The following is a 56,120-nucleotide window of genomic DNA, read 5'->3' as shown; positions in this document are numbered from 1 at the left end:
TTAAATTTGAAGCTTTATGAAAATCTTTTTTTACCCCACCCCCGTACCAAATATAAGAATCCACATTTTGACCTAAAAGAGTAATTTCTTTATACGATTTTTTCCATAGTTCTTCGCATTCTTCTATAATGCTTTTAGGATCTCTACTTCTTTCTCTTCCTCTGGTAAAAGGAACTATGCAAAAACTACACATATTATCACAACCACGTGTAATACTTATGAAAGCAGTAACTCCATTTTCACGAACTGGTTTAATATCTGCATATGTCTCTTCTTTAGAATTAGAAAAAGTAACATTAATAGCATTTTTAGATTCAACTAATTTAACTAAGTGAGGAATGTCTCGATAAGAATCAGGCCCTACGATTAAATCAACGAGTTTTTCTTCTTCTAATAGTTTTAACTTTAAACGTTCGGCCATGCAACCCAGCATTCCGATTATCATTTTAGGTTTTTTTTTTTTTAAAAGATTAAATATTTTTAAACGATTTTTTACGTTTTTTTCAGCTTTTTCTCGTATTGAACAAGTATTTATAAATAATAAATCCGCTTCTTCAAATTTATTAGTTGGTTCAAATCCATCTTCTTTTAATAGTGAAATTACAATTTCGCTATCTGAAAAATTCATTTGACATCCGTAACTTTCTATATACAATTTCCTAATGTTCCTTTGGGTTCTATCCTGAATAGAAAGCATATTTATATTTTTTTATATTAGTCAACTGGGGCAGGATTCGAACCTGCGCCCTACAGTTTAGGAAACTGTAGCTCTGTCCTATCTGAGCTACCCAGTCCAGATCATATTTTTTCTATAGAAACGAAAGAAATATTCGCTTTCTTTCTGAAAAAAACCTTTCCTTCTGCTTTTGCATATAAAGTGTGATCTCTTCCAACCCCTACCCATCTACCAGATAAATGTTTTGTTCCACGTTGCCGCACTATTATATTTCCTACTTTAGCTAACTGACCCCCAAAAATTTTTACCCCTAATCGCTTACTTTTCGAGTCTCTACCATTTCTAGAACTCCCTACACCTTTTTTATGAGCCATAAAATATTATTTTACCAAAAGAATAGAAATCACTTTAATTATTGTATTTTTTTTTCTATATCCACGTTTAACTTTAAATCCTTTTCTTCTTTTTTTCTTGAAAACAAGGATTTTATCCCCTTTTATATGTTTCAGTACTTTTACTTGGACAAAAGATCCTTGTATAATAGGATTTCCAATAATTGGGGATCCTACTTCTTTGTTTATCAGATAAACGCGATCAAAAAATACTTCTGAATTAATTTCAGAATCTAGAAGAGGAACGAATGATAATTTTCCAGTAAAAACTTTACACTGAAATCCTCCAATATCTACTATTGCATACACGTTACATTATTTTAAAAATCTAAGAAGAGAAAAAATTTCTATGAAAGCTGACTGTGGAATCTCTATTTTACCAATATTACGCATTTTCTTTTTTCCTAGTTTTTGCTGCTCAAGTAGCTTTCTCTTTCTAGAGATATCCCCACCATAGCATTTAGCTGTTACATCTTTTCGAAAAGATTTGATCGTTTCTCTAGAAAGAATCTTGCTTCCAAGAGTTGCTTGAATAGGAATATCGAAATGATGGCGTGGAATGAGTTCCCGTAATTTTTCACATATTTTTTTTCCCATTTTAAATGAATTATTTCGAGGAGACAAGAAGGAAAGCGAATCAACGACTTGGTGATTTATCAGAATATCTATTTTTACCAAATTGGAAGGTCTATACTCTAAAAGAGTATAATCGAAAGAAGCATACCCTTTAGAAAGTTTTTTTAAACGATCATAAAAATCAAAAACGACTTCAGATAAAGGCATTTCAAAAACCAATTTAACACGATGCAAAGTAAGATGCAATTGATTCTTTATCACACCTCTTTTTTCCAAGCACAAGGATATTATGGATCCGACATAATCGTACATAGTAATAATTTCAGCACGGATATAAGGCTCCTCTACACGATCCAATTTACTTAAATCAGGAAAATCCGATGGATTTTTAACTATTATAGCCTTTTCCGTATTTTTTTTTAAAAAAACATGATAAGAAACATTCGGAATGGTAATAATTACGGTCATATTATATTCTTTTTCAAGCCGTTCTTTAACTATTTCCATATGAAGCATTCCAAGTAATCCGCATCGAAACCCAAACCCTAAAACAGTTGAAGTTTCAGAAACGAAACTTAAAGAAGCATCATTTAAACGTAATTTTTCCATAGAAGTTCTCAACTCTTCATAATCCTTATTATGCAAGGGATAAATGCCTGAGAATATCATTGGTTTAGATTCTACAAATTTTTTTAAAGGAAAAATAGCTGGGTTTTCTGAAGATGTAAAGGTATCCCCAACTTTTACATCTTTAGCTTCTTTAATTCCAGATATCACATATCCTACATCACCTGTTTGAATACACTCTCTGGAAATTTTTTTAAATTTAAGGATCCCTATCTCATTAGCAGAATATGTTTGGCCAGAGTCTAAAAACTTAAGTTTTTGGCCTTTTACCATATACCCATGTATAATGCGAAAATAAATTTCTATACCTTTGAATGGATTATAATTTGAATCAAATATAAACGCTTGGAGCGGTTCTAAAGGGCTCCCATTAGGTGGAGGAATTCGTGTCATTATAGCTTGAAGAATTTCTTCAATTCCCAGTCCTTTTTTAGCACTAGCTAATATAATTTCTTTAGGATGACTAGATGTCAATTCAATAACGTCATCGAGTACTTCATAAGTTCTAGATCCAGGAAGATCAATCTTATTCAAAACCGGAATAATAGTTAAATTATTCTCCAAAGCTAAGTATAGGTTCGAAATAGTTTGAGCTTGTATACTTTGAGAAGCATCTACAACAAGTAGAGCTCCTTCACAAGAATAAATAGAGCGCGAGACTTCAGAGGAAAAATCTGCGTGTCCAGGTGTATCAATCAAATTGAGAATGTAAGTTTTCCCTCTATAAGCATATGTCATTTGTATAGCGTGACTTTTTATAGTAATTCCTCTCTCTCTCTCTAGTTCCATATCGTCAAGCAGTTGATCTTTTTTTTCTTGATCAGAAACGGTTTTCGTTAACTCAAGTAATCGATCAGCCAGAGTACTTTTTCCGTGATCTATATGTGCAATTATACAAAAGTTACGTATGTATTCCCTCATAGTTTTTTAAAACGTAAAAAATTTTTAGACCTAATATTTTTTATTTTAAATGATATAAAATGAATGAAAAAAACTTCATTGAAAAAATTATAGAAGAAGATTTAAGAAAGGGGTTTCCTAAAAAAAAGCTTCACTTTCGTTTTCCTCCAGAACCAAACGGATATCTTCATATAGGACACGCAAAGGCTATTTGTCTAAATTTTGGTTTAGGAGAAAAATATAGAGTACCCGTAAATTTACGATTTGATGATACCAATCCAACAAAAGAGAAAAATTCTTATGTAGAAGAAATTAAAAAAGACATACAATGGCTAGGTTTTAAATGGGATAAGGAATGTTACGCTTCCGATTATTTCGAAGATTTATACAAATGGAGTCAATCTCTTATAAAATATGGCAAGGCATACGTGGAGGAACAAACAAAAGATCTTATTATTTCTAATAGAAAGACGCCTTTTGAAGTTGGAATTTCAAGTCCTTTTAGAACTCGTCCTATTGAAGAAAACCTAAATTTATTTCAAAGTATGAAATACGGAGAATTTGAAGAAGGAAGTTATGTGCTTAGAGCAAAGATAGACATGAGTTCTTCAAACATGAATTTGCGTGACCCAATCATGTATCGAATTCTTAAAAAAGAACATCCCCATACTAAAAATAAGTGGTGCATTTATCCAACTTATGATTGGGCACATGGGCAATCAGACTATATAGAAAAAATATCCCATTCTTTATGTTCTCTTGAATTTGAAAATCACAGGCCTCTATATTATTGGTATCTGGATCAGATACCTAAAAAAGAAGACCAAATACGGCCTAAGCAAATAGAATTTTCCAGACTTAACCTAAGTTATACTATTTTGAGCAAAAGAAAGCTTCATCGTATCGTGGAAGAAGGGGTAGTCAGAGGATGGGACGATCCTCGCATGCCTACATTAAGAGGTTTAAGAAGAAGAGGATATACAGCTAAATCTATAAGAGATTTTTGTAATAGGATAGGGATAGCAAAACGGGATAACTTAATTGACCTATCTTTACTCGAATTTTTTATTAGAGAACATTTGAACGTAATAACACAAAGAGCTTTGGTGGTTATTGATCCTATTGAATTAGTCATTGATAACTATCCAGATAGTTATGTGGAATGGGTTTTTTGGGAAAACCCTGAAAGAAAAATTCCTTTTTCAAAGTTTTTATATATAGAAAGAGATGATTTTATGGAAAATGCTTCTAAAAGATTTTTTCGTTTAACTCTAGATCAAGAAGTTAGGCTAAAAAATGCCTATATTATAAAAGCAGTTAAAGCCGTTAAAGATATTAATGGAAAAATTGTAAGAGTCCACTGTTTGTATGATCCTAATAGTAAATCAGGTAGTGGAATAAAAAAGAATAGAAATATTAAAGTAACTTTGCATTGGGTCTCTATAAAGCATTCTTTTGAAATAGAAGTACGTTTATATAATAATCTTTTTTTAGAAGAAAATCCAGAAGTAAATAAGGTAAGAGACTTTATGGATTTTTTAAATCCAAATTCTCTAAAAATTGTACATGGTTACGCTGAACCCTTTTTAAGATTAGCTAAAGATGGGGATCAATTTCAATTCCAACGCTTAGGTTATTTTTGTGTTGATACTGAGAGCACAAAGGGTAAACTGGTATTCAACAAAACCGTTTGTTTATAAAAAACCGTTTGTTTACCGTTTGTTTACCGTTTGTGTTTACCGTTTGTTTGAAGAATAAAGTGTTTTTTCATCTATTATGAATCTTGTCTACCCCAACTAAAAAGATTTATATTTTGTGTTCTATGTGGTTCGCTGCTTGGTCTTAGGATTGCATTGTACGATCATTGAATCGTAATTTATTAAATCTATCAGAATTTATTAAATCTAACTGATAAAAAAAATCTTAAAAAAAGTTTTTATTTAAAAATAATAAAAGCCTATTAATCAATTCCTATTAAAATATTTTTAGAAATTTTTTTTAAAACTTTATTTGTATAAAGAGAGAACACAGATTCTGTATCTGAATGAAGATCTTCTACGATAGGTATTTCACCTAAAAAGGGAAGCCCAAGTTCAATAGAAAGTTTTTTTGCACCTTTTTTACCAAATGGGAAATATTTTTTTGGGGTATCTTTTCTTTTGAAAAAAGCCATATTTTCTACGATTCCAAGTATAGGAACGTTTATCTCCTTTAGCCTAAACATATTTATAGTCCTTTTAACATCAGCCAAAGATAGCTTTTGTGGTGTACTTACCACAATAGCTCCGGAAATGGGCAACTCCTGAAAAAGAGAAATATGGATATCACCAGTTCCAGGTGGAAAATCTACAACTAAGAAATCTATATTTCCCCAATAAGAATCTCTTATTAATTGTCTCAATGCTTTAACTGCCAGAGGACCGCGCCATAAAACTGCTTTATTAAGATGAGCAAAAAAACCTAAAGATAACATCTTTACTCCATAATTTTCAAAAGGTTTGATTTTTTCTTTTCCTTCTCTAAAGATAGAAGGGACTCTAACATTTTCCGAATTAAACATTATAGGAATAGAAGGCCCATATACGTCAGCATCTAATATGCCAACTTTAAAACCCATTTTAGATAAAGTTATTGTTATATTTACGGCTAAAGTAGATTTTCCCACTCCTCCTTTTCCAGAAGCAAAAGCTATAATACTTTTTACTCCTTGTATTTTTCTACAAGTACTCTGATGATTAATTACTGTATTAATTTTTATTTTTGTGTTTATAGCTTTAGAAATATCATATTCAAGTTTTTTTTTCGCTTGCATTGCAGGCAATGATATATGAAAAACAATCTCCTTTTTAGAGAAAAAAATCTCAAGAATAGATTGATTATCTACAATATTAATCTCCTGCCCGGAAATATAAATTTCCTTTAAAAATTTTATCATTCTTTCTCTATCCATGTTCTTTAATAAACTAAAGAAAACCTAAAGCTTTCCTAACTTTGCATATCGTATATCTGGCAATTTTTCTAGCTTTTTTAGCTCCAAAGTGGAAAATATCATCTAGATAATTTCTTTTTTTTAGAAAAAAATGAAACTTTTTTCGTTCAATAGAAAATCTATTTAAAATAAGTTCATACAAGACTTTCTTTGCTTGACTATATCCATACCCACCATTTAAATAACGTTCTCTCATTTCCTCCACTTCTGCTTTAGAAGCTAGCAATCTATAAATAGAAAAAATGCTATCTACATAAGGATCCTTAGGATCTTCTAAAGATTTGCTATCAGTTCGTATACTCATAATCTGGTTTTTTAAATACTCTTTAGTGGAAAAGATATCAATTATATTGCCTCTGGATTTACTCATTTTATATCCATCTGTTCCAGGCACTGATTTAGCTTCTTCTTGTATATTAGCCTTAGGTAGGACAAAAATTTTTCCCATTTTTCTATTGAAACGCTCTGCGATATTACGAGTAATCTCTAAATGTTGTAATTGATCTTTTCCAACTGGAACTATTTTAGCATTATAAAGTAAAATGTCTGAAGCCATCAATATTGGATAAGAGAAAAGTCCTACGCTTATATCTTGGTTGTACTTATCTTTAAAAGAATGAGATAAAGTAAGACGTTTATAAGGAAAAAAACAACTCAAATACCAAGCTAACTCAGTTACCTCTGGTACATCAGATTGTTTATAACAGACAACTTTATCCAAAGGTAAACCAAAGGCTAAAAAAGCTGATAAAACACTATAAGTATTCTCTTTTATAATTTCTGAATCTTTAATATTCGTTAAACTGTGTAAATCTGCGATAAGTATAAAAGAAGGATTTGAAGAAATATTGGTCATTTTAATGGTGGGTAAAATAGCTCCAAGTAAATTCCCTAAATGTGGGGTTCCAGTACTTTGGATCCCAGTTAAAACTCTCATAATTTTTTTGTTCCTCCAATAATTTCTAAAATCTCTTTTGTAATAGCTTCTTGTCTTATTTTGTTCGAACTCAATGTTAGCTCAGATTTTAAATCTGAGGCATTTTCAGTAGCTATATGCATGGAAGTCATTCTAGCTGTATTTTCCGATACAGTTGATTCCAAAAAAGCTTTGATAAAATTTATTCTTAATATCATTGGGATAATAGAATCAAAAATTCTTTCTTTTGAAGGTTCAAAAAGAAAGTTAACATATGCTCTAGATGAGAAAGAAAAAGGTAGAAATCGCTTTCTAATGGTTTTTTGATATTTCAGACTTTTTGGTGTATTATACGCTAAATCTATTGAGAAAAAATCCATGTTAAAAAACTTTTGCATTAGTTTCTTTGACAGAATAGATATTTTAGAAATTTTATTTTCGTTTAATATTTTATATTTTTTTTTTTCAAAAAAATCTATTCCTTTTTTTCCTATTATCATTAGATGAATTTCTTTGGAAGATTTTGTCTTTAGAAGATTTTCTATCATACGGAAGATGGAGGTGTTAAAAGTTCCGCATAATCCCCTATGCGAAGTAAATACAACGAATAATGATTTTTTGGATAAATTTCGACCCCAAGAATAGCTCATTTTTTTTAATATCTCTTCCAGCTTATTTACATAATGACAAATACGATAAAGTATTTCCCCATATTTTTTAAGTTTTGAAGCAGAAACTACTTTCATAGCAGAGGTAATTTGCATGATAGAAGACACTGAATGGATCCTCCCTTTTATTTCCTTTAACCCTAAAGACATGATAGATTAGGAATGCTTATATTTAATACTTAATTGTAAGGCAATTTTCTCCAAAACATCTGTAAACTTATCATTTAAAATTCCTTTTTCTAAACCAGAAATTACCTCTGAATGCTGATTATTCAAATAACTTAAATATTCTTTTTCAAAATCTTTTACTTTATTTACAGGAATATCTTTAAGAAGATTTTTTGTACTTGCATATACAAGTGCTATTTGATCAGATATTTTATATGGTGAATTAATTGCTTGATTAAGTAATTCTACATTACAACGACCTTTATGAATTAGAGATATAGTTGTTGTATCTAAATCAGAACTAAATTTGGAAAATCCCTCTAATTCTCTAAACTGTGATTGATCCAATTTAAATGTTCCAGATAGTTTTTTCATAGATGCAATCTGAGCTTCTCCTCCTACCCTAGAAACAGAAATTCCTTCATTAATAGCAGGACGAACTCCAGCATTGAACAAATCTGACTCAAGAAAAATTTGGCCATCAGTTATGGATATAACATTTGTAGGAATATAAGAGGAAACATCTCCATATTGAGTTTCTACAATAGGCAATGCAGTTAACGATCCTCCCCCTTTCACAAACTTTTTAAGAGAATCTGGTAAATCATTCATTTGTCTAGCAAGGACATCATCTTCAATAATTTTAGCGGATCTCTCAAGTAGACGAGAGTGTAAATAAAAAACATCTCCAGGATAAGCTTCCCTGCCTGGGGGTCGATTAAGAAGTAAAGAAACTTCCCTATATGAAACAGCTTGTTTGGAAAGATCATCGTAAATAATCAACGCAGATTTTCCCATATCTCTAAAAAATTCTCCAATAGACGTTCCGGCAAAAGGAGCGAAAATTTGCATAGGTGCTGGGTCAGCTGCGCTAGCTACTACTAAAACTGTGTAAGATAGAGCACCATGCTCTCGAAGAGTTTTTAGAATACCAGCAACAGAAGATCCTTTTTGACTGATAGCTACATAGATGCAATATATGGGATTGCTACTTTCATAAAGTCTTTTTTGATTAAGGATCGTATCAATTGCTAGAGTCGTTTTCCCAGTTTGTCTATCCCCAACTATAAGTTGGCGTTGGCCTCGTCCAATTGGAACCATAATATCTATTGCTTTAATTCCTGTATGCAAAGGCTCATTAACTGGTTGACGAAAAATTACACCTGGCGCCTTTCGTTCTAAAGGTAATTCAAAAAGTTTACCTTGAATTGGGCCTTTTCCGTCTATAGGATTTCCGAGAGCATTAACGACTCGTCCTAGCATTCCTTCCCCTACATAAATACTAGCTAAGCGTCCGCTTCTTTTGACTATATCTCCTTCTCGAATATTATCTGAAGGACCTAGAAAAACTACACTGACATAATCTTCCTCAAGATTAAGGACAATCCCTTTTATTCCAGTATGGAATTGAACCAACTCTCCAGAACAAACTTTTTCAAGTCCGAAAACTCTAGCAACGCTATCTCCATTTTGGAAAACAAAGCCTGATTCGGAATATTCAATATTGGAGCTTAATTCAGAAATTCTATGTTTTATCAATTCCGATATTTCAGATGGTTTTATTTCCGACATATCAATTTTTCATTTCCTCACGCTTGGAGTTTTCTCCGAACCTGAGAAATCAGTCCTAGAACACTAGCATTCCAACACCTGTTTTCTACATAAAGTAAAAAACCCCCAATAATTTCTTTATGAACTTGGCATTTAAGCATGTACTTTTTTCTATACTTATCTCTAAGTATTTTTTTTATAATTTTTTCAAAAAAATAATTTTCTATAGATGCTGAAGTAATAATCTTTATCCTTAATATATTTAAACGGTAAAGCCTTTGATATTCCTTGGCTATCTTAGATAGATGGGATTCCCTTCTTTGCTCAATTACAAGCCTAATAAATATTTGAGAGACTTTGGAAAAATTTTTGAATAATTCTTGGTAAATTCGTAATTTACTTTTTTTGCTGAAGCTTTTGAAAAATGAGAATAAATCTTTATTTTTTTGAAAAATATCATATAGATTTTTCATTTCTGAAAGGACAGAATCAAAACAGTAATTTTCCTTAGCATATTTGAAAAGACCCTTTGCATAAATTTTAGCTATATTCGTAGCTTTGGTATCAATTAAATTCATCAATCAATTTATGAATAAATTCTTTTTGTTTATTTTCTTTACTTAATTCCTGCTTAAGCAATTTTTCGTAAATCCTAATAGATATTTCGGCTATATGTTTTTTCAAAGAATTTAGAGCAACAGATTTCTCGTTTTTTATAACATCTATAGCTTGTTCAAGCATCCTTTCACTTTCAATTTTGGACTTTTCCAGTGCCTCTAACTCTATCTTTTCTTTTATGGAGAGAGCCTCTTTTAAAAGAAAATCTCGTTCTATGCAAGCTTCTCTTAAAATTTTATCTTTTTTAATCATCAAGAATTTTAATTCTTGATTAGCTTGTCTCGCTTTCTCTAAGTCAGAGAATATTTTTTTTTCGCGTTTTTCAATAATTTCTATAAGATACTTCCAAGCAAATCTCCTTAGTAAAACTAATAAAATAATAAAAATAATTGTTTGCCAAATAATTAATCCTTCGGAAGGAGCTAACAAATCCATAAAAAGTATTGCTATTTAAGAACAGCAAGAAGAGCAGTAACCACACCGAAAAGTGCTGCTCCCTCTATTAGAGCTGCAGAAATGATCATAGATGCCTGAATCTTTCCAGAAGCTTCAGGCTGTCTAGCAATAGCTTCCATCGCTGAACTCCCAATTTTTCCTATTCCAAATCCAGCACCTATAACAACTAATCCAGCACCTATAACGGTCAAACCAACGTATATAAAATTTGATTCCATTACTCTTCTAGCTGATGATGTTCCACAATAGTCATTCCAATAAACAAAGAAGATAAAACTGTAAAAATAAAAGATTGTAAAAAAGCAACCAATATTTCAAGAACTGAAACAAGTAGGGAAAAAGCTAATGAAAAGACTGCGATAGATATACTCTTTAAAATGAAAATGAGAAAAATAAAACTTATTAACACAATGTGGCCTGCGGTAACATTGGCAAATAGCCTAATGCATAATGTTATTGGTCTTATAAGTATCTCTGCTATTTCTATTGGAAATAAAATGAATCTTACAAAAAGAGGAACCCCCTCATTCCAAAGTACATGTTTCCAATAAGTTTTGCTAGAGTTGAAGTTTACCGTAAAAAAAGTTATACTAGATAAAGCTAATGTAACACTAATGTTTCCTGTAAAATTGGACGATCCAGGTAAAAGACCTAAAAGATTATTTATAAAAATAAAAAAAAATAGAGTTAATAAAAAAGGAAGATAAGAGTTATACTTTTCTACTCCCAGAGTAGGAATAGCAATTTCATCACGTACGAAAGAAACCGAAAATTCAAGAATTTTTTCAGATTTTTTTAGAAAAAAGACAAAAATAAATAGAATTAGAGAAGAAATTATAGACGTTAATACGTTTTTAGTTACTGAAAAATCTAATGGGTTTTCATTAACAGGATGGCCATATAAATCGAAAACTAAGTAGCCGTAATAATTAGTCTTGTATATTCTATCTTGAAAGAATCTGTAGTAGCAATGGTTGCCTTCTATGAATTTATTTCCATGATTAAATACTGACGAAAGAAAAATACGAAACCCTCTATCCCATAAAATTATAGGAAGAGAAATTATCATTTCTTTTCCAAAAATATGCCATTCATGAGCATCTTTTATATGATCTAAGATGCCCTTAGATGGATTAAAATGATTTGATTTCGGCGGAGAAGCGATCAAAAAAAATAGAAGAAAGGAAACATAATAAAAAAATATCTTCAAAAGTTTTTTATTTTAAAACCTCTTTTACGGTAGAGACTACTTCTTCTAGAGTAGGGTACCAATATTCCATCAAAGCAGATGAATAAATAGCTGGAACATCTGGTAATGTTATCCTTTTTATCGGAGCATAAAGACTATCAAAAGCTTTTTGTTGCAAAACATAGGATATTTCCGCAGAAATAGAAGCTAAAGGCCAAGATTCTTCAAGCAGAACTAGTCTATTCGTTTTCCTAACAGAAGTTAATATTGTATTATAATCCAAGGGACGTACTGTACGAAGATCAATTAACTCCACTTCAACATTATCTTCAGATAATTTTTCAATAACTTTAAAAGCTACTTTTAAAATTTTTCCAAATGAAACTAGCGTTACATCATCTCCTTTTTTTTTTACACTAGCTAGCCCAATAGGTACAAGATATTCTTCATCTGGAAGGAACATAGTTTCGCTATACATATGTTCAGATTCCATAAAAATAACAGGATCATCATCTCTAATAGCAGCCTTTAAAAGACCTTTCGCATCATAAGGATTTGAGGGAACGATTACCTTTAATCCAGGACAGTTAGCATACCAATTTTCAAAAGATTGAGAATGCGTTGCACCTAATTGTCCAGCGGATGCAGTGGGACCTCTAAAAACTATAGGAATATTCCACTGACCCCCACTCATTTGATAAATCTTAGCTGCATTATTTATAATCTGATCAATCGCTATTAAAGAAAAATTAAATGTCATAAATTCAATGATTGGCCTGCACCCATTCATTGCTGAACCAATTCCAATACCAGAAAATCCTAGTTCTGAAATTGGTGTATCTATTACTCTTGCAGGTCCAAACTCTTCCAGCATTCCTTGAGAAGTTTTATATGCTCCGTTGTATTCAGCTACTTCTTCTCCCATTAAATAAACGGTTGGATCCCTTCTCATTTCTTCACTCATAGCTTCCGATATAGCCTCTCTAAAAGTTACTTCTTTCATATTTCAGGGTTGAAATTTTCACTTTTAACAGGATAGAGTCATATGACTCTATGTTTTATGATAATTATGAGAAAAAATTATGAGAAAACTGGTTAAAAATTATTTTATAAGCTTAAGTAGATACTATGAACTTTATATACGGTATCCATCCATTAATAGAGGCTATTCAATCAGGTGTAAGGATCTATAAGATCTTAATGAAAAAAAGTTTTAATCAACAAAAGCTTATGCTTTTGATAAAAAGAAATGAAATTCCTCTTCAAATGGTTCCTATAGATAAACTCAATAGACTCACTAGAAAAAATCATCAAGGTGTTCTTGCGTTAATTTCTCCAATTAATTTTCATAGAATTGAAAATTTGTTACCTATTTTTTATGAAAATGGTAAAACTCCTTTACTGTTAATTTTAGACAGAATAACAGACGTACGAAATTTTGGGGCAATACTTCGTACTGCCGTATGTGCAGGGACAGATGCAGTTATAATTCCCACTAAAGAAACTCCCTATATTGGAGCAGACTCTATAAAAACTTCTTCAGGTGCAATTTTCAGAATACCTATTTGTAAAGAAAATGATCTAAAAAAAACTATTTTTTTTTTAAAAAATTCTGGAATTAGAATTTTAGCAGTTACTGAAAAAGCAAAAAGGCTTTTTTGGGAAGAAAATCTTACAGTACCCTTAGCCTTAATTTTGGGAAGTGAAAAAAATGGAATCCATAATAAATATATAACTATTTGCGATTATCAAATAAAAATTCCTGTGCAAGGTATTAATTCACTTAACGTTTCCACAGCATGCGGGATTGCCCTATATGAAACCTTGAGACAACGTACTATTCGCTCCTAAATTGAGGCAAAAATCGAAGATCATTATCAAAATATAATCGTATATCGTTTATTTGATAAAGCAAAAGTGCAATACGTTCAATCCCTATACCAAAAGCAAATCCAGAATAAACTTCTGGGTCTATTCCAACATTTTTCAAAACCTTTGGATTCACCAAACCGCAACCCAGAACTTCTAACCAAGGACCATTACTAGATAATTGGATATCTATTTCTGCACTAGGCGCTGTAAATGGAAAATAGGAAGGTCTTACTCTAATTTTTGAATTTACAAAAATAGAATGTTTCAAATATTGAATGGTTTGTTTTAGATCTGCGAAAGAAACCCCTTTATCCACAAATAACCCTTCAATTTGATGGAACATGCAATGCGAATGAGAGGATATTACTTCATTTCTATAAACTCTTCCATTAGAAATAATTCTAATTGGAGGGGGATTATTTTTCATGTATCTAATTTGAACTGAAGAAGTATGTGTTCGCAATAAAATATCCGTATTTTTTTCAATAAAAAAAGTGTCTTGCATTTCTCGAGCAGGATGCTGTTCAGGAAAATTTAAAGCAGTAAAATTATGCCAATCATCTTCAATTTCTGGCCCCTTGCATAAAAGAAATCCAATTCTTTCAAAAATTTTCACAATTTTATTCTTCACTTTAGAAATAGGATGTCTAGCTCCTAGTTCCCAAGAATAGCCTGGAAGGGTAAAGTCCATTTCCTCTGATTTTTTTTCTTCCTCTGAAAGTTCTTTCTTGTTCTTCTGTATTATATCCAATACAATACTTTTTAGCAGGTTAATGTTACCTCCAAACCTTTTTTTTTCTGTTTTTGAAAGATTTTTTAATTCTCCAAATAGGGTTGGAATTAGCCCATTTTTACCTAGGTACTTAATCCGGAAATCTTCGATATCTTGAAGCTTTACAGCTTGGAAACCTGACGCTTCTTTTTGAATTTCTTTTATTTTTTTTATCATATATGCTTCAATGAGAAAAAGAGATAAACTTCTTCAAGAAGTTATCGAATCTGAATATAAATACGGTTTCTATACAAATATTGAATGCGATAAGTTTGCAAAAGGGCTAAATGAGAAGGTTATCCATTCTATTTCTAAAAAAAAAAAAGAACCAGAATGGATGCTACAATGGAGGTTAGATGCCTTTTGCATTTGGAAAAAAATTTCAGAGCCTAAATGGGGTAATATAAAATATAAAAGGCAAAATTTTCAAGATATTAGTTATTATTCTGCACCTAAAACTAAATTGAATAGCTTGGAAGAAGTTGATCCTGAATTGAGGGATACCTTAAACAAGCTTGGGATTACTATTGAAGAACAAAAAAGACTTTCAGGTGTAGTTGCAGTAGATATTGTAATGGATTCCGTTTCGTTAGGTACGACCCTTAAAAAAATTCTTTTTGAAAAAGGTATAATTTTTTGCTCAATTAGCGAAGCTATTAGAAAATATCCAGAATTGATAAAAAAATACATAGGAAAAGTAGTGCCTAAAGATGATAATTTTTATTCGGCACTTAATTCTTCTGTATTTTCTGATGGATCTTTTTGTTATATTCCTTGCGGAATACGATGTCCAGTTGAGCTTTCTACCTATTTTAGGATCAATGAAAGTGGAACAGGACAGTTCGAAAGGACTCTTATTATAGCAGATAAAAATTCTTATGTAAGCTATCTTGAAGGATGTACAGCTCCTATACGAAATGAAACCCAATTACACGCAGCAGTAGTAGAACTTATTGCCTTAGAAAATTCAGAAATAAAGTATTCTACTATTCAAAATTGGTATCCAGGAAATAAAAAAGGCAAGGGAGGAGTATATAATTTTGTCACTAAAAGAGGTTTATGTGAAAAAAATGCTAAAATTTCTTGGACTCAAGTAGAAACAGGATCATCTATTACGTGGAAATATCCATCTTGCATTTTAAAAGGGGATAACTCTTTTGGAGAATTTTATTCTTTATCTATAACTAGGAATTTTCAGCAGGCTGATACAGGTACTAAAATGATCCACATTGGTAAAAACACAAGAAGCACTATTATTTCCAAAGGAGTTTCATCTGGAAAAGCGCAAAACAATTATAGAGGTTTAGTTAAAATATCTACAAAAGCAAAGAATGCAAGAAATTTTTCTCAATGTGATTCATTGCTACTCGGTAATAAGTGTGGAGCTCATACTTTTCCTTATATAGAAGTAAAAAACCCAGAGTCTATGGTTGAGCATGAAGCTTCTACCTCAAAAATAGAGGTCGAACAAATTTTTTATTGTGCTCAAAGAGGAATCGATAAAGAAAAAGCTATATCACTTATTATTGGGGGATTTAGTCGTATCGTTCTTAAAAAATTGCCACTGGAATTCGCAGTAGAAGCACAGAAACTTTTAGAAATATCTTTAGACGGAACAATAGGTTAATGTCTTTTATTATGTTAAAAATTATTGATTTGCATGTTTCTTTAGAAAACAAAGAAATTCTTAAAGGTGTTAATCTAGAAATACAAGCGAATCAAGTCCATGCTCTTATGGGGCCAAACGGTTCTGGAAAAAGCACGCTTTCATCAGTAATTGCTGGAAAAAAAGAGTATAAGGTTACAAAGGGAGCTATTTTTTTTGAAAAAAAAAACATTTTAGATATTTCTCCGGAAAGTAGAGCGCATTTGGGAATATTTCTTTCTTTTCAAGATCCAGTAGATATACCTGGAATATCTGTAATAAATTTTATCATAACTGCTGTGAATTCCTTCAGAAAAGCTAAAAAAATGGAAGAAATTCCATCAGTAGAAATTCTTAAAAAAGTTCGGAAGTATTCTAAAATACTAGGAATTGATGAAAAAATACTTTACAGGGCTGTTAACGAAGGTTTTTCTGGAGGTGAGAAAAAGCGTAATGAAATTCTTCAAATGAGTATTCTAAATCCTAAATTCATTATACTTGATGAAACGGATTCAGGATTAGATATAGATTCTCTTCGTGTTGTTTCCAATCTCATTAATGCAATGAGAAGTATTAAAAATGCTTTTTTAATAATTACTCATTATCAAAGAATTTTGGAATATGTGACTCCAGATTATGTCCATATTTTGGATAATGGAAAGATTATAAAATCAGGTGGAAAAGAAATCGCTTTTAATCTTGAAAAAATGGGATATGAATGTATTCGAAAAGAGCATAAAGTTTAGTTAATGGAAAATACCTCAGAATATATTTATCGTTTGCAATGTATAGCTTTTGATTTCTTTAGTAAGAAGGGCTTCCCTTCTAACATAGAAGAAGATTGGAAATACACTGATTTAAAAAAAATTATTTCAAAGGAATATGGGTTCTTTCTTACTGATAAACAGGAAGATAGATCTGAAGATATAAAAAAAAATCTATTCAAGAATTTTGATAGTTATCGTATAATTTTTGTCAATGGTGTTTTCCATTCTTCCCTATCTAAGATAATGAATAAAAACGTATTTAGATTATATGATGCCTTTTCAAGTTCAAGGCATCAATCAATCATTGAAAAATTTTACGCAAAAATTGCGCCTAAAAAGGAATCTTTGGTGGCTTTAAATACATCTTTTGCTAAAGATGGAGTTTATGTATATCTTCCAAAGAAAACATTAGTCAAAAAACCTATTGAAATCCTTTATTTTTTTACTTCTAAAATTAACTTTCCAAGAAATCTAATAGTCTTAGAAGAAGGTTCTTTTGTCCAGATTATAGAAAGACATCAATGTCTGAACAAGAAAAATGAAGCTTTAAATAATGCTTTAAATAATTCAGTTACAGAAATTTATGCATCTCCTAATAGTAAAATAAAATATCTTAAAATTCAAGATTTTCCTGTTAAAAGTTCATTGATGGACAATACTTTCATAGTTCAAAAAAAGAACAGTTCTTTCTCTATCCATACTTTTTCACTTAAAGGAAGTTTAATTAGAAATAATCTACATATTTCTCAGAATGATGAGGGAGTTAATTCTCAATTAAAGGGATTAAGCATTTCTCTAAAAGAGGGGATAATTGATAATCATACTTTAGTAGATCATCGTTATCCAACTTGCAATAGTTCTGAACTTTACAAAAGCATTTTTTATGGAAAAGCTAAAGGAGTTTTTAATGGAAAAATAGTAGTGCGTAAAAAAGCTAAAAAAATTAATGCTTTTCAAAAAAGTATTAATATTCTCCTATCTAAAGAATCTTGCATAAATGCAAAACCCCAGTTGGAAATATTTGCTGATGATGTTAAGTGCTCGCATGGTTGTACGGTTGGTCAGTTAAGCGAATCAGCTTTATTTTATTTACGATCTAGAGGAATCCCAGAAAAAAAGGCAAAGGATTTGATGCTACTCTCTTTCATTAAAGAAATATTAGATGATGATATGGAGTTCATTGGTAAAATGGTTCGTAAAAATCTCAATATCTTGGAATAAGAACTAAAATGTATTCAAAAGAAGAATTCATAAATATACGTGATCAATTTCCCATTTTGGAAAGAAATATTTACGGAAGACCATGCATTTACCTAGATAATGCAGCTACTACTCAAAAACCCAAAAAAGTAATTAAAGCCATAGAAGACTATTACAAAGAAATAAATTCCAATGTGCATAGGGGTACTCATTACCTGAGCCAGAAAGCGACTGAAACTATGGAAAAAAGCAGAATAAAAATCCAAAAATTCATTTGTGCTGAATATTCTAACGAGATTATTTTTACTAGAGGAACAACTGAAGCGATTAATTTAGTTGCATCTGGGATTATGCCCTTCATAAAAGAGGGAGATGAGATAATCGTTTCTCAAATGGAACACCATTCTAATATTGTACCTTGGCAAATAATTTGCCAGGTGACAGGAGCTCTTTTGAAAGTTATCCCTCTAGATAATAAGAATCAATTATGTATTGAAAGTTTTGAAAAACTGCTTTCAGATAAAGTGAAAATACTAGCGATTAGTCATATTTCCAATGTTTTAGGAATAGTTACTCCTATTCAATATTTCATTAAAAAAGCGCATCAATATGGAATTATAACTTTAATAGATGGAGCACAAGCTGTATGTAACGATTACGTAAATGTTCAGGATTTAGAAACTGATTTTTACGTATTTTCCGCACATAAAATGTATGGACCAACTGGTGTTGGTGTTCTTTATGGAAAAGAATCTTTTTTAGAAAAACTTTATCCTTTACACGGAGGAGGAGAAATGATCAAAGAAGTTATTTTTAAGAAAACTACTTATGCAGATTTACCATTTAGACAAGAAGCTGGAACTCCAAATATAGAGGGAATTATTGCCTTGTCTGCTTCCATTGATTTCATTAAGCAGATAAGAATGAAAAAAATAAAAAAACATGAAAAGTTCCTTTTGGATAGAACTATTGATGGGTTAAAAAATATAAAAGGAATTCTCTTATATGCAGATAATGAACCTAGATCTGGAATTATCTCTTTTAACCTTAAAGACGTTCATTCATTTGACGTGGGAAGTATTCTAGACCAGCTTGGAATTGCAGTCCGAACAGGATATCATTGCGCACAACCTTTAATGCGGTTTTTAGGTGTAAACGGAACTGTAAGAGTAAGTTTTTGCGTATATAATAACGATGAAGAAGTGGACCATTTATGCGAAGGAATTTTAAAAGCAAAAAAAATGCTTCTCTAGTAAAGCTCTTATTCATTCTAAAAGAATTCTAGAACATCTCCACTTAATAAATCGTTGTAATTTTTTATAGATACTCCGCATTCCTGTCCATTTTTCACTTCTTTTACATCTTCTTTAAAGATTTTGAGAGAACTGAGTTCTCCTGTATAAATAACAACTCCTCCTCTTATATGACGAACTTTAGCTGGTCTTATTATTTTCCCATGTGTAACTCCACATCCAGCTATGGATCCTACACTTGGTATTTTGAATACTTCTCGTATTTTAGCCTTTCCGATAATTTTATCTTTAGGCTTATGTAAATCTTCTATTATCCTTTTTATATCATCGATTAGGTTATAAATCACCGAATAAAGTTTCATTTGAACCCCTTCATAATTTTTAGACCTAAAAAGAGGTCGTACATTGAATCCAATAATAATAGCATTAGAAGACTTTGCTAAAAGAACATCTGACTCTTTAATAGATCCAACTTCCTTATGTATAATATTTACTTTTATTTCTTCAGTAGATAAACGAAGAAGAGCATCTATCAAAGCTTCTAAAGATCCATCTACATCTACCTTAAGGATTATTTTCAATTCTTTGAAATCTTTTAGAAAAAAGCGTTTTTCCACTTCATTCAACATTACCTTTTTTTGGATTCGCATCTTTTGTTCTCTGTTAAACTGGCCCCTACGGATAGCAATACTCTTCACTTCTTTTTCAGACTTGAAAACCCTAAATCTATCTCCTGCATTTGGAGCCCCATTTAATCCTATAATGGTAACTGGTTTTGATGGTCCAGCTTCCTGAATAGGAATTCTACGTTCATCTAGAATAACTTTCACTTTACCATAAAAAGATCCAGCTAATAGATAATCTCCAGTTCTAAGGGTCCCTTCCTGAATAAGAACCGTAGAAACATATCCTCTTCCTTTATCTATGGAAGATTCCAGTACAGTACCTGATGATAATTTATTAGGATTAGCTTTAAGATTCAGTATCTCAGATGCTGAGATAATTTTTTCCATTAATTTATCTATACCATATCCAGTTTTAGCTGATATTTCTTGGGTTGGAAATTTACCACCCCATTTTTCTACAAGTATATTCATATTAGCAAGTTGTTCATATATTTTTTCAATTTTATATCCAGTTTTATCTATTTTATTTATGGCAAAAATCATAGGGACACCGGCAGCTAGTGCGTGACTTATAGCTTCTTTAGTTTGAGGCATTACCTGAGCATCTACTGCAATCACAATAATTGCAATATCCGTAATTAGAACTCCTCTTGCTCGCATAGCAGTGAAGGCTTCGTGTCCTGGAGTATCAAGAAAAGTTACCTCAATCCCTTTTTTTACACTGTAAGCTCCTATATGCTGGGTTATTCCCCCATACTCTCCTGCAATTCTATTAGTATTTAGAATATAGTCTAGTAATGAGGTTTTTCCATGATCTACATGTCCCATTACAGATACAACAGGAGGCCTAGATTTTAGATCCTTTTCATTATCTTCTTTTTCCGAATTGAGAAAATCTATGAACTCAATTTTGTATCCAAATTCATCTGCAACAAGCAGAATCGTTTCAGCATTAAGACGCTGATTCATTGTTGCATGAATACCCAATGACATACAGGTAACAATAACTTCTCTTGGAGATACTTGCATCATGCAAGAAAACTCGTTTACCGTAATAAACTCGGTAACTTTCAATAGATTATTCTCCTTTTTATAATTCTTTTCTTTTCTTTTTTTTAAATTTTTTTTTCCTAATCTTTCTAATTGGTTAAGCTTTTTTTTATTTTTAAATTTTGATTTTTCTTGTTTTTTAGAATTATTTTCCTTTCTGTACCCCACTTTTTTAGTTTTTTATTACTGAGACGTTCTTTTTTAATTTTCATCATCTATATAAAATTTGAAGCGGGGGCAGGATTCGAACCTGCGACCTTCGGATTATGAGCCCGATGAACTACCTCTGCTCAACCCCACATTTATTGTAAAGATAAGAATTTTTAGAAAAAAAATCAAATTTTGTAAAAAAAGTACTATATAACTAAAAATAATAAATAATGCATTATGCGAGTTAGATTAATTAACTTCTACAATACGAATAATATACCCACGACTGGACTCGAACCAGCACATATTTTCAGATATCACCTCCTCAAGATGACGTGTCTACCAATTTCACCACGTGGGCTAAAATTTAAAAAAAAATGAAAATAGCATTGATTGGTTATGGAAAAATGGGAAAAGCTGTTGAAGAGATTGCTTTAAAACGTGGGCATCAAATCGTTTTTGCTTCTTCTTCTACTCCTGATTCTCAGAAACTTAATACATCAGAGGTGGTTCTAGAATTCAGTAGGCCTGAAGTAGCTTTTGAAAATATTAAAATTTGTTTAAAACACCATATCCCTATTGTTTCAGGTACAACAGGCTGGTTAGAAAAGTTTAAAGAGGTGGAATACATTTGTAGGGAATATAACGGATCTTTCTTGTATTCTTCTAATTTTAGTTTAGGAATGAATATATTTTTTGAGATTAATCGAAAACTGGCTAGATTCGGAAGGCCTTCCGAGTTTAAAGTAGAAATCCTCGAAATTCATCATGTTCAAAAGTTAGATTATCCAAGTGGAACATCTATATCCTTAGCTAAGGATATAGGATCTGAAAGTAGAAAAAAGTATAGTTGGATTTTCGGCAAATCAAAAAAAAAGGATAAAATATCTATTTTTTCAAAACGAATTGAAAACGTTCCAGGCACACATACGGTAACTTACAAATCTGCAGTTGAAGAAATCAAAATTACTCATAAAGCTTTTAGTCGTAAAGGGTTCGCTCTAGGTGCAGTACTAGCTTCAGAGTGGATTGTAAATAAAAAGGGATTTTTTTCTCTGAAAAATGTTTTAGGATAGGAATTGATATGAGTAATTATATCATTGTCTTTTTTCTCATCCAAGGGATTCATTTTCTGGGAACTTATAGGTTATATAAAAAAGCTGGAAGAAAATCTTGGGAAGCTGCTTTGCCTTTTTACAATCTTATTGTAATGCTAAAAATTGTAAATCGTCCAATTTATTGGTTTCCAATTTTCTTTGTCCCAATTATTTGCACAGTAATGTTACCTCTATTATGGATCGATTTTATTCAATGTTTTGGAAAAACTAGGAATAGAGACTATATTCTAGTGATCCTAACATTAGGTTTATATATTTTTTATTTGAACTATGATAATAATATCAATTTTTTGGCTCTAAAAAAAGAGCCCATTTTTTCAGTTTTTCTATCTTCTATAATTTTATCATCTTTTATTCACATATATCTTATTCAGCCATTTACAATCCCAACATCCTCAATGGAGAAAACTTTATTAGTTGGAGATTTTATTTTTGTAAGTAAAATACACTATGGATTACGCATACCAATAACTCCAATAAGTTTACCACTTTTGCATAACAGATTACCATTTTTTGGCATTCGTACTTATTTAAAGTGGATTAGATTACCCTACTTGCGTCTTCCATCTATAACTCACATTAAACGTTCTGATATAATCGTATTCAATTTTCCCCATTCATCTTATACCGAGACAGATAGAAAAGATCATTATATAAAACGATGTATAGCTATTCCAGGCGACACTTTAGAAATACGTAGATCTATTTTATTTATAAATGGTAAAAAAGAAAGATTGTCAAAAAATGCAAAAAGAAAATATTTATATATTATACGGACCTTAAGGTCACTAAACAAAATAATGCTTTCTGGAGTAGAAGCTAAATTAATAAGAACCCTTAATGAAGTAGTTTCAGTAAAGCGATATATTATACCAATATACAAAAGTCAAAAATTTTTATTTCCTAAAAATTTTAGTTGGAATTTAGACTTTTACGGTCCGTTAAAAATTCCTAAGAAAGGAGATCATATAATGCTAAATTCTGATAATATCAACCTTTATAAAGACATTATAAATATATATGAAAATAACTACTTAAAAATAAAAGGAAAAAAATTTTATATTAACAATATGGAAACTTATGAATATGTTTTTCATCAAAACTATTATTTCATGATAGGAGATAATTGGTATAATTCATTGGATTCCCGTTTTTGGGGATTTGTACCTGAAGACCATATTGTAGGAAAACCAATTTTTACTTGGATGAGTATTTATTGGGATAAAGAGAATCCCAATAACGTATTTAAATGTAAATTAAGATTGGAGAGAATAAAGTGCTTTTAGAATAAAATTCAAAATTTCCTTGTATTCTATAGGAGAAAACCATAGAATAGAAGAATCTCTTCTAAACCAGGTAATTTGTTTTTTAGCGTATTTACGAGAATTTTTTTTTATTTCATTTACAGCCTGATAAAAATCGTAATGTCCGTCTAGATAATAGAAAAATTCTTTATATCCTATAGTTTTTAAGGCATTTAAATGCCTACAATTAGACCATATACGTGCTTCTTCAAGTAAACCATTTTTTATCATTTTGTCAACTCTTTGATCTATTCTCTTAGAAAGTTCTGCAGTAGGCAATATAAGACCAATTTTAATAACCTTTATGTTTTTCCTTCTTCCTTTCTTTAGAAAATAAGAAAACGGCATACCACAAGATTCAATGACACTTAAAGCACGAATCATCCTATGTGGATTATTCAAGTCTACCGTTTTATAATAACATGGATCTCTCTTTTTAAGAGAATCTTGTAAAAAATGCAATCCCTTTCTTTGGTAGAATGAAATCCATAAGTTTTTTATTTCGCTAGATACTTCTGGAAAGATATCTAAACCTTCAAGTAGAGCTTTTCCATATAAACATGATCCACCTACAACGAATACTGCATTGTATCTTGAAAAGATTTCATCTAGCTTTTCTGAAGCATCTCTTTCAAAACTTCCTGCATTATAGGTTTGAAATACACTTAAGTGTTCTATGAAATGGTGGGGAATTATTTTAAGTTCTTCTTTTGAAGGTTTAGCAGTTCCAATTACAAGCTCTTTATAAAATTGTCTAGAATCACAAGATATAATTTCAAAACCTAAGGTTTTTGCAAGTAAAATTGAAAGAGATGTCTTGCCTACTGCCGTAGGACCGAATATTGATATTATATGCATAGTTTTGTTAGCTTTCCATAAAGCCAATAATCGGCTAAAACTAAGGCAGCCATAGATTCCACAATAGGGACAGCTCTAGGAAGAACACAAGGATCATGTCGTCCTTTTCCTTTGGAAAGGCATATGTTTTCATTTTTATCGATGGTTCTCTGTGTACTCATCAAAGTCGCTATTGGTTTGAAGGCTACGCTAAAATATATGTCAATTCCATTAGATATTCCACCTTGAATTCCTCCAGAAAAATTTTTTTTAGTGTTTCCATCAACGTTAAAAATATCATTATGATTATATCCCCTCATCTCTGATCCAGAGAATCCACTTCCGGATTCGAACCCTTTAGCTGCATTAATAGATAACATCGCGCTAGCTAATTCTGCATGAAGTTTATTAAAAATAGGCTCTCCTAGCCCTATTGGGACATTTTTAATAACACAACTTATTACTCCTCCTACGGAATCTCCAGATTTTCTCACTTTTTTAATTAAATCTATCATTTTACTGGAAATATCTGGATCTGGACAGCGAACTGGATTAGATTCTATAGAGTTGAGATTTAGATCCCTATAGTTTTTCTCTAAGCTAAAATACTCAACGGAAGAAACGTAAGCAATTATTTTTATGTCTTTTAGCAATTGTTTGGCAATAGATCCTGCAACTACTCTGCAAACTGTTTCTCTAGCAGAAGATCTTCCACCTCCTCTATAATCTCTTAATCCATATTTTTTATCATAAGTAAAATCCGAATGGGAAGGTCTATATATAGATTTTATATGATCATAATCTATTGATTTTTGATTTCTATTGTAAATAAAAAATCCAATAGGTGTCCCTGTCGTAATTCCATTAAAAATTCCGGAGAAGAAGATTACAAAATCATCTTCTCTACGTTGGGTCACAATGGATGATTGTCCAGGTTTTCTTCTAGATAGTTCGTATTGTATTTTTTCAAAATTTATTGAAAGTCCAGATGGACATCCATCTATAATTCCACCAATAGCTACTCCGTGACTATTACCAAAAGTGGTCAGCTTAAAAAGATTTCCGAAAGTATTCCCTGCCATATTTTAGAAAAATTAATACGCTGACTTTAATTTGCTTATTTTGTAGGGGTACCTGCACAAGCAAGCTCCTGTTAAAATCCTCCAGGTCAGGAATGAAGCAAAGGTAAAACGGTAGAGCGGACTTGGTGTAGGTACCTGCTATTTAGGAAAAAAAGCAGACGCTACTAGTATTTCTTCAATTGTCGCCAAGGCGATCTGTGATCCAGTAGAAACATTAAAAGCTACCGATAATCTTCAGTTTCTCCAGAACGATGAGGTATTATCGTCGTATAATTATGTATGAGGCATAATTAATTACCGTCTCCCTTCACCTTTTTGAAACTGTTTTTTCTATTCCTTCCTTTAATCTAATCTAGAAATATCCTTCCTTTAATCTTCCTTCCTTTAATCTAGAAATATTTGTAACGAATAAATCATCGCCTACTAAATCTTTTATCCTTCCCAATCGTTTTGATCCATCTTCAATGTTTTGATACATCTTCAATAGAGATAATTGGATACTTTTCAATAAGCTTAATTCACTTGTTCTTCACTCGAACGTAAACAACCTTTTTCACCTTCAAAACGAGTATAATCATATTTTCCGTCTATCGGAAGAAGCGCAATCTAAAGCAAGCATTAACAGGTTTATATCCTTATTTTTATAGCATCTACAGTAAAATTAATGAAAATCCACCTTCATCTCCAACTGAGATACTTAGGTACGTAAGATAGTTGATGAAAAATTTCCACGCTGATACTGGAACAATCATAAATTCTTGAAAAGAAATAGGAGAATGAAGGCCTTTCATCAACCATAAACTATATTCATCATCAGGCATAGTATAAGCATTTATTCCACCTATATAACCCAATAATAGCATTAGCACAAGACGACTTTTATTTTCTGTTCCGTCAATATCAATCATTAAAAGACTTTGATCCATAAAAGACTTTGATCCAGACCCTTTATTTCTGGAGCAATTATTTCATTCACATGCTTTACAGCTTTTAAAACACCATTACCTGAGTATACCCCATTTTATCCACTTCAATAGTAGGATAGAATCTAATATTTGACGGGCAAATGCTCATCTGATTTTCTTGTATGTTTCATTAAAATCAACTATTTCAATAATAGCAGTATCTGCTCCATCTCCCAATCTATACCCTGTTTTAATAATTCTTGTATAACCTCCAGGCCGCTTAGATACTTTTTCTGAAATAGAGTTAAAAAGTTCAGCAACCATTGCTTTGTTATGTAACCGTTTAAATATCATTCGCATAGAATGAATATCTCCCTTTCTACTTTTAGAAATCATTGGTTCTATATACCTCCTTAATGATTTAGCTTTTGCTAGAGTAGTATTTATCCTCTTATGTTTAAGAAGAGAATTAGCCAAATTAGCTAGCATAATTTTTCTATGTGATGAAATTCTTCCTAAGTGATTTATTTTTTTTCCGTGTTTCATTGATGTTATTCTTAATTTTCATCTATATTTAGAAGATCTTTCGATGGATCCATTCCGAAATATAAACCTCTTTTCTTCATTTCAGATTCTAATTCCTCCAATGATTTTCTACCAAAATTCTTCAATTTAAGAATAGTCTCTACATTATAAGAAACTAAATCTGAAAAAGTCTTTATTCCTGCTGATTTAAAGCAGTTCAAAGTACGTTTTCCTAAATTTTCTACATCAGAAATATTTGTTTTTAACAGTCTCCAAATTTTTTCAGTATCCTCCTTTTTAGCTTCTTCAGAAGTTTTTCTTATATCGTCAGAAACAATAGAAAAATGTTGCATTAATATATTTGAAGCTTTTTTTAAGGCCTTTTCTGGAGAAATGGAGCCATCCGTTTTTATTTCTAGCAATAGGGTCTCCAAATTCTTTTTTTTCAACAAACAATATTTTTCTTCTATAGAATATTTAACATTTTTAATAGGGGTATGAATAGAATCCATGAATATAGTACCTAAAGACGACTCTTTTTTCTTATTATTTTCAGCAGGAACATATCCTATCCCTATTTCTATAGTAAAAATAATAGAGAGCGGTTCAGATTTATATTTGTGACAAATAATTAAATCTGGATTCATTACTTTAAATGAAGTCATAAATTTTTCTAGATACCCAGCTGTTACGCATTCATTATCAATAAGATTTGCATAAACAGTCTCAATGTTTTTCTCATTACCGCTTTTTTTAAAGCGTATTTTTTTAAAATTTAGTACAATTTCAGTGACGTCTTCAAGAACTCCTTTTATTGTAGAAAATTCATGTCCTACTCCCTCAATAAAAATTGAGGTAACAGCAAATCCATCCAAAGACGACAAAAGAACTCTTCTTAGAGAATTTCCAATTGTGCAACCAAAACCTGGAGCTAAAGGTTTAATCTGGAAAAGACCAGATTCTTGGTTTGAATTTAAAACTAAAGGTTTATCTGGTTTAATGAAATTTTGTAAATCCATTTCTTTATTTGGAAAAAAGTTCAACAATTAATTGTTCTTTAATATTTTCAGGGATCTGTTCCCTGCTTGGAATACTTTGAAAAATACCCGTCATTTTTTTGCTATCCCAAAACAACCAATCATTTATAGGACGAGTTCTCATACTTAGAGATTTCTGAATTATTGGATGTTTTTTAGATTTTTCTCTAACTTTTATAGTATCTCTAGGTTTTAAGCTAAAAGAGGGTATATTTACTATTCTATCATCCACCATAATATGTCTATGAGAAACTAATTGACGTGCTGAAGCTCTTGATGGAGCCAATCCAAGTCTATAAACCACATTGTCTAAACGAGATTCACAACTCTGTAAAAGTAATTCACCTGTTACACCTTTTTTTTTAGAAGCTTTTTCAAACATATTGAAAAACTGCCGTTCTAATATACCGTATATATGCTTCACTTTCTGTTTTTCAGATAACTGAATAGAATATTCCGATCTTTTTACGATTCCTATTTTTTTTCTATTTAAGCCATGTTGGCCTGGTGGATATTTTTTTCTGCTAAAAGCTTTAGTTTTACCATATAAGGGTTCTCCAAATTTTCGTTCAATTTTTCCTCGAGGTCCTATGTATCTTGCCATATAAATAACTGTTAAATTAAACTCTTCTTTTTTTAGGAGGCCTACATCCATTATGGGGTAAAGGAGTAACATCTCTAATTGCCAGAATTTTAATCCCTGTATTGCTTAAGGCACGTATAGCTGAATCTCTACCAATACCAGGTCCTTGTACAATTACGTCTATTTTTTTTAATCCATATTCCATACCTTCTTTGGCTACGGTTTCTGCTGTTATTTGAGCAGCATAAGGAGTATTTTTTTTTGCCCCCCTAAATCCTATTCTACCAGCTGAAGCCCATGCAATAACGTCTCCTTTCTTATTCGTAAGAGTAATGATAATATTATTAAAAGTAGACTTTATATGAGCCTCTCCAACAGAATCTACAATAACTTTTTTCTTTTTTTTCATATTTTTTACTACTTGAAAGCTTTTTTCTTATTGGCTACAGTTTTTCTCTTACCTTTTCTAGTTCGGCAATTATTTTTTGTTCTTTGTCCTCGAACGGATAAACCTAGTTTGTGTCTAATACCTCTACGACATCTTATGTCAATAAGTCTTTTTATGTTCATCTGATTATATGAACGTAATTCCCCTTCCACCTTAACCATATTCAGAATATGTTTTCTAATATGGTTAATTTGGTCATATGACCAATCTTTCACCTTAATATTCTCATTAATGTTTATCCTAGCTAAAATTTTTCTAGCTGTACTTTTTCCTATTCCATAGATATAGGTTAAACCTATAATCCCCCTTTTGTTTTTCGGTAAATCTACCCCTGAAATTCTAGCCATCTTTAACCTTGTTTTTGTTTAAATTTAGGATTTTTTTTATTGATTATTCGGAGACACCCTTTTCGTTTTACGAATTTACAATCATCGCTTCTTTTTTTTAATGATGTTCTTACTTTCATAGTTTTAATTTCAATATCTATACTTTATTCTAGCTTTGCTTAAATCATAAGCAGAAATTTCAAGTTTCACTTTATCACCTGGGTATAACTTTATATAATGCATTCTCATTTTTCCTGAAATATAAGCAGTTATTATTGATTTATTTTCCAATTCAACGCGAAACATAGCATTAGGGAGAGATTCAATAATTTTTCCGTCAATTTCTATGTATTCTTTATTCCTATCCATAATTTTTCCATAATTTTTGATGATACAAGCTGAGTAGGATATCATAATGATTATTTAAAAAGTAGGGATCAATCTGCTGCATGGTATCTAAAACAGATCCTACTATAATTAGTAGAGAAGTCCCACCATAGAATAAAGCTAAATTCTTAGTCACCCCTATTTTAACAATAAAAGAAGGGAGTATAGCAATAATAACTAGTAAAAATGATCCCGGAATAGTTATTACTGCCAAAATATTATCCAAATAATCCAAAGTTTCTTTACCAGGTTTCACTTTGGGAATATGCCCTCCATCCCTTTTAAGATCATCCGTAATCTGATGAACTGGAATCGTTAAAGCTGTATAAAAAAATGTAAAAAATATAATAAAAATAGAAAAAACTAAATTATACCAAAACCCATAAACATTTTTAAATGTTGATCTTAAATGAGAAGAAAACATCATTGTAAAAAGCATAATAGACTGAGCAAATATAATAGGCATAACGCCTACACTAATGACCTTTAATGGTATATAATGTCGCATAGTAATGATAGAATTCTGTTTTTGATTACTCCCAACGTATTGAACGGGGACTTTCCTTACAGCCTGTATAACCATTATGCAAAAGCAAACAATAAGCAACCATAACAAACATTCAAAAAACAAAAAAAATAATCCTCCACTTGCTCCTAAATGACTAACTATTTCAGTATAAAGAGCGTTTGGAAACCTGTCGATAATCCCGGACATAATAATCAAAGAAACCCCATTTCCTATTCCTTTATCTGTAATATTTTCCCCTATCCAAATTGTGAAAAATGTGCCAACTGTAAGAACTACGATAGAAATAACCCAAAAAAAAACTTTTTCCCAATAAATAGAAAGATCCAAGAGATAAGCTTTAGGTGCATAGGAAAAAGGAATAAATTTTGTTGTTAGAATATTACAATAAGTGGGAGCTTGTATCAAACAAATTATAACTGTTACCATTCTAATTATCCTGTTAATTAGGATTAGGCTACTCTCCCCATCTTTTTTAAGATAAGGAAAAATTAAAGAAATTAAATGTACAAAAATGGAGGAAGATATATAAGGCATAATTCCTAAAGCCAAAACAGATGCTCTACTAAAAGCTCCTCCAGAAAACGAATAGATAATTTGCAGGAGCCCTTTTTCCCCAGTATTTACATTTTCCATAAAATTGTAAATCCCTTGTGGATTTATTCCAGGAAGTGGAACATAAGAACTAAATCTGTAAACTAGAAGAAACCCTAAAGTTATTCCTATTTTATAGCGTAGATCCTCTATTTTCCAAATATTTTTAATAGAACTGAAAAAGTATTCAAATCCTGTCATATATAGTAATAATTTTTCCTCCAGATCTTTTAATAGCTGTTCCAGCTTTATGACTAAACTTATGTGCTGATATTGTAAGTCTTACATTTAATTCACCTCTCCCCAAAATTTTAATTAAATCATTTTTTCCTATTATTCCATAATCTAATAAAACATTTTTCGATACGTTTTTCCCTTCCTTAATTCTTCCTTTATCTACCAAGTACTGTAAAAAATCTATATTAATTACTGTAGACTTTTTTATAAAAGTTTTTTTAAATCCTACTTTTGGGATTCTTCTATGCAAAGGCATCTGTCCTCCTTCGAATCCTAATTTTCTAGAATTTCCAGAACGAGACTTTGCTCCTTTATGTCCACGAGTACATGTTCCCCCTTTTCCAGAACCTTGGCCTCTTCCTAACCTTTTTTTTTTATTTTTTCTATTGCTTTGGTTTAAACTACTTAAATTCATAATTTTTACAATTAAAAAACTATCCATTGTACATTTTATCGATAGATATTCCCCTTCCCTTAGAAATTTCAGAAGCACTTCTCATTTTAACTAAGGCTTTTAGAGCTGCTTTAACCATATTGCAAGGATTAGAAGAACCCTTAGATTTAGATAAGATATTTGGAATTCCAGCTAATTCAAAAACAGCTCTTATTGATCTGCTGGAAAGTATTCCTGTTCCAGGTGAAGCTGGTTTAAGAAAAATTCTTACCCCTCCAAATTTGGCTTCTTGTTCATGTGGGATTGTACCAATAGATATTCTGGGTATTTTTACCAGGTTTTTTTTAGCATCTTCCCCAGCTTTATAAATAGCATCAGAAACTTCTTTAGATTTTCCAAAACCATATCCCACAGTTCCATTTCCATTTCCCCTAACTACAATAGCATTAAAACTGAAACATCTTCTACCTTTTGTTACTTTACATATTCTTTTTACTGAAATTAACCTTTCTTGAAATTCAAATGGCATATTCAAAAATCCAAACCCATTTCTCTAGCTCCTTCAGCTAGAGATTTTATCCTTCCGTGATATAAATATCCGTTTCTATCAAAAACGACTTTTACAAGCCCTAACTTTTTAGCTTTTTCCCCTAAACCTTTCCCAACTTCTCCAGCTAAGTAGACTTTTGTTCCATTTAACGAGGTAAAACATTTTTGACGGGAAGAAACAGATATCAAAGTTATTCCTTTCATATCGTCTATAATTTGAGCATAAATTTCTTTATTACTTTTAAATACAGAAATCCTTGGCCTTTCGGATGTTCCAAAAATCTTTCTAATTCTATTTTTTATTTTTTTTCTACTTTTCTTTTTCATTATTTAAGCTGATTTTCCAGTTTTTCTTCGAATAATTTCTCCAACGTATCTTATTCCTTTTCCTTTGTATGGTTCAGGTTTTCTAAGGTAACGAATTTTAGAAGAAACCATTCCAAGAAGTTGTTTGTCAAAAGATGTAAGAATAATAAAAGGATTTCTACCTTTTTCAGTTCTAGCTTCTATTTTTATTTCAGAAGGATATTTGATGATAATGTTGTGTGAAAAACCCAAATTTAATTCCAGAATATTATCTCTAGCACTAGCAGATGCTCTGTATCCTACTCCAACTAATTCAAGTTCTTTTTTAAATCCTTCCTTAACGCCTATTATCATATTGTTTACTAGTGCGCGATATAAACCATGAAATGCACGATCCTTCTTGTTATTGCTGAACCTTCTAACCAACAAGATTTCTCCTTCAATACTTAATTGAAGATTTTTAGGAATCTCTTTAGATAATTCTCCTAATTTTCCTAGAACCTTTATTCTCTCTTCCTCTATTTTTACAATAACTTCCTTTGGAATTTTAATCGTAAGCTTACCAATTCTAGACATTATAGATTCATTTCAATATACATAACATATAATTTCCCCCCCTATGTTTATTTTTTTGGCTTCTTTATTGGTCATTATTCCTTTAGAAGTCGAAATAATAGCTAGACCTAATCCATTCAAAACACTAGGTAAATTATCAGAACCGCAATATTTTCTCAACCCGGACTTACTTACTCTCTTTAGAGACCTTATAATGGGATTTTTTGTAATTAGGTCATATTTAAGATAAATTTTTATCTTACTTATAGGTTTTATCTCATCTTCAAATTTATATCCGGAAATATATCCTTGATAAAATAAGATCTTAGTTATTTCCTTCTTCATCTTGGATGAAGGAATCGAGACTATCCTATGTCCAGCATTAGAGGCATTCCTAATGCAGGTTAAATAATCAGATATAGGATCTATATTCATATTTTTTTATTAATTACCAACTGGCCTTCCTAACTCCAGGTATAAATCCCTGAGATGCTAATTCCCTAAATTTTATACGAGAAATCCCAAAATCCCTCATATATCCCCTTTTTCTCCCAGAAATACAACATCGATTGCATAATCTAACAGGAGAAGCATTTTTTGGCAACCGCTGCAATCCTTCATAATCCATAGATTTTTTTAAGATTTTACGTTTTTTAGCATACTTTTGCACAATTTTTTCTCTTTTTCTTTGTCTTGCTTTCACAGATTCTTTAGCCATATTATTTTTTTTTCATAATTTTTTTTTAAAAGGAATCCCCAAAAAAGACAATAAAGACCTTGCCTCTTTATCGCTTTTAGCTGAAGTTACAAAAGTAATATTCATTCCTGATATTCTCTTAATATGATCAATATCTATTTCTGGAAAAATAATTTGTTCGAAAATTCCCATGTTGTAATTTCCTTTTCCGTCAAATATAGTTTTGACTCCGTTAAAGTCTCGAATCCTTGGCAAAGCTACCGTAATGAACCTATCTATAAATTCATACATTTTAAGATTACGCAAAGTAACTTTACACCCAATGGGTACATTTTTTCGTAATTTAAAACCGGACTCATCACGTTTGGATAAACAAGTAACTGATTTTTGTCCAGATATAGCTGTAATTTCTTTTAAAGCATGTTCCAAAATTTTTTTATCATAAATAGATGCTCCGAGTCCTTGATTAAGGACCACCTTTTTAAGTCTTGGTACTTCCATCAAAGAACGATACCCAAACTCTTCCATTAAAAGTGGAATAATTTTTTCTTCGTATAAGATCTTAAGTCTTGGAAAATAGTTCATTGAAAATATTTTTTTAGTCAAAGTACTTCAGTGGCAAGTGAAATAATTTTCATATATTCTTTTTTCCTTAATTCTCTAGCTACCGGGCCAAATACTCTAGTTCCTCGCATTTCGCCGGAAGCATGTAAAAGTATGCACGCATTATCATCGAAGTTAATGTAAGATCCATCACTTCTTCGTATTTTTTCTTTTGTTCGAACAATTACAGCTTTCGAAACCTGCCCTTCTTTTACACTTCCTTTAGAAGAAGCTTCTTTCACAGAAACCATAATAGAATCTCCTATATAGGCATATCTTTTTTTACTTCCACCTAGCACACGAATAATTAACGCAATCTTAGCTCCTGTATTATCTGCTACTCTAAGTCTAGATTCTTGTTGAAACATTTTTTCTCAATTTTTATTAATCTCCAACGTTTCTTTTTGCTAAGAGGTCTAGTTTCCATAATTCTTACAATATCATCCTTATTAGCAATATTTTCTTCATCATGTACAGTGTATTTTTTTGTTTTAAAAAGACCTTTTCCATATCTGGGATGATTTATCCTTTTCTCATCATAAACTATGATAGTCTTATTCATTCTATTTTTTAAAACTATCCCTATTCTTTCTTTTCTAGAATTTCTTTTCATATTTTAATATGTTATACGAAATAATAAATTTCGTCTTTATAGGTAATTTATGAGCAGCCAAGCGAAGAGCTTCTTTAGCTGTTTTTAGATCAACTCCATCAACTTCGAAAAGAATCCTGCCTGGTTTAACTACTGCTGCCCAAAATTCTACAGATCCCTTACCCTTCCCCATTCTAACTTCTTGAGGCTTTTTTGTAATTGGTTTATCAGGGAAAATCCGAATGATTAACTTTCCTTCTCTTTTCATATATCTAGTAGCAGCTATTCGTGCAGCTTCTATTTGACGTGAGGTTAACAAAGTTGACCTCAACGCTTTAATAGCATAAATTCCATATGAAAGTTGAGTTCCCCTAATTGCTTTTCCTTTTATCCTTCCTTTTTGTTTTTTATTATATTTAGTCTTTTTAGGTTGCAACATAAGTCAATCAGATAATGGTTGATAATTCTCTTTTCCCATAAACTTCCCCTTTATTTATCCAAACTTTAATCCCTATTCTACCATATGTAGTATGAGCTTCTGCTGTTGCATAATCAATATCCATTCGGAAAGTAGAAAGAGAAATTTTACCCTCTTTGCAATATTCAGTTCGGGCAATTTCAGCTCCATTTAAACGGCCAGAAACTTGGATTTTTATACCATACACGTTATTCTCCTCATTCATCCGCATAGCCGCATAAACGGCCTGTTTAATTACTTTCTTAAACGAAACTCTTTTCTCTATCTGACTTGCAACATTCTTAGCTATTAAACGAGCATCTAACTCAGGTCGTTTAACTTCATGTATATTAACTTGAATATATTTTTTTTTTGTTATTACTTTTAACTCTCTTCTTAACTTATCCACTTCCTCTCCCCCTTTTCCTATAACTAAAGAAGGACGAGAAGTAAAAATAGTAACGGTTAGAAATTTAGGGCGCCTCTCTATGTAAATGAGGGAAACGATTACTTTTAATAAAGATGCTTCGATGTGTTTTCTTATTTTGTAATCTTCTTGTATCCTTTCTGGATAAAGTCCAAACCAACTAGATTTCCACCCAGTAATGATACCTAATCTATTAGATATAGGATTTGTTTTATTCCCCATATTTTCTATTTTCTATTTGAACACTAACGTGATTAAACCTTTTTCTTATTTGGTGGCCTTGTCCCTGAGGTACAGGACGTTGCCTTTTCAAAAAGTACGAATTATCCACGTTAATTTCTTTAACGTACAAATATTCTTCGCTAATGTCTTTGTTTTTCATTTTCCAATTAGCTAAAGCTGAAAACAAAAGTTTCCTCAAATAGTAAGAGGCCTTTTTTTTGTTGTATTCCAAAATACCTAAAGCGCTCTCTATTCCTACACCTCTAATAAGATCTACTACAGAACGCATTTTACGAGGAGATATTGGATTACTTCTCAAAGAAGCATATACTATTTTTTTTTTCTTCCGTTCTTCGGAACTTTTTTTCTTTCTAATGCCCATTTTTTTTTATTTTTTTAATTTTTTCATCTTACTAGATCTAGTTTTTGATCCTGAATGACCACGAAATATTCTAGTCGGAGAAAACTCTCCTAGCTTATGCCCAACCATGTTCTCCGTTATATATACTGGTATATGTTTTTTACCATTATGCACAGCAAAAGTTTGACCAACAAATTCAGGAATAATTGTAGAAGATCTAGACCAAGTTTTGATCAAAACTTTTTTTCCGTATTTCTTATTTGAAAGAACTTTTTCTATTAATTTGTAAAATACAAACGGACCTTTTTTTAAAGAACGTGCCATAATTTTTATACTTACTTTTTATTTTGCTCAATAAAATATTTTTGGTATCGAATAGATTTAGTTCTTAATCCTTTGGAATATAACCCATTTCTACTACGTGGATGTCCACCTGAAGCTTTACCTTCTCCCCCACCCATTGGATGATCAACAGGATTCATTGCTACACCTCTAACACGAGGTCTCCTTCCTAAATTACGTGATCTTCCTGCTTTTCCTGATCTAACCAACTGATGATCTGAGTTAGATACAGAACCTAAAGTAGCAAGGCAAGAAGCAAGAATCCTTCTAATTTCACCTGAAGGTAATTTAACGGTAGCGTATTTTCCTTCTTTAGAAGATAATTGTGCATATGAACCTGCACTCCTAGCAAAAACTGCACCTTTTCCAGGATTTAATTCTATGCAAGAAATTAACGCTCCAAGCGGTATTTGAGACAAAGGAAGAGCGTTTCCTAAATTAGGAGCCATCTCTTTTCCAGAGATTACTTTTTGTCCAATATGGATACCCTCTGTAGTAATAATATATCTTTTTTCACCATCAGCATAAAACAATAAAGATATAAAAGAAGATCTATTAGGATCATATTCAATAGTTTTCACTTTAGCAGGAATTCCAAATTTATTTCTTTGATAATCAATCTTCCTATATTTTCTCTTCTGCCCTCCCCCAACATTACGAATAGTCATTTTACCAGAATTATTTCTCCCTCCCCTCTTCCGTATTCCTTTAGTCAGAGACTTTTCTGGAGTACAGCAAGTGATTTCCTTAAAGCTATTCAATACTTTAAATCTCTGAGATGGAGTAGTTGGTTTAAGTCTTTTTACTGACATATTATTATTTTTTTTTTCTTCTTTTATCTCTTTCTTCTCATATTAAGAATCTCTCCTTTTTTAAGCTCTACTAAAGCCTTTTTTATTTTGTTACGTCGATCATATCGATGCTTCAAGCATCCGAAGGTTCTTACTCGTTTAACAGTAACATTATACAAGTTGGATATTTCATTTTTAATTTTAATTTTGTTAGAATTAGGATTTACTAAGAAAGTGTAAAAAGCCCCTAAATTTCCAATATATACAGATTTCTCTGTAATCCAATATTTAATTAAAATCATAAAACAAAAATACTTACATTAAATTTTTATGGACTTCTTCAAGTGAATCTTCCATTAATAAAATGTTCGAAGCATTTAACAGATCATAACTGCTTACCTCATTATAGGTTGCTAATTTAATCTTTTTTAGATTTCTAGAAGAAAGAAATAAATTTTTATTTGGTTTTCCATAAACCATCAAAACCTTTTTTTTCCTTAGATTGAGTAAACTCAATATACCTAAAAATAGCTTAGTTTTTGGATTTTTTAGTAAAAAATTTTCTATTACTTTTAATTTACCTTCTTTCAATCTTTGACTTAGGATAGAACGTTTAGCCAATTTTTTAAATGATTTATTCAATTTAAATAGGTATTTCTTTGGACTAGGGCCAAAAACTCTCCCTCCTCCTCTAAATAAAGGATTATTTATATCTCCTTTTCTAGAACCTCCTGTTCCTTTTTGACGATGTAACTTTCTAGTACTACCAGAAACTTCACTCCGTTCTTTAGTTTTATGTGTTCCTTGACGTTGTGCAGATAAATATCTCTTTATTTCCATGCTAATAGCATGAGTATTAGGATTTATCCCAAAAACCTGGTCCTGCAAAATTACATTACGTCCTGTTTCTTTTCCATTTATATCAAAAACTTTAACCTCCATATTTTTTAAGAATTAAGTAGGAATATTTAGTTCCAGGAACTGAACCTTTAACAATTAGAAGATTTTTTTCCAAGTCTATTTTTAGTATTCTGAGATTTTTTACTGTAACCCTTCTATTTCCCATTTTACCAGACATTCTAACCCCCTTAAATACCCGTGATGGATCTGATCCAGCTCCAATAGAGCCTGGAGCTCTAAGTCTATTATGTTGACCGTGTGTTCTTTCCCCTACCCCAGAAAAACCATGTCGCTTAACTACTCCTTGAAAGCCCCTTCCTTTGGAAAATCCTGTTACATCGACAAATTCTCCTACATTAAAGGAGTTTACAGTAATTTTTTCTCCTAATCTTAATTTATCGCATTTATTTACATAGAATTCTGCTATTTTTTTCTTTGGATAGACATTTGCTTTTTTAAAATGTCCTAGTAAAGATTTACTGATGTTTTTTTTATTTTTATCTTCAAATCCTAACTGAATCGAAGAATATCCGTCTTTTTCAAGTGTTTTTATCTGAACAATTGAGCAAGGACCAGCTTCTATAACTGTAGAAGGGATGTTTCTCCCTTGTTCATCAAATAAACTGGTCATTCCAATGTTTTTACCTATTATACCTTTCATAAAAAAAATTAATAGATGCTTAAACTTTAATTTCAATTTCAACTCCGCTATACAATTCTATTTTCATCATTGCTTCAACAGTTATAGAATTAGCGTTAACTATTTCTAAATATCTCCTATGTTTGGGCAATAAGTACTGTTCCCTAGATTTTTTATTAACATGTGGAGAACGCAAAACAGTATAAATTTTTTTTTTAGTAGGTAAGGGAATAGGGCCATGAATAATAGATCCAGAACATAATGCAGTTTTTAAAATTTTATTAGTATATGTATCTAGCAATATATGATCATATGACTGCAATTTTATTTTAATTTTTTTATTCATATTCTATTTACTTTTGATTTTTCGATTATTTTTTCAGATATGTTGAATGGAACCTTTTCATAATGAGAAAATTCCATAGTGGATATAGCTCGTCCAGAAGAAAGAGTACGAAGAGAAGTTACATAACCAAACATTTCTGATAGAGGAACTTTAGCTTTAATTATCTTAGTATTATTTTTATCTTCTACGCCTTGCATTATTCCTCTACGTCGGTTAATGTCTCCAACAATATCTCCAATATTTACTTCGGGTGAAACAATTTCTAACTTCATAATAGGTTCTAAAAGAATGGGATTAGCATTTTTTGCAGATTCTTTAAATCCTATTTTAGCAGCGAGTTCAAAAGAAAGCTGATCTGAATCTACTGGATGATGTGAACCATCTATCAAAGTAAGTTTCATAGAATCTACTTCATACCCAGCTAAAGGACCATTTTTCATTGCCTCCCTAAATCCTTTCTCAATAGATAGAATGAATTCTTTCGGAATATTTCCCCCTTTCACCTTATTTACAAATACTAAGCCAGATTCTCCTTTTTCAGTTGGTCCTAAATAAAAAATAATGTCTGCAAATTTTCCACGTCCTCCTGTTTGCTTTTTATACACCTCTCGATGATGAACCGTAGAAGTTAAAGATTCTTTATACTCAACTTGAGGTTTTCCTGGATTAACTTCTACTTTAAATTCTCGCTTCATTCTATCAATTAGAATCTCTAAATGAAGTTCCCCCATTCCAGAAATGATTGTTTGACCGGTTGATAAATCGTTACGTACCTGAAAAGTAGGATCTTCTTCTGATAATTTAGAAAGAGCTAAATTCATCTTATCTTGATCAGCTTTAGACTTAGGTTCGATAGCTAAACCTATCACTGGATCAGGAAAGGATATACTGTCTAAAACAATGGGATAATTCTCATTACAAAGAGTATCTCCAGTCTTAATATCTTTAAAACCAACGACAGCTCCAATATCACCTGATTCAATATTTTCAATTGGATTTTGCTTATTAGCATGCATTTGATATATTCTAGATATGCGTTCTCTACTTCCGGAACGGGAGTTCAGAACATGAGAACCTGCATAAAGAGTCCCTGAATAAACACGAATAAAGGCTAAACGACCTACGTATGGATCTGTAGAAATTTTGAAAGCCAATGCTGAAAAAGGTTGATTATTTCCGGGGCTCCGCTTTTCTTCTTTTTCATTTTTTGGATTCTTTCCAATAATTTCTTTCCTATCAAGTGGAGAAGGAAGAAATTGACATATTGCATTTAATACGCATTGTACTCCCTTGTTTTTAAAAGAGGAGCCACATAACATTGGCGTTATATTCATGTTAATTGTAGCTCTTGTTACCGTTGAAATAATTTCCTCTTCTGATAAAGAATTTTGATCTTCAAAAAATTTCTCCATTAAAGATTCATTGTATTCGACAATCTTCTCTAAAAGTATTCTACGATATTCTTTAACCTTTTTTTTTAAATTTATAGGAACTGGAATTTCTTTATAAGTCATACCAAAATCATCTTCATTCCATACTAAAGCCTTATTAGAAATTAAATCAACTACGCCCTCAAAATACTCTTCCCTACCTATTGGTATTTGCAAAAGCAAAGGCTCTCCTCCAAGAATTTCTTTTACTTGACGACAAACTTCAAAGAAATCAGATCCCTTACGATCCATTTTATTAACGAATCCGATGCGAGGGATACGATATTTATTCGCTTGGCTCCAAATAGTTTCTGATTGAGGTTCAACTCCTTCTACTGCACTAAAAAGTGCAATAATCCCATCTAACACCCGTAGAGATCTTTCCACTTCAACAGTAAAATCTACATGACCTGGAGTGTCAATTATATTGATTTTATATTTTTTTTCACTATACAGCCATTCACAACGAGTGGCTGCTGAAGTTATCGTAATTCCTCTTTCTTGTTCTTGTTCCATCCAATCCATAGTAGCTTCTCCATTATGGACTTCCCCTATTTTATGCGTAATTCCAGCATAGAAAAGAATACGTTCTGTTGTTGTTGTCTTTCCTGCATCGATATGTGCAGCTATTCCTATATTCCTTGTATATTTTAGTATTTTTTCCATTAAAAAATAGAATCATCAAAATCTAAAATGTGAAAATGCTTTATTTGCCTCAGCCATTTTTTGTAGATTTTCTTTACTCTTAACGGCCATTCCTTCACCTTTTGACGCAGCTATACTTTCGATAGCTAATCTATCTGCCATAGACTTTCCTTTTCTTTTTCTTGCAGATTCAATTAAATATTTGATAGCTCTGGTTATCTTAATTTCTGAAGGTAGAATAACAGGAATTTGTATATTGGATCCTCCAACACGACGAGCTTTTATTTCAACATGAGGCATAACATTTTTTAAAGCTTCTTTCCAAATTTCTAATGCTCCCATTTTTTGATTTCCTTTATTTAAATCTATGCTTTTCATAGAATCATAAAATATCTTATATGCTAAGGTTTTTTTTCCCTTTTTAATAATATGACTAACAAAGCGAGTAACTAAGGGGTCATTGAATTTAGAATCCGGTAAATATGTTTTTTTTCTAATTTTTAATTTTCTTAAATAATCTTTTTGATAGATAAATGATTTATTTTTTTTCTTTAGTACGTTTGGTTCCATATTTGCTTCTACTTTTTTTTCGTTTAGATACACCTTCTGTATCTAAACAACCACGCTCTACATGAAGTCTAACTCCTGGAAGATCTCTAGCAATCTTCCCTCCGCTAACTAAAACTATAGAATGCTCCATTAGATTATGCCCTTCACCTCTAATGTAAGCAATTACTTCTTTTCCATTAGTTAATCTTACTCTACAGACTTTCCTCATTGCTGAGTTAGGTTTTTTAGGAGTAGTTGTGTAGACCCGTGTACATACTCCTTTTTTTTGGGGGCAAGAATCTAGAACAAGGGATTTACTCTTTTTTTTCGTTTTATTCCTCCCCTTTCTTATGAGTTGTTGTATTGTTGGCATTATTGTAAGCAAAAATTTCTTCTTCTGAAGATTCAATGTTCAAAACTTCATAAATATATTTAAAAGTGGAAAGCAATCTAGGAAAACCGTCAATTATAGCAACGTTATGTTCAAAATGTGCAGATAGTTTTTTGTCTAGAGTGGAAACTGTCCATCTATCTGTATGAAATTTTATTTTATTAGTTCCTTCGTTAACCATAGGTTCTATGGCTAGAACAAGCCCATCATTTAATTTATTTCCTTTACCAATTTTTCCATAATTAGGAACTAAAGGGGGCTCATGTATTTTTCTGCCTAATCCATGCCCTGTGAATTCTTTTACTACTGTAAATCCATTGTTCTCAACGTAATTTTGAATAGCATATCCAATATCTCCAATAAAATTTCCTTTTATACAAGATTTTATGCCTAGGTATAAAGATTCTTTAGTTATTTTTAATAACCTTTTGGCTTTAAAAGAGACTTCTCCCACTTCGAAAGTGTAAGCTTGATCACTATAAAAATTGTTCATAAAAACTCCGCAATCAATAGAAATAATGTCTCCATTAAGTAACGGCTTATTATTAGGGATTCCATGTACAACTTGCTCGTTGGGAGATACACAAATTGTATGAGAAAATCCGTAAAGACCTAAGAAAGCTGGAATACCACCATAATCCTGAATAAACTCTCTTGCTAAACGATCTAAATAAAGTGTATTAATTCCTGGTTTTATCTCAGATGAGATCATACCGAGTGTTTTAGAAGCAAGAATCGCACTTTTACGAATCAAAATAATTTCCTCTTTTTCTTTAAGATGAATCATCATTCTAAGCGCTTTAATTCATAAACTAACCCTTATAAAATCTACAATTTTTAGATCAAAACTTTTCAAATACTCTCTTACTTTTATTTTTCTATCCAGAATATAAGATTGATTCAATAAAGTAACTTCAGAAAATAAGTTAATTAACTTTCCATCAATAATTCTTCTTTTTCCTGATTTTTCTTCTATAATTGGGTCTAAAGAAGAAGGATTCATAGATGCTATTTGCATTGCTATATTTTTAGATACTTCCTTTATACCCGTAAAAGCATGAGAAAAACCAACCAATGCTGCTATTCTATTTCCTGTGTGTACGTAAGAATTAACAAAAGAAGCTTGTACTTTTTGAAAATGGCTTAATACTATTTTTTCTCCGAAAAAACCAGCTTGCTCTACAATTTTTTCTTGAAATGTCAAGTTTTCTGAATAAAAACTATTCAATAACTCTTCTTTTGTTTTAACAAAGAAAGATTTCTCCACTATTTTCGTAGATAATTTAACGAAATTCTCGTTTCTAGCAACAAAATCAGTCTCACTGTTTAATGCAATAATGATTCCTAAATTATGTTCCGAATTTACCTTAGCTGTTAAGATTCCTTCGTTAGTTCCTATATGTAAACGTTCTTTAATAATCCTTTTACCTTTTTTTCTAAGTATTCCAATGGCTTTTTCTAAGTCTCCCAAAGATTCCTGAAGTGCCATTTTGCAATCCATCATTCCAGCTCCTGTGTTTTTTCTAAGCTCTTTAATTTGTGAAATTTTTACTTGATACATTTTTTTTAAAGATCAAAATCATACAGATTTTCCTCATTTTCTGTTTTTCTTAAATTAAATCCCTCCAAAATAGATTTTGAAATATAGGATGCAATTACTCTTATAGATTTAGAGGAATCATCGTTAGATGGTATAGGATAATCAACCTTTGTTGGATCAGAATTGGTATCTACCATAGCGAATACAGGTATTTTAAGCTTTTTAGCTTCTGATAAAGCTATATGTTCTTTGCAAATATCTACGATAAAAAGAGCAGAAGGTATCTGGTTAAGATTAGATATGGAACTTAGATTTCGTTTAAGTTTTTCCTGAATTCTATCTGCAAATAGTCGTTCTTTTTTTGAGAGCATATCGTAAATTCCTTCCTTTTTCTTGTTTTCCATATCATCCATATTTTTTATCGATTTTCGAATAGTTGAAAAATTCGTAAGAAGACCTGCAATCCAACGTTCCGTAACATAAGGCATATTTACTGTGCGGGCAAAATCCTCAATAACATATTTACCCTGTTTTTTCGTACATACGAATAAAATTTTTTGACCTAAAGAAGCAATAGTCCTTAAAGAATTGCAAGCTTCTTCAAGCTTTTTAATTGTCTTAGATAAATTTATCAGATGAATTCCCTTTTTTTTCATTAGAATATAAGGCTCTATTTTAGGATTCCATTTTCTAGTTAAATGGCCAAAATGAACCCCAGCCTTTAAAAACTCTTGTTGAATTTTAGCATTTTTTATTTGCATTTTCTTGTAAATTTTATTTATCTTACCGCTTGGTAAATTGAAATTTTTTTCTTGCCTTCTTTTGTCCAAATTTTTTGCGTTCTACTTTTCTGGAATCACTAGATAAAAATCCATGTGATTTTAAAATACTCCTATTTTTGGGATTGATCAAACAAAGAGCCCTAGAAAGAGCCAATCTGCATGCTTCAGCTTGCCCATTTATTCCTCCGCCAGAAACATTAATCCTAACCTCAAATTTTTCCAGTTTTTCTGTAAAATAAAAAGCTTTTAAAAGCTTCTCCAGAAAAATATAATTACTGAAATACTCTTTATAATTTCTTCCGTTAACTTTCATTTTACCCTTTCCTTCTTTTAAATACACACGGGCAATTGCACATTTTCTTCTTCCTATGGAGTGATGTAGACTCATTAATTAAATGTCTTTTAAATTCAAAATTTTAGGATATTGCGAAGCAAATTTATGTTTTTCACCTGGAAAAACAAAAAGGTTTTTCCTTAGAATTTCTCTTCCTAATTTACCTTTTGGTAGCATTCCTTTTACAGCTCTTTCTATTAAAATTTTAGAATTTCTCTCAAATATAAATTTTGCGGGTTCCGTTTTTTTTCCACCAGGATATCCTGTATAACGTATGTAACATTTTTTTTTCCATTTATTTCCACTTAAGTAAATCTTATTGGAATTAATAACCATCACACTATACCCGTTATTTAAATTTGGGGTGTAATTAGTTTTATGTTTTCCTCTAATCATTTTTATTATCTTAGATGCTAGACGCCCTAGCCTCAGTCCATTTGCATCAAGTACTACAATTTCTTTTTTAGAAATTTTACTTTCCAGAATAGTTCTAAAATTTAACGTTTTCATATTTTTAATTAAATAATATAAGTTCATATAAAAAAAAATGAGTATGAGTAAAATAATAGGCATAGATTTAGGTACGACAAATTCTTGTGTTGCAGTAATGGAAGGAAATGATCCCGTCGTTATACCAAATTCAGAAGGAAAAAGAACTACTCCTTCCATTGTAGCCTTTGTAGATGGAGGGGAAAGGAAAATCGGAGATCCAGCTAAAAGACAAGCTGTCACAAACCCTGAAAAAACTATTTTCTCCATTAAACGTTTTATGGGAAGAAAATTTTCTGAAATATCAGAGGAGGGAACCCATATTCCTTATAAATTGGTTAAAGGGGAAAATAATATTCCAAGAGTGGACATAAATGGGAGATTATATTCTCCTCAAGAAATATCAGCAATGATTCTTCAGAAAATGAAAAAGACTGCTGAAGATTATCTTGGACAAGAAATTAGTCGTGCAGTAATAACTGTTCCTGCATACTTCAATGATTCACAGCGTCAAGCAACTAAAGAAGCTGGAGAAATTTCTGGATTAAAAGTAGAAAGAATCATTAATGAACCAACTTCTGCAGCCCTAGCTTATGGATTAGATAAGAGCAAAGAAAATAAAAAAATTGCTGTATATGATCTTGGAGGAGGAACTTTTGATATATCTATTCTAGAACTTGGGGATGGTGTTTTCGAGGTTTTATCAACAAATGGAGATAGCTATTTAGGGGGAGATGACTTTGATCAAATTATAATTGATCTTCTAGCAGAGGAATTCATCTTGAATGAGGGAATAGATCTTAGAAAGGATCCGATGGCTTTACAACGATTAAAAGAGGCTGCAGAAAAAGCTAAGATTGAGCTTTCTTCGGGAGCTAAAACGGAAATAAACTTGCCGTATATAACAGCTACTGATTCAGGACCTAAGCATTTAGTAATGAGTCTTTCACGTTCTCAATTTGAACAATTATCGGAACGTTTAATTCAACGATCCATTGATCCTTGCAAAAAAGCATTAGAAAGTACTGGTTTGAGCTATCGAGATATTGACGAGGTTATTCTAGTCGGTGGATCTACACGAATTCCCAAGGTTCAAAAAGAAGTGGAGATTTTTTTTGGTAAAAAATCTTCAAAGGGAGTTAATCCGGATGAAGTAGTCGCTATTGGCGCAGCAATTCAAGGAGGAGTTCTTTCAGGTGATGTGAAAGATGTTCTTTTGTTAGATGTTACACCCCTATCATTAGGTATAGAAACACTCGGAGGAGTATTTACAAAACTAATTGAAAGCAATACTACAATTCCAACAAAAAAATCAGAAGTTTTTTCTACTGCATCAGATAATCAACCAGCTGTTACTATTCGCGTAGGACAAGGAGAACGTACACTCTTTAAAGATAATAAAGAGATAGGTCGTTTTGATTTGATAGATATTCCTCCAGCTCAAAGGGGTATTCCTCAAATTGAGGTAACTTTTGATATAGATGCTAATGGTATTTTAAACGTTTCAGCTAGAGATAAAAGTACCAACAAAAAGCAATCCATACGAATTGAAGCTTCTACAGGATTAAGTTCGGAAGAAATTGAAAGAATGAAGAAAGAAGCTGAAGATAATGCAGCTAAGGATCAAAAAACTAAAGAAGAAATTGAAAAATTAAATGCATCAGATAACTTAATCTTTCAAACTGAAAAGAATCTAAAAGAATATGGAGAAAAATTATCTAAAGAAAGTAAAGAAAAAGTGGAGAATGCATTAAAAAAGCTAAAGAAGGCTCATAAAGAGAAAAAAATTGGGGAAATAGAAGTTTCTATGAAAGAAGTTAACGATGTTTGTTCTGTTTTTTATAAGGACCTTTATAATCAGAAAAATACTGAAAACACAGAAAAGAAAACAGAACAAACCTCCAAAAACAAAAAATCAGAGGTTCAAGATGTAGACTTCGAAGAAGTAAAATAATTAATTGCACCACGTAATTAAATCACATTACGTGGTGCCCCAACTCTGGGGTCTTTTACCGAATAGTTCTTCTAAATTTTCTTTGAAAATTACTTCTTGCTCTAAAAGCCTATCTGCTAATAGATCCAATTTTTCCTTATTTTTATTAAGTATAGATTTAGCTCTTTGATACTGAGTATTTATAAGTTTTGATACTTCTTCATCTATAATTTGAGCAGTTTTTTCACTATAAGGTTTTACAAAAACATACTCAACACCATTTTGAAGACTGGAATACGAAATATTTCCAATCCGGTCGTTTAACCCAAACATAGAAACCATAGATTGGGCTTGTTTTGTTATACGCTCTAAATCATTCAAAGCTCCAGTCGAAATATCATTGAAAATATTTTCTTCGGCAGCTCTACCTCCTAAAAGAGCACATATTTCATCTTTCATTTGTTCTCTAGTAATAATTTTTCTATCATCTGGAAGATACCAAGCAGATCCCAGTGATTTACCTCTAGGAACTAGAGTAACTTTAACTAATGGAGCAGCATGTTGAAGCAACCAACTTACGACAGCATGCCCGGCCTCATGATAAGCAATTCTTTTTTTTTCATTTGTCGTAATTATTTTACCTTTTTTTTCCAGTCCCCCAATAATACGATCGATTGCATCAAGAAAATCTTGATTTTCTACACTTTCTTTGTTTTTTCTGGTAGCTATTAGAGCTGCTTCATTACAAATATTAGAAATATCAGCTCCACTAAATCCAGGAGTTTGTTGTGCTAACAAATCAATATTTATATTTTCAGAAAAAACAATCTTTTTCAGATGTACTTTAAATATTTCTTTACGTTCGTTTAGTTCTGGTAGGTCTATTATAATAGTTCTATCGAATCGACCCGGACGAAGCAAAGCTCTATCTAATATTTCCGCACAATTTGTAGCTGCTATTACTATTACGTTTGTATTTGTATCAAAACCATCCATTTCAGTAAGTAATTGATTTAGGGTATTTTCTCTTTCGTCATTAGAACCATTGATACTAGACCTTCCTCGAGCTCTACCTATTGCATCAATTTCATCAATGAAAATAATTGATGGAGATTTCATTTTCGCTCGGTCAAAAATATCCCTTACTCTTGAAGCTCCTACACCAACAAACATTTCCACAAATTCAGAACCGGCTAATGGAAAAAAAGGGACTTTTGCTTCACCTGCTACTGCCTTTGCTAATAAAGTTTTACCGGAACCAGGTGGTCCTATTAATAAAGCACCACGTGGAACTTTTCCTCCAAGTCTAGTATATTTTTGAGGATATTTTAAAAATTGAACAATTTCCTTAACTTCTTCCTTCGCACCTTCCATTCCGGCAACATCATCAAACTTAATTTTTGTATACTCAAATGAGTGTATTTTAGATTTTCCAATATTAAAAATATGTCCTCCTCCTCCTGGAATAATTCTTCTAGCTGCGAAAATACAAAGGGAAATAAATAATACAATAAAAAAGCTATAATCTAAAATAACCCTTATTATAGGCCATTCCTGATTGTTTTTGAAATCAATAATTGTATTAAGTTGATATATTCTTCTATATTCCTCGAATTTATTTTGAAAGAATTGAAGATCTCCAATTTCAAATTCATATTTTGGAAAACTTATAATGTTTTTTAGTTTTTTTGAAAAAAAACATCCATTTTTTTTATCATTAGAAATCTTCCTTTTTTTTAGGAATACATCAACTATTTCTTTACGATGAACAGTAACTTTTTCAATTTTTCCCAAAGATAGTATTTGAAAAAACTTATCCTGATCGATCCTTCTAATCTTAGAGAAGGAAGATTTGTAGTAAACAAATACTCCTATTAAAAAAAATAGGATAATTGCGTATATACAAAATATATTATTTTTAGATTTTTTTTCCATACTTTAAATTTTTTTTTTAATGAATAATCTAGAAAAAAAAAAGTAGTGTAATAAATTAAAAAATTTTTAGATTAATTTTTTTCCTAATTTTATTTTCGTCCAAAAAAATAAAATGCTTAATGAAAAATAAAAAAAATATATTAATTATATTAGCCATTATGTAATATAAGGAAAGAGCAGAAGCAGAGTTGTTTATGAATAATAACATCAAAATATATAATCCATAATATGTTATAAAGTCTGTCCTGGATATATTTGAGTAATAAGTATATACAAAAAAAACCAAAGCGGATATAAAAGTAAGGAAACTCACATGATTTCCATACACTGGTATTCTAAAAGGTAGTTCTAAAATAGAATCATAATAGGTTAAGTCTTCTACCCATAGAAAACTTTTTCCTCTTAGATTCAGAAGATTGGGAAAAAATATCAATAGAGAATAAAAAATGGTAAGTTGTAGAAAAGAAGAAATAACCCCTGAAATTGGACTAATGCCAATTTCTCTGTAAATATCCTGCTGTTTCTTTAAAGAGTTCTGATCTAATTCTGTTTGGATGATATTCATTATTAAATTGAATTTATACTGCTTGTAAATAATTGGGAAAAGAACTACCTTCATCAATAAGGTAATTAAAATAATAATTAAACCATAATTGATGGGTGCATTCTCTAAAATTTTAAAAATTGATAAGAAAAAATATTTATTTATACACTTTAATATTCCACATCCAAAAGGAATGATCTTTTCAAGATTCCCCCCTATGTGTTTCAGAAAATTAAAGTCAAGTGGACTAAAATACAACATTGCGGAAAAATTAATTTCGTTTTCTTTTGAATCTAAGGTAGATTTTATGCAAAAATATTTTAAAAAAGACTTTTTCTTTAAAGATTGGGATTCTATATGAATCTTTTTTAAAGTTTTTTTAGTAGATAAAATAGATGCGAAAAATTTTTGTTTGAAAGCAAACCAATTAGCATAGGGTAGACACTTTTTTCTATAACCCCTAAAAAAATAAATTTTTCTTTTTTTAAGTCCAAAAGAGTAGAATATTTTAGTAGATGGGTTTTCCTCATTTTCAAGGTTAAAAAGTTTTTGCCTCCAATTAATATCAACGTGCTTTATTTTACCTTTGCTTCTCATATAGAGATCTATTCCATAATGAATTTTTTTCCTAAATATATAAACATATTCAAGGACATTTGACTTAAAACTTAGCTGTAAATAGTCTCTCTCCTCTTTTAGTTTTGGGGTAAAATTCAAGTAACAAGTATTAATTGTAGATTCTTTTTTCGATAACAAACTTATGTATAAATCAAAAAGAAAACTTTTTTCCTTTGAAAGCATTAAATGCTTTTTGTCATATTTAAATTTTTTTAACTCAATACAGTAAATTTTTACCCCTATATTAGAAACTTCTATTTTCAATACATCATTTTCCAAAATTGTTTTTCTATTAATAGAAGAAGGATCTTTTTTCCAAAAAAGTTTGTAAAAAACAATTTCCCTATCCCTTTTCTTATATAGGCTCTTCTTCTTTTCCTGAAGAATAGGATTAAAATAGAGAAAAATAGTGACGATTAATCCAATAAAAATGGATCCTACAATCAAATGATCTTTTAGCATAAAACAATAATGTTAAAACATAATCTGGGCTATCCAAGAATAGGGGTACATAGAGAGTTTAAAAAAAATTGTGAAAAATATTGGGCTGGAAGTATCTGTAATAAACATTTTTTGGATTTTTCCAAAAAACTTCGTCAAAAAAATTGGGAGATACAAAAAGACGCTGGATTAGACCTTATTCCGTGTAATGATTTTAGCTTTTATGATCATGTACTAGATATGTCTTTTCTGCTCGGAGCAATTCCCCAGAGATATTTTTCATTACTATCTGAGGTCGAACCTATAGACTTATACTTTACAATGGCAAGAGGATATCAAAAAAATAAACGAGATATCTCTGCTATGGAAATGACAAAGTGGTTTGATAGCAATTATCATTACATCGTTCCGGAGTTTTCGTTTTCTCAGACTTTTTTCCTATTTTCGAAAAAAATTTTTGATGAATTCATCCAAGCTAAAAAAATTTTAGGTAAAAAAGCTAAACCAGTTTTAATTGGACCTATTTCCTATCTCCTATTAGGTAAGGAAAAACAAGATAATTTTTATAGAATTGACTTAATTTCAAGAATAATAACAGTATATATAGATGTTTTAAATAATCTTAAAAATCTTGGTGCAGAGTGGATACAATTAGATGAACCTTTTTTATCCTTTCATCTAACAGAAAAAGATAAAAAAGCTTTTCTGTATGCTTACAAAGAAATCAAAAAACACGCTCCAGAATTAAAAATTATTTTGAGTACTTATTTTGAAAGTATTGATCTAAATATAGATTTAGCATTTAATCTTTCTACAGAAGCTATTCATGTTGATTTAATCCAAAATCCTAATCAATTAGATGTAATATTAAAATTTTTTCCTAAAAATTGTTTTCTTTCACTAGGCGTAGTCGACGGAAGAAATATATGGAAGAATGATTATACGGAATCAATAAAAAAAATTAAAAAGGCAAAGGAGGTTTTAGGTGAAGAACGTTTAATGCTTGCTCCAAGTTGTTCTCTCATCCATGTTCCTATGGATTTGGATTTTGAATATAAAATTCATCCTGATCTTAAAGAAAGAATGGCTTTTGCCAAGCAAAAACTTAAAGAACTTAATGATCTTGATAGAATCATCAAAGGGGAAACCAATTTGCTTCAAATAAATAAAAAAGAAAGGTCTAAGAAATCTGCATTTATTCACAATAAAAGTGTTAAGGATCGTGTAAAGATGGAGCTAATGGAAAAGGATCTTAAACGTAAAAATTCTTTCAAAATACGGAAGAAAATTCAGAAAAAAAAACTTCTATTACCGAATTTTCCAACAACAACTATAGGATCTTTTCCTCAAACGCCTGATCTAAGAAGTCTTAGATATAAATTTAAAAATAAACTTATTTCTCAAAAAGAGTATAATGGAATCATTAAAAAGTTCATCAAAAAGTCTATAAAAATCCAAGAGGAAATTGGATTAGATGTTTTAGTACATGGAGAGTTCGAGAGAAACGATATGGTGGAATATTTTGGAGAACAACTTAATGGGGTCTTATCCACAAAAAATGGATGGGTTCAAAGTTATGGAAGTAGATGTGTTAAGCCTCCTATTATTTATGGAGATGTTAGCCGGGCTAACGATATAACTGTATATTGGTCTAGTTTTGCTAAAAGCCTAACTAGAAAGCCTATAAAAGGAATTCTAACAGGTCCGGTTACCATTATGCAATGGTCATTTGTACGAAATGATCAAAACCGATCTTTAACAGCTTTAGAGATTGCTTGGGCAATACGGGATGAAGTACAGTCTTTAGAGAGAGCTGGAATACAGATTATTCAAATTGATGAACCAGCTTTAAGGGAAGGATTACCCCTGAAAAAAGAAAAATGGGAAAATTATTTTGATTGGGCCATTCAAGCTTTTCATATTTCCTCTAACGTAGTTAAAGATGAAACGCAAATTCATACTCATATGTGTTATAGTGAATTTAACGATATATTAGAATATCTTGCTAATATGGATGTGGATGTAATTTCCATAGAAAACGCTCGTTCTCATATGGAATTATTAAAGGCTTTTTATAATTTCAAATATCCCAATGAAATTGGTCCAGGTATTTATGATATTCATTCTTCTAGAATACCTTCAATAGAGGAGATGTGTTCCTTACTTGAAAAAGCTTCTGTGGTTTTATCCTGGAAAAAAATTTGGGTTAATCCAGATTGTGGACTAAAAACCCGAAAATGGCCCGAAACAATTGAATCCCTAAAAAATATGGTAAAAGCTGCTCAAATAGCTAGGGAAAAACTAAATATGTAAAGGATTACCATTAAAAGCAGAAAGTGCTGCTTCTCGAATAACTTCAGAAAAAGTTGGGTGTGGATGAGAAATTCTATATATATCTTCAGAAGAAGCCCTAAATCCCATTGCTATTACAGCTTCCATAATTATATCTGAGGCTCTTGCCCCAATCATATGAACCCCCAGTATCTCATCTGTATCTTCAGATGCTAATATTTTCACAAATCCTTCTACATCTCCACTTGATATAGAACGTCCCAAAGCAAACATTGGGAAACTTCCTATTTTGTAGCGTATATTTTTCTTTTTTAATTGTTCTTCTGTAAATCCGACAGATGCTACTTCAGGCCATGTATAGATTACTACAGGGATAAGATTATAATTAATTTTCTGGGGTTTTTGTCCAGACAAATGTTCTATCACAAATAAAGCCTCTTCTTCAGCTTTATGAGCTAGCATTGATCCTCCTATTACATCCCCTATTGCGTAAATATTACTTACATTAGTTTGTAAATATTTATTGACTAGGATGAACCCGCTCTTATCTATTTCAATTCCAATATTTTGTAATCCCAGACCTTCTGTATAAGGTCTCCTACCAATAGCTAATAAACAATAGTCTCCATAGATTTCGAAATCTCTTTCTCCTTGTGATTTACCTTTGATAATGACTTCATTATTTTTAAACTTTGCTTCTTTAACAGAGGAAGAAAGGTTAAATTGAATCCCTATTTTTTTTAGAATTTTTTGTAGATATTTACTTATACCTTTATCCATTTTTGGAATGATACGATCAGAAGATTCAATAATGGAAACTTCACTACCCAATCTTTGATAAGCTACGCCTAATTCTAAACCTATTACTCCTCCTCCAATAATCGTTAACCGTTTAGGTACTTCAGTTAAAGAAAGAACTTGGGTAGACGAAAGGATTTTTTTTTTGTCTATTCTTAAAATAGGTAAATCAACGGGCTTAGATCCAGTAGAAATAATAGCGTTTTTAAATTTTATTTCTACAATATTATCTGATTGAGAAACAATCAAATGATTTTCTTCTTTAAAGCTACCTACTCCATTATAAATATCTATCTTATTCTTTCGAAGAAGAAACTTTAACCCCTCTAGAATTTTCTTTACTACTTTTTCCTTTCTGGAAATCATTTGATTAAAATCTAAAGTTAGAGAGTTAAAAATAATACCGTGATTTAAAAAAGTTTTTTGGGATTTATAGTAATGTTCAGAAGAGTCTAAAATAGCTTTTGATGGAATGCAACCAATATTTAAACAAGTTCCACCTAAAGTATTATATTTTTCAACAAGTGCAGTTTTAAATCCAAGTTGAGAAGCACGTATAGCTGATATATACCCGCCTGGGCCAGACCCTATAACAACGATATCATAATTCATCATATTAATTATTCAATAATTCATCATCATATTAAAATTAAATAATTATTCAATTCAATAATTCATTCATCATAATTCAGAGCCTTTTTTGAGTGATGCTATTTTCATTATTCTGCTTGACTTCCATACATACAATGCTTTAATGAAAAAATATTGAGGTATTTCAGATGCCTGTTTCAAATATTTTATTAAAAAGAAGGAGGAGAACTTTTATATAAAGTTTTCAATTTTTCTGAGGCTTCTTTCATAGAAAATACTGAATGAAAGGGGAACCCGCTTCGATTAATTATTTCCCTAGATCTTTCAAAATTAGTCCCTTTCAATCTAATAACAATAGGAATACGAATCTTATCACAAAGATACTTTGTGCAGGCAATTATGCCCCTTGCGACTAGATCGCAACGTACAATACCTCCAAATATATTAATAAGGATAACTTCAACAGATGAATCTTTCAAAATTATGCTAAAAGCATTTTCTATGCGATTTTCATCTGCTGTTCCCCCTATATCAAGAAAATTAGCCGGACTTCCACCTGAAAATTTTATCATATCCATTGTAGCCATTGCTAATCCTGCTCCATTCACCATACAAGCTACATTACCGTTTAACTTAACAAAGTTTAATCCAGCTTTTGAAGCTTCCACTTCTTCAGTATTTTCTTCTTGATTATCCCGCATAGTTTTGTAATCAGAATGACGAAATAGAGCATTTTCATCTATAACTACCTTAGCATCTACAGCTAGAATTCGATCATCATAAGTTTTAATCATTGGGTTAATTTCCAATAATGAAGCATCACTTTTAACATATGCCCTATATAAAGAAGTAATAAATTTTCCGAAAGCTTTAAACGCTTTTCCTTTTAAATGGAGATTAAAAGCAATCTTTCTTGCTTGAAAAGCTTTCATCTCTTCAGAGTCTATAATCTCTGTTTTAACCTTTTCTGGATTAGAGACACTTTCTATATCCATTCCACCTTCTGTAGAATACAAAATCATATTTTTTCCTAAGGATCGATTTAGAAAAATAGAAATATAATATTCAAGAGTTCCGGTATCATAAACATCTTCAGAAACTAAAACTTTTCGGACAAGTTTTCCTTTTTCAGAGGTTTGAGGAGTAACTAAATACATTCCTAAAATTTTCTGGGCCTTTTCTCTAACCTCTTTTAAGTTTTTTGCTAGTTTAACTCCTCCACATTTACCCCTTCCTCCTGCATGTACTTGTGCTTTAATAACATAAGATTCTAAACAGGAGAAATTTACAGAAAGCCTTTTAGCTACTTCTAAAGCCTCTTGTTCAGTAGAAGCCAAAAATGATTTCGTAGTTGAAACTCCGAAAAAATTTAGGATTTCTTTTCCTTGAAATTCGTGGACATTCATTTTTCTAGAATAATTCTAAAGATTTTTCTGGATTAGATTCCATCAAATAATTTATGGGATCTTCTATTGATTCTTTTATGGATAGGAGAAAACCTACAGCCTCTCTACCGTCAAGTAGACAATGATCATACGAAAGAGCTAAATACATTATAGGACGTATTTGGACTTTACCATTAATAACAACAGGACGTTCTGCAATTTTATGCATTCCTAAAATTGCACTCTGAGGTGGATTTATAATTGGGGTCGA

Annotated in this window: 68 protein-coding genes, 3 tRNA genes and 1 other RNA gene (2 of these 72 cut by a window edge); 11 read left to right on the top strand and 61 right to left on the bottom strand. The window is 31.1% G+C overall.

Annotation, left to right across the window (positions count from 1 at the left end; genetic code table 11):
• The 5 genes from miaB to lepA all read right to left on the bottom strand — a co-directional run.
• Positions 1 to 697, bottom strand: partial view of a tRNA (N6-isopentenyl adenosine(37)-C2)-methylthiotransferase MiaB gene (gene miaB, locus VE128_01080; GenBank protein ID HZD84128.1) — the 5' end (the start) only. 701 nt of this gene lie to the left of the window's left edge; the window shows 697 of its 1,398 coding nt (coding positions 1–697); it begins with the start codon at positions 695 to 697; the stop codon falls past the left edge of the window.
• 22 nt (positions 698 to 719) lie between these two features.
• Positions 720 to 794: transfer RNA gene (locus tag VE128_01075), tRNA-Arg, on the bottom strand.
• 4 nt (positions 795 to 798) lie between these two features.
• A complete protein-coding gene (gene rpmA, locus VE128_01070) occupies positions 799 to 1,050 on the bottom strand; it encodes a 50S ribosomal protein L27 (GenBank protein ID HZD84127.1) in 252 nt (83 codons plus the stop codon).
• A gap of 6 nt (positions 1,051 to 1,056) precedes the next feature.
• Positions 1,057 to 1,377: a 50S ribosomal protein L21 gene (rplU, locus tag VE128_01065; protein HZD84126.1), complete on the bottom strand. Its 321-nt coding sequence runs from the start codon at positions 1,375 to 1,377 to the stop codon at positions 1,057 to 1,059.
• A gap of 6 nt (positions 1,378 to 1,383) precedes the next feature.
• Positions 1,384 to 3,192 (bottom strand): translation elongation factor 4, encoded by a 1,809-nt coding sequence (lepA, locus tag VE128_01060; protein ID HZD84125.1) that lies wholly within the window; start codon positions 3,190 to 3,192, stop codon positions 1,384 to 1,386.
• Between the two features lie 59 nt (positions 3,193 to 3,251).
• Between lepA and VE128_01055 the strand changes: the two genes are divergently transcribed.
• Complete coding sequence (locus tag VE128_01055) at positions 3,252 to 4,871, top strand: glutamine--tRNA ligase/YqeY domain fusion protein (protein ID HZD84124.1); 1,620 nt, start codon at positions 3,252 to 3,254, stop codon at positions 4,869 to 4,871.
• 260 nt (positions 4,872 to 5,131) lie between these two features.
• On the opposite strand, the gene VE128_01050 is transcribed toward VE128_01055, so the two are convergent.
• Genes VE128_01050 through VE128_01010 form a run of 9 tightly spaced genes read right to left on the bottom strand, consistent with a single transcriptional unit; the run spans position 5,132 to position 12,729 of the window.
• The gene (locus VE128_01050; GenBank protein ID HZD84123.1) at positions 5,132 to 6,121 is read right to left on the bottom strand and encodes an Mrp/NBP35 family ATP-binding protein; all 990 of its coding nucleotides are present in this window, start codon (positions 6,119 to 6,121) and stop codon (positions 5,132 to 5,134) included.
• A gap of 13 nt (positions 6,122 to 6,134) precedes the next feature.
• Positions 6,135 to 7,100, bottom strand: coding sequence for a tryptophan--tRNA ligase (gene trpS / locus VE128_01045; GenBank protein ID HZD84122.1), 966 nt, complete (start codon positions 7,098 to 7,100; stop codon positions 6,135 to 6,137).
• Complete coding sequence (gene atpG / locus VE128_01040; GenBank protein ID HZD84121.1) at positions 7,094 to 7,894, bottom strand: ATP synthase F1 subunit gamma; 801 nt, start codon at positions 7,892 to 7,894, stop codon at positions 7,094 to 7,096. The genes trpS and atpG overlap by 7 nt, the downstream gene beginning before the upstream one ends.
• Before the next feature lie 6 nt (positions 7,895 to 7,900).
• Positions 7,901 to 9,484, bottom strand: coding sequence for a F0F1 ATP synthase subunit alpha (gene atpA, locus VE128_01035; protein HZD84120.1), 1,584 nt, complete (start codon positions 9,482 to 9,484; stop codon positions 7,901 to 7,903).
• A 17-nt stretch (positions 9,485 to 9,501) separates the two neighbouring features.
• Positions 9,502 to 10,041: an ATP synthase F1 subunit delta gene (gene atpH, locus VE128_01030; protein ID HZD84119.1), complete on the bottom strand. Its 540-nt coding sequence runs from the start codon at positions 10,039 to 10,041 to the stop codon at positions 9,502 to 9,504.
• Positions 10,028 to 10,516 carry a F0F1 ATP synthase subunit B gene (gene atpF, locus VE128_01025; GenBank protein ID HZD84118.1) on the bottom strand — a complete coding sequence of 163 codons (489 nt, stop codon included), beginning with the start codon at positions 10,514 to 10,516 and terminating at the stop codon, positions 10,028 to 10,030. The genes atpH and atpF overlap by 14 nt, the downstream gene beginning before the upstream one ends.
• Before the next feature lie 11 nt (positions 10,517 to 10,527).
• Positions 10,528 to 10,755 (bottom strand): ATP synthase F0 subunit C, encoded by a 228-nt coding sequence (gene atpE, locus VE128_01020; protein ID HZD84117.1) that lies wholly within the window; start codon positions 10,753 to 10,755, stop codon positions 10,528 to 10,530.
• Complete coding sequence (atpB, locus tag VE128_01015; GenBank protein HZD84116.1) at positions 10,755 to 11,747, bottom strand: F0F1 ATP synthase subunit A; 993 nt, start codon at positions 11,745 to 11,747, stop codon at positions 10,755 to 10,757. Before atpB ends, atpE begins: the two co-directional genes overlap by 1 nt.
• Positions 11,748 to 11,754: 7 nt before the next feature.
• Positions 11,755 to 12,729 carry a pyruvate dehydrogenase complex E1 component subunit beta gene (locus VE128_01010; protein HZD84115.1) on the bottom strand — a complete coding sequence of 325 codons (975 nt, stop codon included), beginning with the start codon at positions 12,727 to 12,729 and terminating at the stop codon, positions 11,755 to 11,757.
• Positions 12,730 to 12,854: 125 nt separating this feature from the next.
• Between VE128_01010 and rlmB the strand changes: the two genes are divergently transcribed.
• The gene (gene rlmB, locus VE128_01005) at positions 12,855 to 13,577 is read left to right on the top strand and encodes a 23S rRNA (guanosine(2251)-2'-O)-methyltransferase RlmB (protein ID HZD84114.1); all 723 of its coding nucleotides are present in this window, start codon (positions 12,855 to 12,857) and stop codon (positions 13,575 to 13,577) included.
• Here rlmB and pheS read toward each other — a convergent pair.
• The gene (gene pheS / locus VE128_01000; GenBank protein ID HZD84113.1) at positions 13,564 to 14,547 is read right to left on the bottom strand and encodes a phenylalanine--tRNA ligase subunit alpha; all 984 of its coding nucleotides are present in this window, start codon (positions 14,545 to 14,547) and stop codon (positions 13,564 to 13,566) included. The genes rlmB and pheS overlap by 14 nt on opposite strands.
• 10 nt (positions 14,548 to 14,557) lie before the next feature.
• Between pheS and sufB the strand changes: the two genes are divergently transcribed.
• Genes sufB through VE128_00980 form a run of 4 tightly spaced genes read left to right on the top strand, consistent with a single transcriptional unit; the run spans position 14,558 to position 19,235 of the window.
• Complete coding sequence (gene sufB / locus VE128_00995; GenBank protein HZD84112.1) at positions 14,558 to 15,997, top strand: Fe-S cluster assembly protein SufB; 1,440 nt, start codon at positions 14,558 to 14,560, stop codon at positions 15,995 to 15,997.
• Positions 15,998 to 16,008: 11 nt separating this feature from the next.
• Positions 16,009 to 16,761 carry a Fe-S cluster assembly ATPase SufC gene (sufC, locus tag VE128_00990; GenBank protein ID HZD84111.1) on the top strand — a complete coding sequence of 251 codons (753 nt, stop codon included), beginning with the start codon at positions 16,009 to 16,011 and terminating at the stop codon, positions 16,759 to 16,761.
• Positions 16,762 to 16,764: 3 nt separating this feature from the next.
• Positions 16,765 to 18,003, top strand: coding sequence for a Fe-S cluster assembly protein SufD (sufD, locus tag VE128_00985; protein HZD84110.1), 1,239 nt, complete (start codon positions 16,765 to 16,767; stop codon positions 18,001 to 18,003).
• 8 nt (positions 18,004 to 18,011) lie between these two features.
• Complete coding sequence (locus VE128_00980; GenBank protein HZD84109.1) at positions 18,012 to 19,235, top strand: SufS family cysteine desulfurase; 1,224 nt, start codon at positions 18,012 to 18,014, stop codon at positions 19,233 to 19,235.
• A gap of 17 nt (positions 19,236 to 19,252) precedes the next feature.
• Here the strand turns inward: VE128_00980 and infB are convergent, their stop codons facing one another.
• The 3 genes from infB to VE128_00965 all read right to left on the bottom strand — a co-directional run bounded on the left by infB (position 19,253) and on the right by VE128_00965 (position 21,422).
• Complete coding sequence (gene infB / locus VE128_00975) at positions 19,253 to 21,079, bottom strand: translation initiation factor IF-2 (protein ID HZD84108.1); 1,827 nt, start codon at positions 21,077 to 21,079, stop codon at positions 19,253 to 19,255.
• A 61-nt stretch (positions 21,080 to 21,140) separates the two neighbouring features.
• Positions 21,141 to 21,212, bottom strand: a tRNA-Met gene (locus tag VE128_00970).
• Positions 21,213 to 21,338: 126 nt separating this feature from the next.
• Positions 21,339 to 21,422, bottom strand: a tRNA-Leu gene (locus tag VE128_00965).
• A 16-nt stretch (positions 21,423 to 21,438) separates the two neighbouring features.
• Here VE128_00965 and dapB point away from each other — a divergent pair.
• Positions 21,439 to 22,137 carry a 4-hydroxy-tetrahydrodipicolinate reductase gene (gene dapB / locus VE128_00960; protein HZD84107.1) on the top strand — a complete coding sequence of 233 codons (699 nt, stop codon included), beginning with the start codon at positions 21,439 to 21,441 and terminating at the stop codon, positions 22,135 to 22,137.
• A gap of 8 nt (positions 22,138 to 22,145) precedes the next feature.
• On the top strand, positions 22,146 to 23,465 hold the full coding sequence (gene lepB, locus VE128_00955) for a signal peptidase I (protein ID HZD84106.1): 1,320 nt from the start codon (positions 22,146 to 22,148) through the stop codon (positions 23,463 to 23,465).
• Here lepB and miaA read toward each other — a convergent pair.
• Positions 23,436 to 24,341, bottom strand: a complete 906-nt coding sequence (miaA, locus tag VE128_00950; GenBank protein HZD84105.1) for a tRNA (adenosine(37)-N6)-dimethylallyltransferase MiaA — start codon at positions 24,339 to 24,341, stop codon at positions 23,436 to 23,438. The two genes, lepB and miaA, sit on opposite strands and share 30 nt — an antisense overlap.
• A complete protein-coding gene (aroC, locus tag VE128_00945) occupies positions 24,332 to 25,402 on the bottom strand; it encodes a chorismate synthase (protein HZD84104.1) in 1,071 nt (356 codons plus the stop codon). Before aroC ends, miaA begins: the two co-directional genes overlap by 10 nt.
• A gap of 44 nt (positions 25,403 to 25,446) precedes the next feature.
• Here aroC and ffs point away from each other — a divergent pair.
• Positions 25,447 to 25,544, top strand: an RNA gene (gene ffs / locus VE128_00940) — signal recognition particle sRNA small type.
• Between the two features lie 210 nt (positions 25,545 to 25,754).
• Here the strand turns inward: ffs and VE128_00935 are convergent.
• From VE128_00935 to rplM, 36 genes are all read right to left on the bottom strand, one after another.
• Positions 25,755 to 25,880: a hypothetical protein gene (locus VE128_00935; protein HZD84103.1), complete on the bottom strand. Its 126-nt coding sequence runs from the start codon at positions 25,878 to 25,880 to the stop codon at positions 25,755 to 25,757.
• Positions 25,881 to 26,052: 172 nt separating this feature from the next.
• Positions 26,053 to 26,271 (bottom strand): hypothetical protein, encoded by a 219-nt coding sequence (locus tag VE128_00930; GenBank protein HZD84102.1) that lies wholly within the window; start codon positions 26,269 to 26,271, stop codon positions 26,053 to 26,055.
• A 201-nt stretch (positions 26,272 to 26,472) separates the two neighbouring features.
• Entirely contained in the window at positions 26,473 to 26,853 is a 381-nt protein-coding gene (gene rplQ / locus VE128_00925; GenBank protein ID HZD84101.1) for a 50S ribosomal protein L17, read from the bottom strand.
• Between the two features lie 11 nt (positions 26,854 to 26,864).
• Complete coding sequence (locus VE128_00920) at positions 26,865 to 27,851, bottom strand: DNA-directed RNA polymerase subunit alpha (protein HZD84100.1); 987 nt, start codon at positions 27,849 to 27,851, stop codon at positions 26,865 to 26,867.
• Between the two features lie 4 nt (positions 27,852 to 27,855).
• Positions 27,856 to 28,473 (bottom strand): 30S ribosomal protein S4, encoded by a 618-nt coding sequence (gene rpsD / locus VE128_00915; protein ID HZD84099.1) that lies wholly within the window; start codon positions 28,471 to 28,473, stop codon positions 27,856 to 27,858.
• Positions 28,474 to 28,489: 16 nt separating this feature from the next.
• Positions 28,490 to 28,861, bottom strand: a complete 372-nt coding sequence (rpsK, locus tag VE128_00910) for a 30S ribosomal protein S11 (protein HZD84098.1) — start codon at positions 28,859 to 28,861, stop codon at positions 28,490 to 28,492.
• 8 nt (positions 28,862 to 28,869) lie between these two features.
• Complete coding sequence (gene rpsM / locus VE128_00905) at positions 28,870 to 29,247, bottom strand: 30S ribosomal protein S13 (protein ID HZD84097.1); 378 nt, start codon at positions 29,245 to 29,247, stop codon at positions 28,870 to 28,872.
• A 2-nt stretch (positions 29,248 to 29,249) separates the two neighbouring features.
• Entirely contained in the window at positions 29,250 to 29,366 is a 117-nt protein-coding gene (gene rpmJ / locus VE128_00900) for a 50S ribosomal protein L36 (GenBank protein ID HZD84096.1), read from the bottom strand.
• A gap of 10 nt (positions 29,367 to 29,376) precedes the next feature.
• On the bottom strand, positions 29,377 to 29,595 hold the full coding sequence (gene infA, locus VE128_00895) for a translation initiation factor IF-1 (protein HZD84095.1): 219 nt from the start codon (positions 29,593 to 29,595) through the stop codon (positions 29,377 to 29,379).
• Positions 29,588 to 30,934 (bottom strand): preprotein translocase subunit SecY, encoded by a 1,347-nt coding sequence (gene secY / locus VE128_00890; GenBank protein ID HZD84094.1) that lies wholly within the window; start codon positions 30,932 to 30,934, stop codon positions 29,588 to 29,590. The genes infA and secY overlap by 8 nt, the downstream gene beginning before the upstream one ends.
• Positions 30,921 to 31,385, bottom strand: coding sequence for a 50S ribosomal protein L15 (gene rplO / locus VE128_00885; protein HZD84093.1), 465 nt, complete (start codon positions 31,383 to 31,385; stop codon positions 30,921 to 30,923). Before rplO ends, secY begins: the two co-directional genes overlap by 14 nt.
• A 19-nt stretch (positions 31,386 to 31,404) precedes the next feature.
• Positions 31,405 to 31,893, bottom strand: a complete 489-nt coding sequence (rpsE, locus tag VE128_00880; GenBank protein ID HZD84092.1) for a 30S ribosomal protein S5 — start codon at positions 31,891 to 31,893, stop codon at positions 31,405 to 31,407.
• A gap of 2 nt (positions 31,894 to 31,895) precedes the next feature.
• Positions 31,896 to 32,240, bottom strand: coding sequence for a 50S ribosomal protein L18 (gene rplR / locus VE128_00875; protein ID HZD84091.1), 345 nt, complete (start codon positions 32,238 to 32,240; stop codon positions 31,896 to 31,898).
• A 3-nt stretch (positions 32,241 to 32,243) separates the two neighbouring features.
• Entirely contained in the window at positions 32,244 to 32,795 is a 552-nt protein-coding gene (gene rplF, locus VE128_00870) for a 50S ribosomal protein L6 (GenBank protein ID HZD84090.1), read from the bottom strand.
• 12 nt (positions 32,796 to 32,807) lie between these two features.
• On the bottom strand, positions 32,808 to 33,209 hold the full coding sequence (rpsH, locus tag VE128_00865; GenBank protein ID HZD84089.1) for a 30S ribosomal protein S8: 402 nt from the start codon (positions 33,207 to 33,209) through the stop codon (positions 32,808 to 32,810).
• Positions 33,210 to 33,222: 13 nt separating this feature from the next.
• Positions 33,223 to 33,492, bottom strand: a complete 270-nt coding sequence (gene rpsN / locus VE128_00860; protein HZD84088.1) for a 30S ribosomal protein S14 — start codon at positions 33,490 to 33,492, stop codon at positions 33,223 to 33,225.
• 12 nt (positions 33,493 to 33,504) lie between these two features.
• Positions 33,505 to 34,056, bottom strand: coding sequence for a 50S ribosomal protein L5 (rplE, locus tag VE128_00855; GenBank protein HZD84087.1), 552 nt, complete (start codon positions 34,054 to 34,056; stop codon positions 33,505 to 33,507).
• Positions 34,057 to 34,073: 17 nt separating this feature from the next.
• Positions 34,074 to 34,442, bottom strand: a complete 369-nt coding sequence (rplN, locus tag VE128_00850; GenBank protein ID HZD84086.1) for a 50S ribosomal protein L14 — start codon at positions 34,440 to 34,442, stop codon at positions 34,074 to 34,076.
• Positions 34,412 to 34,687 carry a 30S ribosomal protein S17 gene (rpsQ, locus tag VE128_00845; GenBank protein HZD84085.1) on the bottom strand — a complete coding sequence of 92 codons (276 nt, stop codon included), beginning with the start codon at positions 34,685 to 34,687 and terminating at the stop codon, positions 34,412 to 34,414. Before rpsQ ends, rplN begins: the two co-directional genes overlap by 31 nt.
• The gene (rplP, locus tag VE128_00840; GenBank protein HZD84084.1) at positions 34,671 to 35,105 is read right to left on the bottom strand and encodes a 50S ribosomal protein L16; all 435 of its coding nucleotides are present in this window, start codon (positions 35,103 to 35,105) and stop codon (positions 34,671 to 34,673) included. Before rplP ends, rpsQ begins: the two co-directional genes overlap by 17 nt.
• Before the next feature lie 7 nt (positions 35,106 to 35,112).
• Positions 35,113 to 35,772: a 30S ribosomal protein S3 gene (gene rpsC, locus VE128_00835; protein HZD84083.1), complete on the bottom strand. Its 660-nt coding sequence runs from the start codon at positions 35,770 to 35,772 to the stop codon at positions 35,113 to 35,115.
• Positions 35,762 to 36,154 (bottom strand): 50S ribosomal protein L22, encoded by a 393-nt coding sequence (gene rplV / locus VE128_00830; GenBank protein HZD84082.1) that lies wholly within the window; start codon positions 36,152 to 36,154, stop codon positions 35,762 to 35,764. Before rplV ends, rpsC begins: the two co-directional genes overlap by 11 nt.
• 6 nt (positions 36,155 to 36,160) lie before the next feature.
• Positions 36,161 to 36,457 carry a 30S ribosomal protein S19 gene (gene rpsS / locus VE128_00825; GenBank protein HZD84081.1) on the bottom strand — a complete coding sequence of 99 codons (297 nt, stop codon included), beginning with the start codon at positions 36,455 to 36,457 and terminating at the stop codon, positions 36,161 to 36,163.
• An 11-nt stretch (positions 36,458 to 36,468) separates the two neighbouring features.
• Positions 36,469 to 37,287: a 50S ribosomal protein L2 gene (gene rplB, locus VE128_00820; GenBank protein HZD84080.1), complete on the bottom strand. Its 819-nt coding sequence runs from the start codon at positions 37,285 to 37,287 to the stop codon at positions 36,469 to 36,471.
• 23 nt (positions 37,288 to 37,310) lie between these two features.
• Entirely contained in the window at positions 37,311 to 37,568 is a 258-nt protein-coding gene (gene rplW / locus VE128_00815; GenBank protein HZD84079.1) for a 50S ribosomal protein L23, read from the bottom strand.
• 13 nt (positions 37,569 to 37,581) lie between these two features.
• The gene (gene rplD, locus VE128_00810; GenBank protein ID HZD84078.1) at positions 37,582 to 38,208 is read right to left on the bottom strand and encodes a 50S ribosomal protein L4; all 627 of its coding nucleotides are present in this window, start codon (positions 38,206 to 38,208) and stop codon (positions 37,582 to 37,584) included.
• On the bottom strand, positions 38,198 to 38,827 hold the full coding sequence (gene rplC, locus VE128_00805; protein ID HZD84077.1) for a 50S ribosomal protein L3: 630 nt from the start codon (positions 38,825 to 38,827) through the stop codon (positions 38,198 to 38,200). The genes rplD and rplC overlap by 11 nt, the downstream gene beginning before the upstream one ends.
• A gap of 19 nt (positions 38,828 to 38,846) precedes the next feature.
• Positions 38,847 to 39,152, bottom strand: coding sequence for a 30S ribosomal protein S10 (rpsJ, locus tag VE128_00800; GenBank protein ID HZD84076.1), 306 nt, complete (start codon positions 39,150 to 39,152; stop codon positions 38,847 to 38,849).
• Positions 39,149 to 41,248 (bottom strand): elongation factor G, encoded by a 2,100-nt coding sequence (fusA, locus tag VE128_00795; GenBank protein HZD84075.1) that lies wholly within the window; start codon positions 41,246 to 41,248, stop codon positions 39,149 to 39,151. The genes rpsJ and fusA overlap by 4 nt, the downstream gene beginning before the upstream one ends.
• Before the next feature lie 15 nt (positions 41,249 to 41,263).
• Positions 41,264 to 41,797 carry a 30S ribosomal protein S7 gene (gene rpsG / locus VE128_00790; GenBank protein HZD84074.1) on the bottom strand — a complete coding sequence of 178 codons (534 nt, stop codon included), beginning with the start codon at positions 41,795 to 41,797 and terminating at the stop codon, positions 41,264 to 41,266.
• Positions 41,766 to 42,149 (bottom strand): 30S ribosomal protein S12, encoded by a 384-nt coding sequence (rpsL, locus tag VE128_00785; GenBank protein HZD84073.1) that lies wholly within the window; start codon positions 42,147 to 42,149, stop codon positions 41,766 to 41,768. Before rpsL ends, rpsG begins: the two co-directional genes overlap by 32 nt.
• The gene (gene map / locus VE128_00780) at positions 42,109 to 42,954 is read right to left on the bottom strand and encodes a type I methionyl aminopeptidase (GenBank protein HZD84072.1); all 846 of its coding nucleotides are present in this window, start codon (positions 42,952 to 42,954) and stop codon (positions 42,109 to 42,111) included. Before map ends, rpsL begins: the two co-directional genes overlap by 41 nt.
• Positions 42,955 to 42,972: 18 nt before the next feature.
• Positions 42,973 to 43,728: a translation elongation factor Ts gene (tsf, locus tag VE128_00775; GenBank protein ID HZD84071.1), complete on the bottom strand. Its 756-nt coding sequence runs from the start codon at positions 43,726 to 43,728 to the stop codon at positions 42,973 to 42,975.
• 5 nt (positions 43,729 to 43,733) lie between these two features.
• Complete coding sequence (rpsB, locus tag VE128_00770) at positions 43,734 to 44,537, bottom strand: 30S ribosomal protein S2 (protein HZD84070.1); 804 nt, start codon at positions 44,535 to 44,537, stop codon at positions 43,734 to 43,736.
• Positions 44,491 to 44,877, bottom strand: a complete 387-nt coding sequence (gene rpsI / locus VE128_00765) for a 30S ribosomal protein S9 (protein HZD84069.1) — start codon at positions 44,875 to 44,877, stop codon at positions 44,491 to 44,493. Before rpsI ends, rpsB begins: the two co-directional genes overlap by 47 nt.
• A gap of 3 nt (positions 44,878 to 44,880) precedes the next feature.
• Positions 44,881 to 45,333, bottom strand: a complete 453-nt coding sequence (rplM, locus tag VE128_00760; protein ID HZD84068.1) for a 50S ribosomal protein L13 — start codon at positions 45,331 to 45,333, stop codon at positions 44,881 to 44,883.
• 43 nt (positions 45,334 to 45,376) lie between these two features.
• Here rplM and dnaK point away from each other — a divergent pair, with 43 nt between their 5' ends.
• Positions 45,377 to 47,266: a molecular chaperone DnaK gene (gene dnaK / locus VE128_00755; protein ID HZD84067.1), complete on the top strand. Its 1,890-nt coding sequence runs from the start codon at positions 45,377 to 45,379 to the stop codon at positions 47,264 to 47,266.
• Between the two features lie 27 nt (positions 47,267 to 47,293).
• On the opposite strand, the gene ftsH is transcribed toward dnaK, so the two are convergent.
• Together ftsH and VE128_00745 are read right to left on the bottom strand one after the other, a co-directional pair.
• Positions 47,294 to 49,180, bottom strand: coding sequence for an ATP-dependent zinc metalloprotease FtsH (gene ftsH / locus VE128_00750; GenBank protein ID HZD84066.1), 1,887 nt, complete (start codon positions 49,178 to 49,180; stop codon positions 47,294 to 47,296).
• A 55-nt stretch (positions 49,181 to 49,235) separates the two neighbouring features.
• On the bottom strand, positions 49,236 to 50,804 hold the full coding sequence (locus VE128_00745) for a YidC/Oxa1 family insertase periplasmic-domain containing protein (protein ID HZD84065.1): 1,569 nt from the start codon (positions 50,802 to 50,804) through the stop codon (positions 49,236 to 49,238).
• A 9-nt stretch (positions 50,805 to 50,813) separates the two neighbouring features.
• Here VE128_00745 and metE point away from each other — a divergent pair, with 9 nt between their 5' ends.
• A complete protein-coding gene (gene metE, locus VE128_00740) occupies positions 50,814 to 53,096 on the top strand; it encodes a 5-methyltetrahydropteroyltriglutamate--homocysteine S-methyltransferase (protein ID HZD84064.1) in 2,283 nt (760 codons plus the stop codon).
• Here the strand turns inward: metE and lpdA are convergent.
• The 3 genes from lpdA to sucB form a co-directional block, all read right to left on the bottom strand.
• Complete coding sequence (lpdA, locus tag VE128_00735) at positions 53,085 to 54,488, bottom strand: dihydrolipoyl dehydrogenase (protein ID HZD84063.1); 1,404 nt, start codon at positions 54,486 to 54,488, stop codon at positions 53,085 to 53,087. The genes metE and lpdA overlap by 12 nt on opposite strands.
• A gap of 185 nt (positions 54,489 to 54,673) precedes the next feature.
• Positions 54,674 to 55,870 carry an ADP-forming succinate--CoA ligase subunit beta gene (gene sucC, locus VE128_00730; protein ID HZD84062.1) on the bottom strand — a complete coding sequence of 399 codons (1,197 nt, stop codon included), beginning with the start codon at positions 55,868 to 55,870 and terminating at the stop codon, positions 54,674 to 54,676.
• 4 nt (positions 55,871 to 55,874) lie between these two features.
• Positions 55,875 to 56,120, bottom strand: the end of a protein-coding gene (sucB, locus tag VE128_00725) for a dihydrolipoyllysine-residue succinyltransferase (GenBank protein ID HZD84061.1). Its footprint extends 906 nt past the window's final position; 246 of the gene's 1,152 nt are visible here — the last part of the coding sequence; its start codon lies off the right edge, out of view; it ends in the stop codon at positions 55,875 to 55,877.

This window comes from Candidatus Angelobacter sp. (assembly GCA_035643775.1).
In the GTDB taxonomy this organism is placed as follows: domain Bacteria; phylum Bacteroidota; class Bacteroidia; order Flavobacteriales; family Blattabacteriaceae; genus DASQPV01.
Note: the sequence above shows the minus strand (reverse complement) of the source record. Positions and strands in the feature narration are given on the sequence as shown.

Excerpts from the sequence above, each read along its gene's own strand:
- rpmA (HZD84127.1), bottom strand. The coding sequence starts at position 1,050 with ATGGCTCATAAAAAAGGTGTAGGGAGTTCTAGAAATGGTAGAGACTCG.
- lepA (HZD84125.1), bottom strand. The coding sequence starts at position 3,192 with ATGAGGGAATACATACGTAACTTTTGTATAATTGCACATATAGATCAC.
- VE128_01055 (HZD84124.1), top strand. The coding sequence starts at position 3,252 with ATGAATGAAAAAAACTTCATTGAAAAAATTATAGAAGAAGATTTAAGA.
- VE128_01050 (HZD84123.1), bottom strand. The coding sequence starts at position 6,121 with ATGGATAGAGAAAGAATGATAAAATTTTTAAAGGAAATTTATATTTCC.
- atpG (HZD84121.1), bottom strand. The coding sequence starts at position 7,894 with ATGTCTTTAGGGTTAAAGGAAATAAAAGGGAGGATCCATTCAGTGTCT.
- atpA (HZD84120.1), bottom strand. The coding sequence starts at position 9,484 with ATGTCGGAAATAAAACCATCTGAAATATCGGAATTGATAAAACATAGA.
- atpH (HZD84119.1), bottom strand. The coding sequence starts at position 10,041 with ATGAATTTAATTGATACCAAAGCTACGAATATAGCTAAAATTTATGCA.
- atpF (HZD84118.1), bottom strand. The coding sequence starts at position 10,516 with ATGGATTTGTTAGCTCCTTCCGAAGGATTAATTATTTGGCAAACAATT.
- atpE (HZD84117.1), bottom strand. The coding sequence starts at position 10,755 with ATGGAATCAAATTTTATATACGTTGGTTTGACCGTTATAGGTGCTGGA.
- VE128_01010 (HZD84115.1), bottom strand. The coding sequence starts at position 12,729 with ATGAAAGAAGTAACTTTTAGAGAGGCTATATCGGAAGCTATGAGTGAA.
- rlmB (HZD84114.1), top strand. The coding sequence starts at position 12,855 with ATGAACTTTATATACGGTATCCATCCATTAATAGAGGCTATTCAATCA.
- pheS (HZD84113.1), bottom strand. The coding sequence starts at position 14,547 with ATGATAAAAAAAATAAAAGAAATTCAAAAAGAAGCGTCAGGTTTCCAA.
- sufB (HZD84112.1), top strand. The coding sequence starts at position 14,558 with ATGAGAAAAAGAGATAAACTTCTTCAAGAAGTTATCGAATCTGAATAT.
- sufC (HZD84111.1), top strand. The coding sequence starts at position 16,009 with ATGTTAAAAATTATTGATTTGCATGTTTCTTTAGAAAACAAAGAAATT.
- sufD (HZD84110.1), top strand. The coding sequence starts at position 16,765 with ATGGAAAATACCTCAGAATATATTTATCGTTTGCAATGTATAGCTTTT.
- VE128_00980 (HZD84109.1), top strand. The coding sequence starts at position 18,012 with ATGTATTCAAAAGAAGAATTCATAAATATACGTGATCAATTTCCCATT.
- dapB (HZD84107.1), top strand. The coding sequence starts at position 21,439 with ATGAAAATAGCATTGATTGGTTATGGAAAAATGGGAAAAGCTGTTGAA.
- lepB (HZD84106.1), top strand. The coding sequence starts at position 22,146 with ATGAGTAATTATATCATTGTCTTTTTTCTCATCCAAGGGATTCATTTT.
- miaA (HZD84105.1), bottom strand. The coding sequence starts at position 24,341 with ATGCATATAATATCAATATTCGGTCCTACGGCAGTAGGCAAGACATCT.
- aroC (HZD84104.1), bottom strand. The coding sequence starts at position 25,402 with ATGGCAGGGAATACTTTCGGAAATCTTTTTAAGCTGACCACTTTTGGT.
- VE128_00935 (HZD84103.1), bottom strand. The coding sequence starts at position 25,880 with ATGTATCAAAACATTGAAGATGGATCAAAACGATTGGGAAGGATAAAA.
- rplQ (HZD84101.1), bottom strand. The coding sequence starts at position 26,853 with ATGAAACACGGAAAAAAAATAAATCACTTAGGAAGAATTTCATCACAT.
- VE128_00920 (HZD84100.1), bottom strand. The coding sequence starts at position 27,851 with ATGGATTTACAAAATTTCATTAAACCAGATAAACCTTTAGTTTTAAAT.
- rpsD (HZD84099.1), bottom strand. The coding sequence starts at position 28,473 with ATGGCAAGATACATAGGACCTCGAGGAAAAATTGAACGAAAATTTGGA.
- rpsK (HZD84098.1), bottom strand. The coding sequence starts at position 28,861 with ATGAAAAAAAAGAAAAAAGTTATTGTAGATTCTGTTGGAGAGGCTCAT.
- rpsM (HZD84097.1), bottom strand. The coding sequence starts at position 29,247 with ATGGCTAGAATTTCAGGGGTAGATTTACCGAAAAACAAAAGGGGGATT.
- rpmJ (HZD84096.1), bottom strand. The coding sequence starts at position 29,366 with ATGAAAGTAAGAACATCATTAAAAAAAAGAAGCGATGATTGTAAATTC.
- infA (HZD84095.1), bottom strand. The coding sequence starts at position 29,595 with ATGGATAGGAATAAAGAATACATAGAAATTGACGGAAAAATTATTGAA.
- secY (HZD84094.1), bottom strand. The coding sequence starts at position 30,934 with ATGACAGGATTTGAATACTTTTTCAGTTCTATTAAAAATATTTGGAAA.
- rplO (HZD84093.1), bottom strand. The coding sequence starts at position 31,385 with ATGAATTTAAGTAGTTTAAACCAAAGCAATAGAAAAAATAAAAAAAAA.
- rpsE (HZD84092.1), bottom strand. The coding sequence starts at position 31,893 with ATGCCATTTGAATTTCAAGAAAGGTTAATTTCAGTAAAAAGAATATGT.
- rplR (HZD84091.1), bottom strand. The coding sequence starts at position 32,240 with ATGAAAAAGAAAAGTAGAAAAAAAATAAAAAATAGAATTAGAAAGATT.
- rplF (HZD84090.1), bottom strand. The coding sequence starts at position 32,795 with ATGTCTAGAATTGGTAAGCTTACGATTAAAATTCCAAAGGAAGTTATT.
- rpsH (HZD84089.1), bottom strand. The coding sequence starts at position 33,209 with ATGAATATAGATCCTATATCTGATTATTTAACCTGCATTAGGAATGCC.
- rpsN (HZD84088.1), bottom strand. The coding sequence starts at position 33,492 with ATGGCTAAAGAATCTGTGAAAGCAAGACAAAGAAAAAGAGAAAAAATT.
- rplE (HZD84087.1), bottom strand. The coding sequence starts at position 34,056 with ATGAACTATTTTCCAAGACTTAAGATCTTATACGAAGAAAAAATTATT.
- rplN (HZD84086.1), bottom strand. The coding sequence starts at position 34,442 with ATGTTTCAACAAGAATCTAGACTTAGAGTAGCAGATAATACAGGAGCT.
- rpsQ (HZD84085.1), bottom strand. The coding sequence starts at position 34,687 with ATGAAAAGAAATTCTAGAAAAGAAAGAATAGGGATAGTTTTAAAAAAT.
- rplP (HZD84084.1), bottom strand. The coding sequence starts at position 35,105 with ATGTTGCAACCTAAAAAGACTAAATATAATAAAAAACAAAAAGGAAGG.
- rpsC (HZD84083.1), bottom strand. The coding sequence starts at position 35,772 with ATGGGGAATAAAACAAATCCTATATCTAATAGATTAGGTATCATTACT.
- rplV (HZD84082.1), bottom strand. The coding sequence starts at position 36,154 with ATGGGCATTAGAAAGAAAAAAAGTTCCGAAGAACGGAAGAAAAAAAAA.
- rpsS (HZD84081.1), bottom strand. The coding sequence starts at position 36,457 with ATGGCACGTTCTTTAAAAAAAGGTCCGTTTGTATTTTACAAATTAATA.
- rplB (HZD84080.1), bottom strand. The coding sequence starts at position 37,287 with ATGTCAGTAAAAAGACTTAAACCAACTACTCCATCTCAGAGATTTAAA.
- rplW (HZD84079.1), bottom strand. The coding sequence starts at position 37,568 with ATGATTTTAATTAAATATTGGATTACAGAGAAATCTGTATATATTGGA.
- rplD (HZD84078.1), bottom strand. The coding sequence starts at position 38,208 with ATGGAGGTTAAAGTTTTTGATATAAATGGAAAAGAAACAGGACGTAAT.
- rplC (HZD84077.1), bottom strand. The coding sequence starts at position 38,827 with ATGAAAGGTATAATAGGTAAAAACATTGGAATGACCAGTTTATTTGAT.
- rpsJ (HZD84076.1), bottom strand. The coding sequence starts at position 39,152 with ATGAATAAAAAAATTAAAATAAAATTGCAGTCATATGATCATATATTG.
- fusA (HZD84075.1), bottom strand. The coding sequence starts at position 41,248 with ATGGAAAAAATACTAAAATATACAAGGAATATAGGAATAGCTGCACAT.
- rpsG (HZD84074.1), bottom strand. The coding sequence starts at position 41,797 with ATGGAACCAAACGTACTAAAGAAAAAAAATAAATCATTTATCTATCAA.
- rpsL (HZD84073.1), bottom strand. The coding sequence starts at position 42,149 with ATGCCAACAATACAACAACTCATAAGAAAGGGGAGGAATAAAACGAAA.
- map (HZD84072.1), bottom strand. The coding sequence starts at position 42,954 with ATGATTCATCTTAAAGAAAAAGAGGAAATTATTTTGATTCGTAAAAGT.
- tsf (HZD84071.1), bottom strand. The coding sequence starts at position 43,728 with ATGTATCAAGTAAAAATTTCACAAATTAAAGAGCTTAGAAAAAACACA.
- rpsI (HZD84069.1), bottom strand. The coding sequence starts at position 44,877 with ATGAGTCTACATCACTCCATAGGAAGAAGAAAATGTGCAATTGCCCGT.
- rplM (HZD84068.1), bottom strand. The coding sequence starts at position 45,333 with ATGAAAACGTTAAATTTTAGAACTATTCTGGAAAGTAAAATTTCTAAA.
- dnaK (HZD84067.1), top strand. The coding sequence starts at position 45,377 with ATGAGTAAAATAATAGGCATAGATTTAGGTACGACAAATTCTTGTGTT.
- ftsH (HZD84066.1), bottom strand. The coding sequence starts at position 49,180 with ATGGAAAAAAAATCTAAAAATAATATATTTTGTATATACGCAATTATC.
- VE128_00745 (HZD84065.1), bottom strand. The coding sequence starts at position 50,804 with ATGCTAAAAGATCATTTGATTGTAGGATCCATTTTTATTGGATTAATC.
- metE (HZD84064.1), top strand. The coding sequence starts at position 50,814 with ATGTTAAAACATAATCTGGGCTATCCAAGAATAGGGGTACATAGAGAG.
- lpdA (HZD84063.1), bottom strand. The coding sequence starts at position 54,488 with ATGATGAATTATGATATCGTTGTTATAGGGTCTGGCCCAGGCGGGTAT.
- sucC (HZD84062.1), bottom strand. The coding sequence starts at position 55,870 with ATGAATGTCCACGAATTTCAAGGAAAAGAAATCCTAAATTTTTTCGGA.